At 69.6% G+C, this 56,515-nt stretch carries 47 protein-coding genes (2 of these 47 running past the window's edge); 27 read left to right on the top strand and 20 right to left on the bottom strand.

What is annotated here, in order from left to right; translation table 11 throughout:
* The 5 genes from ACSFA2_RS10675 to ACSFA2_RS10695 all read left to right on the top strand — a co-directional run.
* Positions 1–323, top strand: the end of a protein-coding gene (locus tag ACSFA2_RS10675) for an LLM class flavin-dependent oxidoreductase (protein WP_435455300.1). Its footprint begins 598 nt before the window's first position; the window shows 323 of its 921 coding nt (coding positions 599–921); its start codon lies beyond the left edge, outside the window; its stop codon occupies positions 321–323.
* A 26-nt stretch (positions 324–349) separates the two neighbouring features.
* Entirely contained in the window at positions 350–1,408 is a 1,059-nt protein-coding gene (gene cobW / locus ACSFA2_RS10680; protein ID WP_435455301.1) for a cobalamin biosynthesis protein CobW, read from the top strand.
* Positions 1,409–1,427: 19 nt separating this feature from the next.
* A complete protein-coding gene (cobN, locus tag ACSFA2_RS10685) occupies positions 1,428–5,267 on the top strand; it encodes a cobaltochelatase subunit CobN (protein WP_435455302.1) in 3,840 nt (1,279 codons plus the stop codon).
* A complete protein-coding gene (locus ACSFA2_RS10690) occupies positions 5,264–6,346 on the top strand; it encodes a magnesium chelatase ATPase subunit I (RefSeq protein WP_435455303.1) in 1,083 nt (360 codons plus the stop codon). The genes cobN and ACSFA2_RS10690 overlap by 4 nt, the downstream gene beginning before the upstream one ends.
* Before the next feature lie 86 nt (positions 6,347–6,432).
* Complete coding sequence (locus ACSFA2_RS10695; protein WP_435455304.1) at positions 6,433–7,005, top strand: vWA domain-containing protein; 573 nt, start codon at positions 6,433–6,435, stop codon at positions 7,003–7,005.
* A 10-nt stretch (positions 7,006–7,015) separates the two neighbouring features.
* On the opposite strand, the gene ACSFA2_RS10700 is transcribed toward ACSFA2_RS10695, so the two are convergent.
* The 3 genes from ACSFA2_RS10700 to ilvB are packed head-to-tail and all read right to left on the bottom strand — an operon-like array spanning position 7,016 to position 10,600.
* Positions 7,016–7,825 (bottom strand): hypothetical protein, encoded by an 810-nt coding sequence (locus ACSFA2_RS10700; protein ID WP_435455305.1) that lies wholly within the window; start codon positions 7,823–7,825, stop codon positions 7,016–7,018.
* A 26-nt stretch (positions 7,826–7,851) separates the two neighbouring features.
* The gene (locus tag ACSFA2_RS10705; protein ID WP_435455306.1) at positions 7,852–8,748 is read right to left on the bottom strand and encodes an ABC transporter substrate-binding protein; all 897 of its coding nucleotides are present in this window, start codon (positions 8,746–8,748) and stop codon (positions 7,852–7,854) included.
* Between the two features lie 52 nt (positions 8,749–8,800).
* Entirely contained in the window at positions 8,801–10,600 is a 1,800-nt protein-coding gene (gene ilvB, locus ACSFA2_RS10710; protein WP_435455307.1) for a biosynthetic-type acetolactate synthase large subunit, read from the bottom strand.
* Between the two features lie 64 nt (positions 10,601–10,664).
* Between ilvB and ACSFA2_RS10715 the strand changes: the two genes are divergently transcribed.
* On the top strand, positions 10,665–11,159 hold the full coding sequence (locus ACSFA2_RS10715; protein ID WP_435455308.1) for an Lrp/AsnC family transcriptional regulator: 495 nt from the start codon (positions 10,665–10,667) through the stop codon (positions 11,157–11,159).
* A 19-nt stretch (positions 11,160–11,178) separates the two neighbouring features.
* Here the strand turns inward: ACSFA2_RS10715 and ACSFA2_RS10720 are convergent, their stop codons facing one another.
* Positions 11,179–12,717 (bottom strand): glycosyltransferase family 39 protein, encoded by a 1,539-nt coding sequence (locus tag ACSFA2_RS10720; RefSeq protein ID WP_435455309.1) that lies wholly within the window; start codon positions 12,715–12,717, stop codon positions 11,179–11,181.
* 63 nt (positions 12,718–12,780) lie between these two features.
* Between ACSFA2_RS10720 and ACSFA2_RS10725 the strand changes: the two genes are divergently transcribed.
* The 3 genes from ACSFA2_RS10725 to ACSFA2_RS10735 are packed head-to-tail and all read left to right on the top strand — an operon-like array spanning position 12,781 to position 15,711.
* Positions 12,781–13,809, top strand: coding sequence for a glycosyltransferase family 2 protein (locus tag ACSFA2_RS10725; protein ID WP_435455310.1), 1,029 nt, complete (start codon positions 12,781–12,783; stop codon positions 13,807–13,809).
* A complete protein-coding gene (locus ACSFA2_RS10730; protein WP_435455508.1) occupies positions 13,802–14,650 on the top strand; it encodes a ChbG/HpnK family deacetylase in 849 nt (282 codons plus the stop codon). The genes ACSFA2_RS10725 and ACSFA2_RS10730 overlap by 8 nt, the downstream gene beginning before the upstream one ends.
* A 59-nt stretch (positions 14,651–14,709) precedes the next feature.
* Positions 14,710–15,711, top strand: a complete 1,002-nt coding sequence (locus ACSFA2_RS10735) for an LLM class flavin-dependent oxidoreductase (protein WP_435455311.1) — start codon at positions 14,710–14,712, stop codon at positions 15,709–15,711.
* 312 nt (positions 15,712–16,023) lie between these two features.
* On the opposite strand, the gene ACSFA2_RS10740 is transcribed toward ACSFA2_RS10735, so the two are convergent.
* From ACSFA2_RS10740 to ACSFA2_RS10750, 3 genes are read right to left on the bottom strand one after another with little or no spacing between them, the layout of a single operon-like run.
* On the bottom strand, positions 16,024–17,175 hold the full coding sequence (locus ACSFA2_RS10740) for an alpha-hydroxy acid oxidase (RefSeq protein WP_435455312.1): 1,152 nt from the start codon (positions 17,173–17,175) through the stop codon (positions 16,024–16,026).
* On the bottom strand, positions 17,172–18,833 hold the full coding sequence (locus ACSFA2_RS10745; RefSeq protein WP_435455313.1) for an L-lactate permease: 1,662 nt from the start codon (positions 18,831–18,833) through the stop codon (positions 17,172–17,174). The genes ACSFA2_RS10740 and ACSFA2_RS10745 overlap by 4 nt, the downstream gene beginning before the upstream one ends.
* Before the next feature lie 22 nt (positions 18,834–18,855).
* A complete protein-coding gene (locus ACSFA2_RS10750; protein ID WP_435455314.1) occupies positions 18,856–19,866 on the bottom strand; it encodes a Bug family tripartite tricarboxylate transporter substrate binding protein in 1,011 nt (336 codons plus the stop codon).
* Between the two features lie 127 nt (positions 19,867–19,993).
* On the opposite strand from ACSFA2_RS10750, the gene mnmA reads away from it, so the two are divergent.
* Complete coding sequence (gene mnmA, locus ACSFA2_RS10755; RefSeq protein ID WP_435455315.1) at positions 19,994–21,121, top strand: tRNA 2-thiouridine(34) synthase MnmA; 1,128 nt, start codon at positions 19,994–19,996, stop codon at positions 21,119–21,121.
* A 16-nt stretch (positions 21,122–21,137) separates the two neighbouring features.
* Here mnmA and ACSFA2_RS10760 read toward each other — a convergent pair whose 3' ends face one another.
* Genes ACSFA2_RS10760 through ACSFA2_RS10780 form a run of 5 tightly spaced genes read right to left on the bottom strand, consistent with a single transcriptional unit; the run spans position 21,138 to position 26,959 of the window.
* Positions 21,138–21,653: an NUDIX hydrolase gene (locus ACSFA2_RS10760; protein WP_435455316.1), complete on the bottom strand. Its 516-nt coding sequence runs from the start codon at positions 21,651–21,653 to the stop codon at positions 21,138–21,140.
* A 17-nt stretch (positions 21,654–21,670) separates the two neighbouring features.
* Positions 21,671–22,090 (bottom strand): DUF4019 domain-containing protein, encoded by a 420-nt coding sequence (locus tag ACSFA2_RS10765; RefSeq protein ID WP_435455317.1) that lies wholly within the window; start codon positions 22,088–22,090, stop codon positions 21,671–21,673.
* A gap of 17 nt (positions 22,091–22,107) precedes the next feature.
* Positions 22,108–24,516 (bottom strand): CHASE2 domain-containing protein, encoded by a 2,409-nt coding sequence (locus tag ACSFA2_RS10770; protein WP_435455318.1) that lies wholly within the window; start codon positions 24,514–24,516, stop codon positions 22,108–22,110.
* A gap of 8 nt (positions 24,517–24,524) precedes the next feature.
* A complete protein-coding gene (locus ACSFA2_RS10775) occupies positions 24,525–26,234 on the bottom strand; it encodes a FecR family protein (protein ID WP_435455319.1) in 1,710 nt (569 codons plus the stop codon).
* Positions 26,231–26,959, bottom strand: a complete 729-nt coding sequence (locus ACSFA2_RS10780; RefSeq protein ID WP_435455320.1) for a response regulator transcription factor — start codon at positions 26,957–26,959, stop codon at positions 26,231–26,233. The genes ACSFA2_RS10775 and ACSFA2_RS10780 overlap by 4 nt, the downstream gene beginning before the upstream one ends.
* Before the next feature lie 237 nt (positions 26,960–27,196).
* Here ACSFA2_RS10780 and ACSFA2_RS10785 point away from each other — a divergent pair, with 237 nt between their 5' ends.
* From ACSFA2_RS10785 to ACSFA2_RS10810, 6 genes are all read left to right on the top strand, one after another.
* Positions 27,197–27,643, top strand: a complete 447-nt coding sequence (locus tag ACSFA2_RS10785; protein WP_435455321.1) for an outer membrane protein assembly factor BamE — start codon at positions 27,197–27,199, stop codon at positions 27,641–27,643.
* A 115-nt stretch (positions 27,644–27,758) separates the two neighbouring features.
* Positions 27,759–28,889: a Re/Si-specific NAD(P)(+) transhydrogenase subunit alpha gene (locus tag ACSFA2_RS10790; protein WP_435455322.1), complete on the top strand. Its 1,131-nt coding sequence runs from the start codon at positions 27,759–27,761 to the stop codon at positions 28,887–28,889.
* A 3-nt stretch (positions 28,890–28,892) separates the two neighbouring features.
* Entirely contained in the window at positions 28,893–29,219 is a 327-nt protein-coding gene (locus ACSFA2_RS10795) for an NAD(P) transhydrogenase subunit alpha part 2 (protein ID WP_435455323.1), read from the top strand.
* Positions 29,216–30,640 carry an NAD(P)(+) transhydrogenase (Re/Si-specific) subunit beta gene (locus ACSFA2_RS10800; protein ID WP_435455324.1) on the top strand — a complete coding sequence of 475 codons (1,425 nt, stop codon included), beginning with the start codon at positions 29,216–29,218 and terminating at the stop codon, positions 30,638–30,640. The genes ACSFA2_RS10795 and ACSFA2_RS10800 overlap by 4 nt, the downstream gene beginning before the upstream one ends.
* Before the next feature lie 75 nt (positions 30,641–30,715).
* On the top strand, positions 30,716–32,395 hold the full coding sequence (locus ACSFA2_RS10805) for a long-chain-fatty-acid--CoA ligase (protein WP_435455325.1): 1,680 nt from the start codon (positions 30,716–30,718) through the stop codon (positions 32,393–32,395).
* Entirely contained in the window at positions 32,392–33,132 is a 741-nt protein-coding gene (locus ACSFA2_RS10810) for a 5'-methylthioadenosine/adenosylhomocysteine nucleosidase (RefSeq protein ID WP_435455326.1), read from the top strand. The genes ACSFA2_RS10805 and ACSFA2_RS10810 overlap by 4 nt, the downstream gene beginning before the upstream one ends.
* Positions 33,133–33,229: 97 nt before the next feature.
* On the opposite strand, the gene corA is transcribed toward ACSFA2_RS10810, so the two are convergent.
* Positions 33,230–34,219 (bottom strand): magnesium/cobalt transporter CorA, encoded by a 990-nt coding sequence (gene corA / locus ACSFA2_RS10815; RefSeq protein ID WP_435455327.1) that lies wholly within the window; start codon positions 34,217–34,219, stop codon positions 33,230–33,232.
* 216 nt (positions 34,220–34,435) lie between these two features.
* Between corA and ACSFA2_RS10820 the strand changes: the two genes are divergently transcribed.
* From ACSFA2_RS10820 to hprK, 4 genes are all read left to right on the top strand, one after another.
* Complete coding sequence (locus tag ACSFA2_RS10820) at positions 34,436–36,556, top strand: ATP-dependent helicase (RefSeq protein ID WP_435455328.1); 2,121 nt, start codon at positions 34,436–34,438, stop codon at positions 36,554–36,556.
* A 318-nt stretch (positions 36,557–36,874) separates the two neighbouring features.
* Positions 36,875–37,204 (top strand): ribosome hibernation-promoting factor, HPF/YfiA family, encoded by a 330-nt coding sequence (hpf, locus tag ACSFA2_RS10825; protein ID WP_435452290.1) that lies wholly within the window; start codon positions 36,875–36,877, stop codon positions 37,202–37,204.
* Between the two features lie 94 nt (positions 37,205–37,298).
* The gene (locus ACSFA2_RS10830) at positions 37,299–37,766 is read left to right on the top strand and encodes a PTS sugar transporter subunit IIA (protein ID WP_435455329.1); all 468 of its coding nucleotides are present in this window, start codon (positions 37,299–37,301) and stop codon (positions 37,764–37,766) included.
* Between the two features lie 19 nt (positions 37,767–37,785).
* Entirely contained in the window at positions 37,786–38,742 is a 957-nt protein-coding gene (hprK, locus tag ACSFA2_RS10835; RefSeq protein ID WP_435455330.1) for an HPr(Ser) kinase/phosphatase, read from the top strand.
* 18 nt (positions 38,743–38,760) lie between these two features.
* On the opposite strand, the gene fur is transcribed toward hprK, so the two are convergent.
* Positions 38,761–39,180, bottom strand: coding sequence for a ferric iron uptake transcriptional regulator (gene fur / locus ACSFA2_RS10840; protein ID WP_435455331.1), 420 nt, complete (start codon positions 39,178–39,180; stop codon positions 38,761–38,763).
* A gap of 84 nt (positions 39,181–39,264) precedes the next feature.
* On the opposite strand from fur, the gene ACSFA2_RS10845 reads away from it, so the two are divergent.
* Genes ACSFA2_RS10845 through ACSFA2_RS10860 form a run of 4 tightly spaced genes read left to right on the top strand, consistent with a single transcriptional unit; the run spans position 39,265 to position 41,887 of the window.
* Complete coding sequence (locus ACSFA2_RS10845) at positions 39,265–39,819, top strand: outer membrane protein assembly factor BamE (RefSeq protein ID WP_435455509.1); 555 nt, start codon at positions 39,265–39,267, stop codon at positions 39,817–39,819.
* Between the two features lie 56 nt (positions 39,820–39,875).
* Positions 39,876–40,709, top strand: a complete 834-nt coding sequence (gene dapB, locus ACSFA2_RS10850; protein WP_435455332.1) for a 4-hydroxy-tetrahydrodipicolinate reductase — start codon at positions 39,876–39,878, stop codon at positions 40,707–40,709.
* Between the two features lie 16 nt (positions 40,710–40,725).
* The gene (locus tag ACSFA2_RS10855; protein WP_435455333.1) at positions 40,726–41,418 is read left to right on the top strand and encodes a MotA/TolQ/ExbB proton channel family protein; all 693 of its coding nucleotides are present in this window, start codon (positions 40,726–40,728) and stop codon (positions 41,416–41,418) included.
* A gap of 13 nt (positions 41,419–41,431) precedes the next feature.
* Positions 41,432–41,887 (top strand): ExbD/TolR family protein, encoded by a 456-nt coding sequence (locus ACSFA2_RS10860; protein WP_435455334.1) that lies wholly within the window; start codon positions 41,432–41,434, stop codon positions 41,885–41,887.
* 110 nt (positions 41,888–41,997) lie between these two features.
* Here the strand turns inward: ACSFA2_RS10860 and ACSFA2_RS10865 are convergent, their stop codons facing one another.
* The 4 genes from ACSFA2_RS10865 to glgX are packed head-to-tail and all read right to left on the bottom strand — an operon-like array spanning position 41,998 to position 49,370.
* Complete coding sequence (locus ACSFA2_RS10865) at positions 41,998–44,472, bottom strand: glycogen/starch/alpha-glucan phosphorylase (protein WP_435455335.1); 2,475 nt, start codon at positions 44,470–44,472, stop codon at positions 41,998–42,000.
* Between the two features lie 31 nt (positions 44,473–44,503).
* Positions 44,504–45,970, bottom strand: coding sequence for a glycogen synthase GlgA (gene glgA, locus ACSFA2_RS10870; protein WP_435455336.1), 1,467 nt, complete (start codon positions 45,968–45,970; stop codon positions 44,504–44,506).
* Positions 45,970–47,274, bottom strand: coding sequence for a glucose-1-phosphate adenylyltransferase (glgC, locus tag ACSFA2_RS10875; protein WP_435455337.1), 1,305 nt, complete (start codon positions 47,272–47,274; stop codon positions 45,970–45,972). Before glgC ends, glgA begins: the two co-directional genes overlap by 1 nt.
* Positions 47,275–47,300: 26 nt before the next feature.
* On the bottom strand, positions 47,301–49,370 hold the full coding sequence (gene glgX, locus ACSFA2_RS10880) for a glycogen debranching protein GlgX (protein ID WP_435455338.1): 2,070 nt from the start codon (positions 49,368–49,370) through the stop codon (positions 47,301–47,303).
* Between the two features lie 458 nt (positions 49,371–49,828).
* On the opposite strand from glgX, the gene leuS reads away from it, so the two are divergent.
* The 3 genes from leuS to holA are packed head-to-tail and all read left to right on the top strand — an operon-like array spanning position 49,829 to position 54,063.
* Positions 49,829–52,474 carry a leucine--tRNA ligase gene (leuS, locus tag ACSFA2_RS10885; protein WP_435455339.1) on the top strand — a complete coding sequence of 882 codons (2,646 nt, stop codon included), beginning with the start codon at positions 49,829–49,831 and terminating at the stop codon, positions 52,472–52,474.
* 11 nt (positions 52,475–52,485) lie between these two features.
* Positions 52,486–52,998, top strand: a complete 513-nt coding sequence (locus tag ACSFA2_RS10890) for an LPS-assembly lipoprotein LptE (RefSeq protein ID WP_435455340.1) — start codon at positions 52,486–52,488, stop codon at positions 52,996–52,998.
* Positions 52,999–53,010: 12 nt separating this feature from the next.
* Entirely contained in the window at positions 53,011–54,063 is a 1,053-nt protein-coding gene (gene holA / locus ACSFA2_RS10895; RefSeq protein WP_435455341.1) for a DNA polymerase III subunit delta, read from the top strand.
* A gap of 33 nt (positions 54,064–54,096) precedes the next feature.
* On the opposite strand, the gene ACSFA2_RS10900 is transcribed toward holA, so the two are convergent.
* The gene (locus ACSFA2_RS10900) at positions 54,097–56,043 is read right to left on the bottom strand and encodes a galactose oxidase-like domain-containing protein (protein WP_435455342.1); all 1,947 of its coding nucleotides are present in this window, start codon (positions 56,041–56,043) and stop codon (positions 54,097–54,099) included.
* Positions 56,044–56,095: 52 nt separating this feature from the next.
* Positions 56,096–56,515, bottom strand: the 3' portion of a protein-coding gene (locus ACSFA2_RS10905) for an SCO family protein (protein WP_435455343.1). It continues 195 nt past the right edge of the window; the window shows 420 of its 615 coding nt (coding positions 196–615); its start codon lies off the right edge, out of view; its stop codon occupies positions 56,096–56,098.

The raw sequence follows: 56,515 nt of genomic DNA on the forward strand, positions 1-56,515 counted from the left end.
GCGCGACCGCCGCGCAGGTGACGGCGCAGCTCGATGGTCTCTGGCCGAAGCTGCACGAACGTCGCAACTTCTTCGCCGCCCAGCGCGGCGTGCCGCCCGACCAAGTCCCGCGCATCGACCCCGCGCGCATGCTGCGCGAGCAGTTCATCCACGGCGACCCGGCGCAGTGCCTTGCGCAGATCGTCGACCTGCGCGCGCGCAGCGGCATCGGCGCGTTGCGCTGCATCTTCAACGCCAACGGCCTGCTCGACAACACCCAAGCCCTCGCCGGCATGACACTCTTTGCGAACGAGGTGCTGCCTGCGCTTCGCGCGCCGGCATGATCCATCCCATCCTCGAAAGCCACACCATGCAAAGCGCCAAGATCCCCGTCACCATCGTCACCGGCTTCCTCGGCAGCGGCAAGACCACGTTGCTGCGCCACATCCTCGGCAACGCCGAAGGCAGGCGCATCGCCGTCATCGTCAACGAGTTCGGCGAGCTGGGCATCGACGGCGAGATCCTGCGTGGTTGCGGCATCGGCTGCGACGACGAAGGCAACGAGCGCGAAGGCGCGCTGTACGAGCTCGCCAACGGCTGCGTGTGCTGCACCGTGCAGGAGGAGTTCCAGCCCGTGATGCTGCAACTGGCCGCGCGCCGCGGCGACATCGACGCGGTGATCATCGAAACCTCGGGCCTCGCGTTGCCCAAGCCGCTGGTCCAGGCCTTCCAGTGGCCGGAGATCGCGAACGTGTTCACCGTCGATGCCGTTGTCACGGTGGTCGACGGCCCGGCCGCCGCCTCGGGCCAGTTCGCCGAAGACACCCACGCCGTGGATGCGCAGCGCCGCGCCGACCCCAACCTCGACCACGAGTCGCCGCTGCACGAGCTGTTCGAAGACCAGCTCTCGGCCGCCGACCTGGTGGTGCTCAACAAGAGCGACCTGATGGACGACGCCGCGCGCACGCAGGTCGAGGCGCTGATCCGCGCCGAGATCCCGGTCGAGGTGAAGATCGTCGCGGCCAGCCAGGGCAAGCTGCCACTCGCGCTGCTGCTGGGCCAGGGCCGCGCGGCCGAGACCACCATCGACCAGCGCACGAGCCACCACGACCATGAGGAGGACCATGACCACGACGAGTTCGACTCGCTCGTGATCGAGCTGCCCGCCGTCGACCGCGAGCGCCTGATCGGCGTGCTGGAACAGCTCGTCGCTGCGCACACCATCTACCGCATCAAGGGCTTCGTCGCGATCCCGGGCAAGCCGATGCGCCTGCTGGTGCAGGGCGTGGGCCAACGCTTCGACCATCACTTCGACCGCGCCTGGCGCGAGGGCGAGGCGAAGCGCACGCAACTCGTCTTCATCGGAGAAGACCTCGACGAAGCGGTGCTGCGCGAGGCGCTGCAAGGCGCGCTCGCCGCGATGGTCTGAGTCTGCGCGCCGGCCCGCCATGCATCTGCTGAGCACCCAGCCCGGACGCTTCGTCGAGGACGACAGCGTCGTCACCCGGCTCGACCAGACGCCGGGCGACATCGTGGTGCTGAGTTCGGCCGACACCACGCTGGCGCTGCTCGCCGGGGCGCGCACCGCGCTCGCGGCGAGCGACCCCGGCTACCCGTCGCTGCGGCTGGCCAACCTGCAGTACCTGCGCCAGCCCGCGTCGCTCGACCTGTACGTCGACGAGGTGCTGCAGCACGCACGGGTCGTGATCGTCGACCACCTGGGCGCCGAGTCGGCCTGGTCGTACGGCCTGCAGCAGATCGAGAAACTCGCACGGCGCCAGGGGCAGCAGCTGGCCATCTTCTCGGGCGACCTGCAGGAGGACGAAGACCTGCTCGCACGCAGCACGCTGCCGCAGGCGGTTGGCCGGCAGCTGTGGCAGTACACGCGTTCCGGTGGCGCGGCCAATGCGCTGCAGTTCCTGCGCGCCATCGCCTTCCACGGCCTGGGCCACGGCGAGGCACCGCAACCGCCGCGCAGCCTGCCGCAGGTGGCGCTGCATGTGCCCGGCGTGGTCTTCGGCGCTGGCCGCACGGTCGCGGGCATCGACGACCTGCGTTCGGGCTGGCGCGACGGTGCGCCGGTGGTGGCGCTGGTCTTCTACCGCTCGCACCTGCAGTCGGGCAACACGGCGGTGTTCGATGCGATGGCCGCCGCGCTGCAGGTCGAAGGGCTGAATCCGTTGCCGGTCGCGCTCGATTCGCTGAAGGACCCGCTGTGCATGTCCACGCTGCGCGCGCTGTGCCGCGAACATGCCGTGCAACTGGTGCTCAACACCACCGCCTTCGCGGCGCTGGGGCAGGGCGGCGATGCGGGCGATGCGGGTGACGACCTGACGGCGCTCGCGGGCGATGCGCCGGTGCTGCAGGTGATCGTGAGCGGCGGCAACCGCGAGGACTGGCTGGCCGACAGCCAGGGACTGCGCCCGCGCGACATCGCGATGCAGATCTCGCTGCCCGAGATGGACGGCCGCATCGTCACGCGCGCCATCAGCTTCAAGGGCCTGTCGCACCGCGACGCGCTCACGCAGACCGAGGTGGTCCGCTACCAGCCCGAGCCCGACCGCATCGCCTTCGTGGCCGAACTCGCGCGGCGCTGGTGCCGGCTGCGCAGCCTGCCGGCCGCGGACAAGCGCATCGCGCTGATCCTGGCGAACTACCCCGGCAGCGAAGGGCGCATCGGCAGCGGTGTCGGGCTCGACACGCCGGCTTCCGTGATGGCCATCCTGCGCACGCTGGCGGCCGAGGGCTACATGCTGGGCGATGCATCAAAGCAGCCCGCCGATGGCGACGCGCTGATGCGCACGCTGCAGCAGGGGATCGCCAACGACCCCGCGCAATGGCCGATGCGGCCGGCGTGGCAGAGCTATGCGCTGGCCGACTACCGCGCGCGCCTCGCCGGATTGCCCGAGGGCATGGCCGCGGCCATCGACGCGCGCTGGGGCGCGCCCGAGCAGGACCCGTCGCTGCGGCAGGGGCGCTTCATGATCGCCGGCCTGCGGCTCGGGCAGGTCTTCGTCGGCATCCAGCCGGCGCGCTCGCTGGCGGTGCAGGGCACGCCTGAGCCCAATGCCTACGCGAGCTACCACGACGCCGAGCTGGTGCCGCCGCACGGCTACCTCGCCTTCTACTTCTGGCTGCGCGACGTCTTCGCCATCGACGCGGTGGTGCATGTCGGCAAGCACGGCAACCTCGAATGGCTACCGGGCAAGAGCCTGGCGCTGTCGCAGACCTGCTGGCCCGACGCCATCCTCGGGCCGCTGCCCAACGTCTACCCCTTCATCGTCAACGACCCGGGCGAAGGCGCGCAGGCCAAGCGGCGCACCCAGGCAGTCATCATTGACCACCTGATGCCGCCGCTCACGCGCGCCGAGAACCACGGGCCGCTGCAGGACCTGGAGCGCCAGGTCGACGAGTACTACGACGCACTGCTGGTCGACGCGCGCCGTGCCCGCGTGCTGCGCGCGCAGATCCTCGCGACGGTGCGCGAGCAGCATCTGGTGGAGGAGCTGGCGCTGAACGCCGCCGTGGCCGACGACGACACCGTGCTGGCGCGCGTCGATGCTTATTTGTGCGAGCTCAAGGAAACGCAGATCCGCGACGGGTTGCACGTGTTCGGCCAGTCGCCCGAAGGCCGGCTGCGACGCGACACGCTGCTGGCGTTGGCCCGCTACCCGTCGGGCGACGGCAGCGGCGAGAACGCTGGCCTGCTGACGGCGCTGTCGCGCGACCTGTTGCCCGGCGATGCCTTCGACCCGCTCGACATCGAAGCGGGCACGCCGTGGCAGGGTGCGCGGCCGGCGCCGCTGCAGTCGGTGAGCGACGAACCGTGGCGCCACCACGGCGACACGCGCGAGCGGCTGGAGCTGCTGGCGCAGCGGCTGCTCGAAGGCGATCGATGCGATGTCGCGCTCACGCATGCACGCGCCGTCCTCGCCCGCATCGAGCGCCGACTCGCGCCCGATCTCGACGCCTGCGGCAAGCAGGAACTCACCCAACTCGCACGCGCGCTGCAAGGCCGCTTCGTGCCCGCCGGCCCGAGCGGATCGCCCTCGCGCGGCCGGCCCGATGTGCTGCCGACCGGGCGCAATTTCTACTCGGTCGACACGCGCGCCATCCCGACGCCGACCGCCTGGATGCTCGGCCTCCAATCCGCGGCGCGGCTGGTCGAACTGCATCTGCAGGAACACGGCGAATACCCGGTCGCCATGGGCCTGTCGGTCTGGGGCACGGCCACGATGCGCACCGGCGGCGACGACCTGGCGCAGGCCTTCGCATTGATCGGCGTGCGGCCGAAGTGGGCGGCGGGCAGCCAGCGCGTGGTCGACTTCGAAGTGCTGCCGACCGTCGGTATCGGGCGCCCGCGCATCGATGTCACGCTGCGCATCTCGGGCTTCTTCCGAGACGCCTTTCCCGCGGCCGTGCAGATGTTCGACGCGGCCGTGCAGGCCGTGGCCGCGCAGGACGACGAGGACGCCGAGCGCAACCCGATCCGCGCGCGCATCCTGCGCGAAGCGGCTGCGCTCGAAGCGAGCGGCGTCGCTGCCGAGGCCGCGCGTGCGCAGGCCGGCTGGCGCGTCTTCGGCTCGGCACCGGGCCACTACGGTTCGGGCCTGCAGCCTCTGTTCGATCGCGGTGACTGGCAAAGCGACGAGGACCTCGCGCGCGCCTATGTCGACGGCGGCGCGCACGCGTACGGCCAGGGCAGCGACGGCGTGCCCGCACAGGACGCGCTGGTGCGCCGCCTGCAGACCATGGACGTCGTGCTGCAGAACCAGGACAGCCGCGAGCACGACCTGCTCGACTCCAACGACTACTACCAGTTCCAGGGCGGCATGGTCGCGGCCGTGCGACACCTGAGCGGCCAGCAGCCCGCGATGTACCACGGCGACCACGGCAACCCGCAGGCGCCGCGCATGCGCACGCTGAAGGAAGAGATCTCGCGCGTCATCCGCGCCCGCGTGGTCAACCCGAAGTGGATCGACGGCGTGAAGCGCCACGGCTACAAGGGTGCCTTCGAGATGGCCGCGACGGTCGACTACCTGTTCGGTTTCGATGCCACCGCGCGCGTGGTCGGCGACCACCAGTACGCGATGGTGGCCGATGCCTATGTGCGGGATGCGGCCACCCGTCGGTTCATTCAAGACCACAACCCGCAGGCGCTGCACGACATCCTGAGCCGTCTGCTGGAGGCGATGCAACGCGGGCTGTGGCAGGCCCCCGGCGACTACCAACAACAACTGGAAGACCTGTTGCTCGAACAGGAGCAGCAGATGGAAGGACTCCGATGACCCCCCCCGACAGCGCGGCCCTGCCGCTGCCGTTCCCCTTTGCCGCCATCGCGGGCCAACCGCAACTGCGTCAGGCCTTGCTGCTCGCCGCGGTCGACCCCGGCCTGGGCGGTGTGCTGATCGAAGGCCCGCGCGGCACCGCCAAGTCGACGGCGGCGCGGGCGCTGGCCGAGCTGCTGGCAGGCGCGCCCTTCGTCACGCTGCCGCTCGGCGCGAGCCTGGAGCACCTGGTCGGCACGCTGGACCTGGGCCAGGCGCTGGCCGGCCATGAGGTCCGCTTCGCGCCCGGCCTGCTGGCCCGCGCGCATGGCGGCGTGCTGTATGTCGACGAGGTCAACCTGCTGCCCGACGCGCTGATCGATTCGCTGCTCGACGTGGCCGCGAGCGGCGTCAACCGCGTCGAGCGCGACGGCATCTCGCACCGCCATGCCGCGCGCTTCGTGTTGGTCGGCACGATGAACCCGGAGGAGGGCGAACTGCGCCCCCAGCTGCTCGACCGCTTCGGCCTGTGCGTGCGGCTGCACAACATCGACGACCCCGCGGCGCGCACGGCCATTGTGCGCGCGCGGCTCGCCTTCGATGCCGACCCGCAGGGCTTTCGCGCCACGCATGCCGACGCGCAAGGCGCGCTCGCGCTGTCACTCGGACGCGCGCGCGCGACCGTGGCGGACCGCGACGCGCTGCCCTACGACGACGCGGTGCACGCGGCCGTCGGCGCACTGTGCCTCGCGGCGCAGGTCGATGGCCTGCGGGCCGACCTGGTGATGCTGCGGGCGGCGCGCGCCCTGGCCGCCTGGGAGCAGGCCGAGCGCCTCACGCCTGAACATGTGCGGCAGGTGGCCGAGCTGGTACTGCTGCACCGGCGCAAGCCCGGGAGCGACCACGGCGGCGCGACCATGGCGCCGAGTGCGGCGACAACCAGCACGACGTCCGGCACGATGTCCGGCACGCCGCCCCCCGCCTCCGGTGACGCCGACTGGGGCGCGCTGCCGCCCGAGCCGGTCGGCATCGAACGCGTCAAGCCGCTGCGGCCCTTGATCGCCGCCTCCGCACTGCAAGGCGCCGCAAAAAAAGCCTGAGCCTCCGGGACGCCGTCCCCGCTGGCGCAAGCCAGGGTGACCGGAGGCAGGGCACACAACGGGATGCAGGGCGCATCGCGCCGTCGATGGGCAGCGCCTACGACTGGCCGCGCACGCTGATGGCGCGCGGTGCCGATGCGCTGCGGGCCGAGCATCTGCGCCGTCGCCCGCAAGAGGCGCGCAGCGGCGCGCTGCACTGCTTCCTGCTCGACTGCTCGGCGTCGATGGTGGCGGGCGGCAAGCTGGCGCGTGCCAAGGGCGCGCTGCGCGCGCTGATGGACGAGGCCTACCGGCGACGCGACCGCGTGGCCTTGCTGTGCTTCGGTGGCGATGCGGTCGAACTGCGCGTGCCGCCACGCCGCGCGGGCGCATGGAACGACGCCTGGCTCGCGCCGATCGGCGGCGGCGGCGGCACGCCCTTGGCCCTCGGCGTGCAGCAGGCCGCCGCGCTGCTCGCCAAGCACGACAGCGCGCAGCGATGGCTGTGGCTGCTGACCGACGGCCGCAGCACCGAGCACCCGGCACGGCCCGCGGGCCTCGACGCGATCTCGGTACTCGACTTCGAGCCGCCGCGTCAGGCCCTGGGCCGTGCCGCGGCACTGGCCGAACGCTGGCAGGCGCGCTATGTGCACGCCGACGAAGCGACGGTCATCGGTTGAAGCCTGGTGGCTACTGCGGCCCGTCGCAGAACGGCGCGGCCTCGCCGCCGCGATCGGTGAAGCGGGCCACGCGGGTGCGCGTGGCGCGTGCCGGCTTGTGCGCCGCCCAGTCGCTCTGGCGCCAGGTGTACGACCAGCCGTAGTCGCCGCCCGGCTTCGACGGCGCCGCGTAGGCGATGCGCAGGCTGCCGGTGCTCTCGTCGTGGCAGTGCGGCGAGGTCTTGTAGTCCTTCTCGCTGAAGCAGGCGCGGACCATCTTGTAGCAGGCGAAAGGCACGCCGGCATGCGCCAGGCCGTCGGCCTTCTTCGGGCCGTCCACCGGCACGAAGTCCGCCGTGCGGAAGGACGCGCCGCCGCCCGAGTAGCTCTCGGTGACGGACCACAGCACGGCCGCCGCCCAGCGGCCGTCGGCCAGCGGGTACAGCGCCGGCGCGAGCGACAGCGGCTGCGGTTCCGAGGCGCCGTTGTCCGTCGTCAGTTCCGCCATCGAATGGCGGTAGCCACTGAAGTCGTGCAGGGTGTCGAGCTTCCAGCCTGCGCTCGGCGCGTACCTGGCGCGCGCCATGGCGAGCGGCTGCGCCGACAGCACGACGTAGGTATCGGCGCCTGCCGCACGCGGCCGCAGCAGTTGCAGCGATGCCGCCTCGCAGGGCTGGGGCATCAGCGCGCAGAGGCCGGTGCGCCATTGCGGGTCGATGCGCTCGGGCTTGTCGACGGCATCGAAGGGCTGGGCCGCCAGACCCGCGGGTGCGGCCGATGCGTGCAAGGCCGCGGCGGCGGACAGCACCAGCAACGCGGGCAGAAGAAGGGGAGATCGCATGGGCGCATGCTAGCGCCACGCCGCCCTCAGGGCAGCCGCGTGCTCAGCCGAGCGAGGCAGGCGACCACCTCGTCGGCGGCCTCGTCCAGGCGCGGGCCGGGCCGCATCATCACGTCGAGCCGGTCGGGCGCGAACGTGCAGGTCTGGTTGCCGCGGATCGCCTTCATGCGCGACCAGCCGGGCCGGCCGGTCATGGCGATGAGTTCGCTGTGCGCCGAGGCCATCAGCAGGTCGGGGTCGGCGCGCACGACGAACTCCGGGTTCACGCGCGCGAAGGGGCCCGACGCGGCGGGCACGATGTTCTTCAGCCCCAGCCGCGCCAGTGTCTCGCCGATGAAGGACGCCTCGCCGGCGGCCGAGGCGCCGTGCACCTCGAAGTAGACGCGTGCGCCCGACCAGGCCGGCGGCACGCGCGCGGCGGCAGCGCCGAGGTTCTTCTCGACGCGCTGCCAGGGCGCGTCGCCGGCACCGGGCCGCCCCACCGCGACGGCCAGCGCCTGCATCACCCGTCGCACGTCGGCATGCGTCTTCGCGTCCAGTGCCAGCACAGGAATGCCGAGGCTTTCCAATTGATCGGCGACCTTGCTGCGCGGCTTGAGCAGCACCAGGTCGGGCTTGAGCGCCACGATGCCCTCGACCTGCGGATGGTCGATGCTGCCGACCCTCGGCAGCGCGAGCACCGACGCCGGCCAGCTCGCGTAGCGGTCCACGCCGACCAGGCGGTCGCAGGCGCCGATGGCGCAGACGGCTTCGGAAAGCGACGGCGTGAGCGAGACGATGCGCCGGGCGGGCGCCGGCAGCGTGACGGCCTGCCCGCGGTCGTCGACGATCCGCAATTGGGCGCGTGCCGGATGCGCCGTCGTCCATGCCGCCGCAGCAAACAGCAGAAGAGCAAGGAAACGGGAAGCGCGAGAGAGGGTCATGCGGACGGGGCGGAATCCTAATCGATCGCCGCCTGCGCCCGCGCAACGGGGTTCAGCCTTCCTCGTACCAGCGGTCCTTGCCCAGCATCACGCGGTGGTGGCCCTGGCCCGACGGCATCATCGGAAAGCAGTTCTCCTCTGCGGCGACCTGCACGTCGAGGAAGAAGGGGCCGTCGTACGCCAGGCATTCGGCCAGCGCGGCGTCGAGTTCGGCCGGGTCGCTGACGCGGGCCGCGCCCCAGCCGAAGGCCTTGGCCAGCGCGACGAAGTCGGGCAGCGCCTCGTTCCAGCTGTGGGAGAGGCGGTTGCCGTGGTTGAGCTCCTGCCACTGCCGCACCATGCCCATGTAGCCGTTGTTCGACAGCACCAGCTTCACCTTCGTGCGGTGCTGCACGGCGGTCGACAGTTCCTGGATGTTCATCAGCACCGACGCGTCGCCGCTGACGCACACCACCAGCGCGTCGGGGTGCCCGATCTGCGCGCCGATCGCTGCGGGCAATCCGTAGCCCATGGTGCCGGCGCCGCCGGAGGTGAGCCAGCGTCGGGGCCGGTCGAAGCGCAGGTACTGTGCGGCCCACATCTGATGCTGGCCGACGTCGGTGGAGACGATCGCGTCGCGCCCCTGCAGGCGCTGCTGCAGCGTGGCCATGAGCTGCTGCGGCAGGATCGAATCGGTGCGCGGCGCGTAGGCCAGGCAGTCGGCCGCGCGGCGGCGCGCGATGCGTTCCCACCAGGGCGCCAGGCGCTCGGGCGCGAGGCCGTCGAGCTCGGGCATGGCCAGCAGCGCGTCGAGCACCGTGCCGCAGTCGCCCACCATCGGCACGTCGACCTTCACCACCTTGTTGATGCTGCTCGGGTCGATGTCGATGTGGATCTTGCGGGCGTGCGGACAGAACTCGTCGAGCTTGCCGGTCACGCGGTCGTCGAATCGCGCGCCGACGCACACCACCAGGTCGGCCTCGTGCATCGCCAGGTTGGCCTCGAGCGTGCCGTGCATGCCGAGCATGCCGATGAAGAGCGGGTCCGACGCAGGGAAGGCGCCCAGGCCCATCAGCGTGAGCGTGCAGGGCGCGCCCAGACGTCGCACCAGGTCCGTGAAGGCGGCGCACGCCGCCGGCCCGGCGTTGATGAGGCCACCCCCGCCGTAGAGCACCGGCCGGCGCGCGGTCGAGAGCAGGTCGGCGGCGCGCTGCAGGCTGCCGCGCGGCGGCAGGGCGCGCGCGGTGCGGCCCTCGTCGCGGCGCGCACGGGTCGGTTCCGCCGGTGCGGCGCCGGTCAGCGGCATCAGCTGCACGTCCTTCGGCACGTCGAGCAGCACCGGCCCCGGCCGGCCCGAGCTGGCGATTTGCAGCGCACGCCGCACCGCGGCCGGCACGTCGTCGGGCGCGCGCAGCTGGTGGTTCCACTTGGTGACCGACCGCGACATGCCCAGCGCGTCGCTTTCCTGGAAGGCGTTGGTGCCGATCACGGCGGTCGCCACCTGCCCGCTGATGCACAGCACCGGCACCGAGTCGCTCATGGCGTCGAGCAGGCCGGTGATGGTGTTGCCCACGCCCGGCCCCGAGGTGACGAGCACCACGCCCACGCGCCCGGTGCTGCGCGCATAGCCTTCGGCCGCATGCACTGCCGCCTGCTCGTGGCGCACCAGCACATGCCGCAGCCGCGGCTCGCCGTGCAGGGCGTCGTACAGCGGCAGCGCGGCGCCGCCGGGGTAGCCGAAGATCGTGTCGACGCCGCAGGCGACCAGGGTGTCGAGCAGGGCTTCGGCGCCGTTGCGCCGCGGTGGGGACGGGGCGCCGGGATGCAGGGTGGCGGGCGCAGTCGACGAGGCAGCGGTGGCGGTGAGGTTCATGCCTCGATTCTTCCGGCGTCGGGGCAGAATGTGCTTCGTTCTTTCGACTGAATCGGGTGATAAATTGAAGGTTAATCGCGAAACAAGCAAATCGTCCGAAGATTCTTTCGACAAGACCGATCTGACCATCCTGGCGATCCTGCTGAAGGACTCGCGCCGCACCCTGCAGGACATCGGCACCGAGGTCGGCCTGTCGCCCACCACCTGCTGGAGCCGCATCAAGCGCCTGGAGGCACAGGGCGTGATCCGCCGCTACACGGTGGACATCGACCCGGCCAAGCTGGGCTACCACGACTCGGTCATCGTGCAGGTCACGCTGGAGAGCCACACCGACGAGACGCTCTACGACTTCGGCCGCGTGCTGGCGACCATCCCGGAGATCCAGGAGGCCTACCTGGTCTCCGGCGACTACGACTACTACATCCGCATCGCCGTGCGCGACACGCGCGACTACGAGCGGCTGCTGCGCGAGAAGCTCTACAAGATCCCCGGCATCCGCCACAGCCAGTCGCACTTCGTGCTGCGCGTGCTGAAGGAAGCCAGCGTGCCGCTGGGGTGATGGCCGGGCAGGCCGCGCATCACGGCGCCGTCGGCGGCAGGATGGCCCAGCCGGCGCGCACCGTGAAGTCGCGGCCGAAGCGGCGCACCTCGAGCGTCAGCGGTGGCTGCACCTGAAGCGCGGGAAAGCGTGACAGCCAGTCGGCCGGCGGTGCCTCCAGCGCGCGACCGGGTGAAGGCTCCCACACGAACACGCCGCCGCGCGCGCGGGTGGTCGCATCATCCAGCCACTGCGCGGCCACGGGATCGACCTGGATGTACACCGACGGGCGGCCACCGGTTTGCGGCGGCAGGTACGCGGCCACGTTGCCGGCCGCCCACATGTCGCCCGCGACGATCGGCACCGGCACGCCGGCACCGCGGGCCTGCTGCCACCCTTGCGAGACCGCCGCGGCCAGTTCCCTTCCCGGGTAGTGGATGCGCGAGAGATTGCCCCGCAGCCACGGCCCGCCAACGGCCAGTGCGCCGTACAGCGCGACCAGGATCAGCGCCCAGACGCCGAAGACGCGGGCGAAGCGCTTCGGGTACCGCAGTTGCAGTCCCCAGACCATCGCGATCGCCGGGCCGGCGACCAGCAGCACGGGCGACCCCCACATGTCGTGCAGCCGCACGCCCACCACGCCGGCCACCAGGTAGACCGCCAGCGGCCCGCCGCCCATCGCTAGCAGCACCCAGTGGTCGCGGTCGGGCAGGCGCCACGGACGTCCACCTTCGGCCACGCCCGCCCCGTGCCGACCGCCCGCCGCCCACAGCAGCACCAGCATCGGCGCCAACGCAGCGACTTGCGCAGCGCTGAAGCTCAGCAGCACCTCGAGGCGGCTCAACACCGGGTTGGCGATCGCCGATTCGCCGCGCCCCGTGGCGTAGCGCAGCGTCGGGAAATCGTGGGCCTGCGCCCACAGCAGGTGCGGCGCGAACACCACCGCCGCGATCGCCAGCGCGAGCCACGGGCCGGCACCGCGCCATTGACTGCGCAGCCCTGGCACGGCGATCAGCGCCAGCACCATCGAGGCCGGCAACAGCAGGAAGGAATACTTGCCCAGCAGGCCGCCGCCGCAGGCCAGGCCCAGCAGCGCCCACCAGCCGAGGCCAGTGCCTTCGGTGCGGCGCACCGCACGCCAGAAGGCCAGGGCGGCGAGCCCCCAGAACGGGTACTGCACGACGTTGGCGTTGAATTCCAGGCTGGTGAGGTTGTAGTAGTGCACGCCTTCCAGGGCCATGGCGGCCACCAGCGCCGCCGGGGGCGACAGCACATCGCCCATCATGTCCCACACGGCCCAGAAGGCGACCCCGATCGCCAGCTGCGGCAGCAGGAACAGCGGCCAGTCGGCCGTGCCCCAGCGGAACAGCTCGGCCAGCCAGCCGGACATCGGCGGGTGCTTGGCATAGCCGGCCGCCCATTCGCGGCCCCAGCTCAGGGCCTCGATGGTGTCGAGCGGGAGGTTGTACGTCAGCAGCACGGGGAGCAGGGTCCACACCAGCACATGCAGGGTGACGAAGATGCCGAAGGCCCGGGCCGATGCACCGGCCTTGCGGCGAGAATTCGCGGATATGTCCATGGGCGCGAGCGTACATGTCCCCTGGGACGCGCCGCCGGCCCCGACCTCCTTCAGACCGAGACCATGACCCTCCCTACCCCTGCCGCCGTGCCGGTCGTCCGCCCGCCGCTTCGCCTGACCTGCGTGGTGCCGGCGTACAACGAGGCGGCGCACCTGGCCGCCTTTCTGGAGGCGCTGCACGCCACGGCGAAGGCACTGACGAACGAGGTCGAGATCATCGTGGTCAACGACGGCAGCCGGGACGCCACGCAGGCGATCGTCCGCGAACTCGGTCCCCGGCTGGGCCTGCGCTACCTCGAGCTGTCGCGCAACTTCGGCAAGGAGGCCGCGCTGACGGCCGGGCTCGCCCATGCGCGTGGCAATGCGGTGCTGCTGATCGACGCCGACTTCCAGCATCCGCTGTCGCTCGTGCCCGAGATGGCGGAGCTGTGGCGCAGCGGCTACGACATGGTCTACGGCGTGATCGCCGAGCGCGCCGGCGAGGCCTGGACCAAGCGCGTCGGCACGCGGCTCTTCTACGGCCTGCTGCACGCCGGCAGCTCGATCGACATGCCGCAGCACGCCGGCGACTTCCGGTGGATGGACGGCCGGGTGGTCGAGGCTCTGCGCCAGATGCCCGAGCGCAACCGCTACATGAAGGGACTCTATGCCTGGGTCGGTTTCCGGTCGGTGGCGCTGCCCTTCACGCCCGATACGCGCCGCAGCGGCGAGTCGCACTTTCGCCTGCGCAACCTCGTCATGCTGGCGCTCGAGGGGCTGACCTCGTTCAGCTCGCTGCCGCTGCGGGTGTGGAGCGCGGCCGGGTTGATCATCTCCTTCCTGGCCATCTGCTATGGCCTGTGGATCGCGGTCGAAGCGATGCTGTTCGGCAACCCGCTGAACGGCTGGCCGACGCTGGCCGCCGGCCTGATGCTGTTCTCGGGCGTGCAGCTGCTGTCGATCGGCATCCTGGGCGAATACATCGGCCGCATCTACACCGAGGTGAAGGGGCGCCCGCTCTACCTGCTGGCCGAAGACCTCGACCACAGCGCGTTGAACCCCGCGACGAGGGCCACGACCGACGACGCGGACGACCGGCCCCGTGATGCATGAACGCCTGATGCCCGCCGTGTCGGCCGCCCCCGCCGGCGGCAAGCGCGTGCTGCTCTGCGCGGACGACTTCGCGCTGCATCCGGCGGTCGACACTGCCGTCGTCGCACTTGCCCGGCAGGGCCGGCTGAGCGCCACCAGCTGCATGACCACCTCGCCGCGCTGGGCCGAGGCGGCGCGCCTGCTCGCGGCCGTGCCCGCCCTGGCGCGCGGACTGCACCTGAACATGACCGAAGGCCACGGGCAGCCGGCGCCGACGCTGGGCGCGGTGCTGCGCGGCGCCTATGCACGCCAGCTGTCGCCGGCGCAGGTGCGCGAGCAGCTGACGCGCCAGCTCGACGACTTCGAGCAGGTGCTCGGCATGCCGCCCGACTTCATCGACGGCCACCAGCACGTGCACCAGCTCCCGGGCGTGCGCGAGGTGCTGCTGGCCGTGCTCGCCGAACGCTACGGCGCGGCGGCGCCCTGGGTGCGCACGACCGTGCCCGCGACCTGGCGGTGGGGTGCGGGCAAGGCCGGCGTGCTGGCGCTGCTGGGCGGCTGGCGCTTTCGGCGGCAGCTCGCGGCGCATGGTGTGCCGCACAACGCCGCCTTCGGTGGTGTCTACGGCTTCGACGCGCCCACGCCGGCCGCCTACGGCCAACACATGGACCGCTGGCTGGCGGCCAGCCCCGACGGCACGCTGCTGATGTGCCACCCGGCCGACGCGCAGGTGCCCGGCGATGCCATCGCCGACGCACGGATCGTCGAGTACGCCTACCTCGCCTCCGACGCCTTCGCCGAGAACTTGCGCAAGCACGGCGCGCAGGTCGGCGTCCTGCCGCGCCACGCAACGCCCGCCTGAGCGTCGGGGCAAAAATCCCCGGGCCGGCGGCGGGGCGCCAGCCGGAGGATGATCCGGCCATGACCGCGTTCTCCATCCTCGACCTGTCCCCGGTCTGCGAAGGCAGCGATGCCGCGCAGTCGTTCAAGAACTCGCTGGCGCTCGCCCAGCACGGCGAGAAGTTCGGCTACCGCCGCTACTGGCTGGCCGAACACCACGGCATGCCGGGCATCGCCAGTGCCGCGACCGCCGTGCTGCTGGCCTACATCGGTGCCGGCACCTCGACCATCCGCATCGGCGCCGGCGGCGTCATGCTGCCCAACCATTCGCCGCTGGTGATCGCCGAGCAGTTCGGCACGCTCGAATCGCTCTACCCCGGCCGCATCGACCTGGGCCTGGGCCGCGCGCCGGGCTCCGACCAACGCACCGCACAGGCGCTGCGGCGCAATCTGGAATCCGACTCGGACCAGTTTCCGCAGGACGTGGTCGAGCTGATGGACTTCATGAGCAAGTCGCCGCGCCAGCCGGTGATGGCCGTGCCGGGCCGCGGGCTCGAGGTGCCGGTCTGGATCCTCGGCTCCAGCACCTTCGGCGCGCAACTGGCGGCGCACCTCGGCCTGCCCTACGCCTTCGCGTCGCACTTCGCACCGCAGCAGATGATGCAGGCGATCCGCCTTTACCGCGAGACCTTCAAGCCCTCGGCCCAGCTCGCCAAGCCTTACGTGATGCTGGGCTTCAACGCCTTCGCGGCCGAGACCGACGAAGAAGCGACCTTCCGCGCCAGCTCGTGGCAGCAGGCCTTCGTGAACCTGCGCAGCGGCCGGCCCGGACGTCTGCCGCCGCCGGTGAAGGACTACTACGCCAACGTCGGCCCGTCGGAGCGCGCGCTGCTCGATTCGGTGCTGTCGTGTTCGGCCGTGGGCTCGCGCGAGACGGTGCGCAATGGCATCGCGGCGTTCATCGAGCGCACGGGGGCGGACGAGCTGATGATCACGTCGCAGGTGTACGACCATGCGACGCGGCTGCGGTCTTACGAGATCGTGGCTTCGTTGAAGGACGAAGTGGCTTCTTCCGCGGTCTGAGTTTTGTTCGTGCCTGCGGCTGCACTGACGCCTGCGCGTGGGCCGAGGGCGACGGGTACCCCCTTCCGCTCATGTCCTCCGTCACGGCCTGCGGCCGCTCCTCCCCCTTGACTTCGCTGCAGGGGGTACCCATCACCCTCGGCCTTGGACGCGCTGTGTCGCTCAGCGCGATCAACCACTGCCGCTACCTGGCTCATGGCGGTGGGGTGTACTCCGCAGCGAAGTAGAGGAGGAGGCCGCAGGCCGGGGGACATGAGCGGAGGAGTGCACCCCGCCGCCATGAGCCCGCCCCGCAGTCACCCGGTCAGTCAGTCAGACCGGAAACGTCCCCGGCAACAAGATCCGCTTGTCCACGTTCCGGATGTCCGTGTGCCCACAGAAGGCCATCGTCACGTCCAGCTCCTTGTGGATGAGCTGCAGCGCCTTGGTCACGCCCGCTTCGCCCATCGCGCCCAGGCCGTAGGCCATCGCGCGGCCGATCATGGTGCCGCGGGCGCCAAGGGCCCAGGCCTTGAGCACGTCCTGGCCGCTGCGGATGCCGCCGTCCATCCAGACCTCGATCTTGTCGCCCACCGCATCGACGATCGGCGGCAGCGCCTCGATGCTCGACGGCGCACCGTCGAGCTGGCGGCCGCCGTGGTTGCTCACGACGATGGCATCGGCGCCAACGTCGACGGCCAGTTGCGCGTCTTCGGCGACCATGATGCCCTTGAGGATCAGCTTGCCGCCCCATTGCTTCTTGACCCATGCGATGTCGGCCCACGACAGCGTCGGGTCGAACTGCTCGTTGGTCCAGGCCGACAGCGAGTTCATGTCGCTCACGCCCTTCACGTGGCCCACCAGGTTGCCGAAGGTGCGGCGCTTGGTGCCGAGCATGCCCAGGCACCAGCCGGGCTTGGTGGCGAGGTTGATCATGTTGCGCAGCGTTGGCCGCGGCGGTGCGGTCAGGCCGTTCTTCAGATCCTTGTGGCGCTGTCCGATCACCTGCAGGTCGAGCGTGAGCACCAGCGCGCTGCACTTGGCGACGCGGGCGCGCTCGATCATGCGGGCCATCGATTCGCGGTCGCGCATCATGTAGAGCTGGAACCAGAAGGGCGCGCTGGTGTTCGCCGCGATGTCCTCGATCGAGCAGATGCTCATGGTCGAGAGCGTGAACGGGATGCCGAACTTCTCGGCCGCGCGCGCCGCGTGGATCTCGCCGTCGGCATGCTGCATGCCGGTCAGGCCCACCGGCGCGATGGCCACCGGCATCTTCGCCATCTGGCCGACCATGGGGGTGGCCAGCGTGCGGCCTTCCATGTTCACCGCCACGCGCTGGCGCAGCTTGATCTTCTTGAAGTCTTCGCTGTTGGCGCGGTAGGTGCTTTCGGTCCACGAGCCGGAATCGGCGTAGTCGTAGAACATGCGCGGCACACGCTTTTCGGCGAGCACGCGCAGGTCTTCGATGGTCGTGATCACGGTCATTTGACGACCATCAGGGTGAAGGGCCAGACGTAGGCTTGCATGGTGACGTAGAGGCCGACCAGACAGGCCAGCGCAATGGAGTGGAAAAAGACGTAGCGGAGGATATCGCCTTCGTGGTTGAACCAGCGCGTGGCGGTGGAGGCGACCACGATCGACTGCGCGTCGATCATCTTGCCCATCACGCCGCCCGAGCTGTTGGCCGCGCCCATCAGGTTGGGCGACAGGCCCAGCTGGTCGGCCGCCACCTTCTGCATGCCGCCGAAGAGCACGTTCGACGCCGTGTCCGAGCCCGTGAGCGCCACGCCGAGCCAGCCCATCAGCGTGCCGAAGAACGGGTAGAAGACGCCGGTGTTGGCGAAGGCCAGGCCCAGCGTGGTGTCGGTGCCCGAGTAGCGGGTGAGCGTGCCCAGGGCCAGCATCAACACGATGGTCAGCAGCGAATACTTCACCAGCCAGACCGTGTTGAAGAAGGTGCGCACGATGGCGACCGGGTTGTACTTCATGAAGATCGCGCTCAGCACCGCCGACAGCAGGATCGCGGTGCCTGTGGCCGACAGGATGTTGAGCGTGTAGACCGCGCCCTCCTTCGTGGGCTGCGGCACGACCGGCGGCATTTTCTCGATCAGGTTGTGCAGGCCGCCCATCGGGAACGCGGGCGCGAACAGGCCGTTGAGCCAGGTCTTGACCACCGGCAGGCCCCAGATGAAGACGAAGACCGACAGGATGACCCAGGGCATCCAGGCGCGCACCAGGTCGGCACGGCTGTGCTGCGTCAGCGGCTGCGGCGGCTTGGCTTCGTGGGCGCTGATGTCCTTGCCGCGGAGCGACGCCGAGGTCCAGATGGTCCTGGGCTTCCACACGCGCAGGAAGGCGACCAGGCAGGCCATCGAGACGATGGCCGCGATGATGTCCACCAGCTCCGGCCCGATGAAGTTCGACACCAGGTACTGCGGGATCGCGAAGGACAAACCCGCCACCAGAATGGCCGGCCAGATTTCCATCATGCCCTTGCGGCCGGCGAAGGCCCAGATGAGCCAGAAGGGCACCAGCAGCGAGAAGAAGGGCAGCTGACGCCCGATCATCGCGGTGACCTCCATCAGGTCGTAGCCGTGCACCTTGGCCAGCGTGATGACCGGGGTGCCCAGCGCGCCGAAGGCCACCGGCGCGGTGTTGGCGATCAGCGAGAGCCCCGAGGCGGCCAGCGGCGAAAAGCCCAGGCCGATCAGGATGGCGGCGGTCACGGCCACCGGCGTGCCGAAACCGGCCGCGCCCTCGAAGAAGGCGCCGAAGCAGAAGGCGATCAGCAGCAGCTGGATGCGCCGGTCTTCGGTGATGCCCGAGAGCGAATCCTGCAGCACCTTGAAGCTGCCGTTCTGCTCGGTCAGCTGGTGCAGGAAGATGATGTTCAGCACGATCCAGCCGATCGGCAGCAGGCCGGTGAAACCGCCGAAGAGCGCCGCGCGCCCGGCCATCTCGGCCGGCATGCCGTAGGCGAAGATGGCCACCAGAATCGCGGCCGCCAGGCCCATGCCAGCCGCGACGTGCGCCTTGATGTGGAAGAAGCCGAGCGCGGCGAGCATGACCACCACCGGGATCGCGGCGAGCGCGGTCGAGATGATCATGTTGCCGAAGGGGTCGTAGATTTGTTGCCAGGGCATGTTGTTCTCCGTTCGTCGTCGATCAGTCCGGCTTGATGCCGGCCTTCACCACGATTTCTTTCCAGACCTTCTGCTGCGCGGCGATGAAGGCGCCGAACTGCTCGGGCGTGTCGCCCACGCCCAGCGCGGAGTCGTGCGCGAAGCGCTCGGTCACCGGGCCGGTGCGCAGCGCCTTGAGGCTTTCCTCCTGCAGCCGCTTGACCACCGGCGCGGGCGTGCCGGCCGGCACCAGGAGGCCATACCACTGCGAGGTCTCGAAGCCCTTGTAGCCGCTCTCGGCGATGGTCGGGACGTCGGGCAGCGCGCCGATGCGCTGGGCCGAGCCGACCGCCAGCGCGCGCAGCTTGCCGCTCTTGATGAAGGCCGAGATGCTCGGCAGGCCGTTCATCGCCACCTGGGTGCGCCCGGCCAGCAGGTCGGTCATCTGCGGGCCGCTGCCGCGGTAGGGGATGTGCGTCATGAAGAAGCCGGCCGTCAGCTTGAGGTATTCCATGCTCAGGTGGCCCGAGCTGCCGTTGCCGGCCGACGAGTAGTTGAGCTTGGCCGGGTTGGCCTTGGCGTAGGCGATGAACTCCTTGAAGTTCTTCACCGGCACGTCCGGGTGCACCACCAGCACGTTCGGCACCTTGGCCAGCAGCGTGACGGGCGTGAAGTCCTTGTTCACGTCGTAGGGCTGGTTCGTCAGCATGTACGGGTTGACCGCCAGCGTGCCGACATGGCCGAGGATCAGCGTGTAGCCGTCGGCGCCGGCCTTGGCCACGTCCTGCATCGCGATGGTGCCGGCCGCGCCGGGCTTGTTCTCGACGAACACGCTCTGGCCCAGCTGCTTGGTGAGCTCGCCCGCCACCGAGCGCGCCACCACCTCGCTGGACCCGCCGGGGGCGAAGGGCACGACCAGACGGATCGGCTTCTGCGGCCAGGTGCCCTGCGCCTGCAGGGCGCCGGCGCCGCTGGCGGCCAGCAGCGCGAGGGATTGGCAAACGAGGCGGCGCGACACGGGCGCCTCGCTCGGCGGGACGAATGAAGCGAGCATGGGCTCTCCTGTTGTGATGCTTGTCACTGCATTGTGGAAGTGCGGGCTCGGCAATCCGGTCGCTGCCGTCTCGGGGATTTCCCGTAGACGGGCAACGGCCGGCCAGCGCGGGGACAATGGCGGGCTTATGAAAAAGCAACGCATCGTGGTCGGCCTGAGCGGCGGGGTCGACTCCGCCGTCACCGCGCACCTGCTTCAGCAGCAGGGCCACGAGGTGGTCGGCATCTTCATGAAGAACTGGGAAGACGACGACGACAGCGAGTACTGCTCGTCGAACATCGACTTCGTCGACGCGGCCAGCGTGGCCGACGTGCTGGGCATCGAGATCGAGCACGTCAACTTCGCGGCCGACTACAAGGACCGCGTCTTTGCCGAGTTCCTGCGCGAATACCAGGCCGGCCGCACGCCCAACCCCGACGTGCTGTGCAACGCCGAGATCAAGTTCAAGGCCTTCCTCGACCACGCGATGCGGCTGGGCGCCGAGAAGATCGCGACCGGCCATTACGCGCGCGTTCGCCTGAACGACGACACGGGGCGCCACGAGCTTCTCAAGGGCCTCGACCCGGCCAAGGACCAGAGCTATTTCCTGCACCGCCTGAACCAGGCGCAGCTGTCCAAGACGCTGTTCCCGGTCGGCGAACTGCACAAGACCGAGGTACGCCGCATCGCCGACGACATCGGCCTGCCGAATGCCAAGAAGAAGGACTCGACCGGCATCTGCTTCATCGGCGAGCGGCCCTTCCGCGAATTCCTCAACCGCTACATCTCCAGGGAACCCGGCCCGATCAAGGACGAGCGCGGCCGCACGCTGGGCGAGCACCAGGGCCTGAGCTTCTACACGCTGGGCCAGCGGCAAGGCCTGGGCATCGGCGGCGTCAAGGCGCGCGGCGCCCAGCGCGGCGCGGGCGACCATTCGCCCTGGTTCGTGGCGCGCAAGGACATGGCGGCCAATACGCTGTGGGTGGTGCAGGGTCACGACCACCCGTGGCTGCTGTCGCAGGCGCTGACGGCCGACGATGCGAGCTGGGTGGCGGGCGCAGCGCCGGTCGCGGGGGCCTATGCGGCCAAGTCGCGCTACCGCCAGACCGATGCCGCGTGCACGCTGGCCGCGGGCGCCGACGGCGCCTTCGCCCTCGATTTCCCGGAAGCGCAATGGGCCGTCACGCCGGGCCAATCGGCCGTGCTGTACGACGGCGAGGTGTGCCTGGGTGGCGGCGTGATCGCCGCCGCCACCGCCGCGGCACCCGCCAACTGAGGGCGATCCGGCCCGATCAGCGCAGCGGTGGCCCGTACACCGACGCGTCGGTGTGGATCAGCGACAGCGGATGGCGCGCGCCGCCCAGGTAGTCCTCGATGCACTGCAGCAGCAGCGGGCTGCGGTGCCGTTCCACGCTGGCGCGGATCTCGTCGGGCGTCATCCACAGCGTGCGCACGATGCCCTCGTCGAGCGCACGCCCCTGAACGAAGTCGCCGAGCGTGCCCGCGAAGGCGAAGCGCAGGTAGGTGATGTCCTCTTCGCTGTCCCGCCGTTCGATGCTGGCCGTCGGTTGTCGCTGGAAGCGCGCCATGTACACACCGACAAGCGCGGTGGGCACGAAATGGTGGGCGGTTTCTTCCAGGGCCTCGCGGGCGCAACCGTCGGCCGGCGATTCCCCGGGATCGAGGTGGCCCGCCGGCGTGTTGAGCTTGAGGCCGTGCGAGGTGTGTTCCTCGACCAGCAGGAAACGGCCATCGCGTTCGATCACCGCGGCGACGGTGACGTTGGGTCGCCAGCGCAGGTCCGACATGGCGCCTGTGCCTTCGTTCAGCGCAGCACGTAGCCGCTGAAGCGCCAGACCCCGTCGCGGTCGAGGTGGAAGCTCACCAGCTCGCGCACCATCGCGGTCGGCTTGTTGGCGAAGCGTGTCTCGTACTCGACGCTGACGTACTGGCCGGCGAGGTCGGCGTCGGCGTCGTTGACCACCTGGCGGTTGACCGCGACCCAGGTGCGCTGCTGCGCGGCGCCCAGTGGCGCGCGCGCCTTGGTGACCTGGCTGATGAAGTCGGCGCGTGGGGCACGCTTGCGCGCGCCGGCGGCCGCGCCGTCCCACAGCTCGCCGGCCTTCGCCTGGTCGACCATCTGGATCGCCTGCAGCCCGCCGCGCACCATGTCGCTGGGCTCCACGTCCTGCGCGGCGGCCAGGCCGAGCCATCCCGCCAGGCTGGCGGCCAAGAGAAGCTTCATCATCCGGATCATGTCGTTCATTCCTTGTGGTGGGTCGCGGCCTCGATATCGGCCGCAGGGGGTTGGGGGAGCACCAGGGTGACGGTGCAGCCGGCGTCGGCTGCGCTGTCGATTTCGATCGTTCCGCCATGCCGCTGCACCGCGGTGCGCACCAGCAACAGTCCCAGGCCCACCCCATGGACCTCCGGATGGCTTTCGCGATGCAGTCGGTGGAAGGGCTGGAACAGCTGTGACTGTAGCTCGGGCGCGATGCCCGGGCCGTGGTCCTTGACGGAGAGCGCCCACGCGCCGGGGCGTGCCGCGACGCTGCAGGGCAGCGTGGCGCCGTGCGGCGAGTACTTGAGCGCATTGCTCAGCACGTTGGTCAGGGCGCGCGTCAGCAGGCTGCGGTCGGCGAGGCAGGGCGCTTCCTCGAGCGTGGTGATCAGCTGCAGCTGGACCTGCTTCTTGCGCGCAGTGGCCCAGGCGTTGTCCATGGCCTGCTGCAGCAGCGCCACCAGGTCGAGCACCTCGGCGCGGAAGGGCTGCGCCTCGGCGCGCGCGAGGTTGACGAAGCCGTCGGCCAGCTCGAGCCCGGTGCGGGCATGCTGGTCGATGCGGTCGAGCAGGGCTTCGCCGGCAAGCACGTCGGGTCGGGAGCGCGCGAGTTCGAGCGCGGTGAGGATCGACGCGCTCGGCTCGCGGATGTCGTGCGAGATGAAGCGCAGCGCTTCATCTCGCTGGCTCTGCGCGTTGCGCATCTGCGTGATGTCGACCAGCGCGCTCATCCACCCGGCGTGCTGGTTGCGTGCATCGAAGAAGGGCACGCAGCGCAGCAGCAGGATGCGGCCGACCGCGTCTTCGCCCTCGCCCAGGATCGGCCCGAGCGTGGGCGCCCGCAGCGCGCCGGGCAGCACCATCGGGCCGCCGGTGGTGCGCCAGCGCAGGTCGGCCAGCAAGCTGTGCGCGTCCTGCCCGACCAGGGCCGGCGCCGGCGTCTTCCAATGCCGCGCGGCAGCCAGGTTGGCGATGAAGACGCGGCCGCTGCGGTCGAGCACGAGCGTGGCGTCGGCCATGTGGTCGATGCCGTCTCGCACGAAGCGGTGCAGGTCGCGCATGCGCAGGCCGGCCGCCGAGGTCGCCGCCATCTGGCGGTCGAGGAAGTCGCCCGCCAGGCGGGGCGGCCGTGCCACCGGCAGATCGTCCAGAGCCTCGTTGAGCTGCTCGGTGCCCCAGCGCAGATAGCGCAGCGCCGCCGTGAGCCGCATGAGGCTCCACAGCGGATAGACCAGCGTCAGCCCGAGGAAGCCCGCGGCCGGTGCGAACTGGATGCCGACCCAGGGCCGCGCGTTGTGCAGGCCCAGCCGCAGCGCGAGCATGGCGCCGATCAGCGCGACCACCGCGATGGGTCGCAGCCACAGCAGGCCCAGCAGCGCGACGACCATCGGCGCTAGGTTGTAGACCAGGTCCTGCCATGGGCTGGCCACCACCACGCGGCGGTCGCTCGTCAGGCCCTGCAGCACGCTGGCGAAGATCTCGACGCCGGGCATCAGCCCGGTGGGCTTGGGCGCCGAGGTGGCGTAGTTGTCGCCGAGGCCGGCGGCGGTCGAGCCGACCAGCACGTAGCGGTCGCGGAAGGTGCCCGCCGGCACGGTGCCGCGCAGCACGTCGATGTACGGCACGGTGCGAAAAGGCGGCGCGCCGTCGGTGAAGATCACGACCTCGTGGTTGCCGCGCAGCCAGGCCCCCGGGCCCGGCGCGGGCGAGGTGTGCGGGTCGGGTGCCGCTGGCATCGCGAGGTTGCGGCCGTAGGCGTCGGCCGCCTGCTGCAGTGCCAGCGCGAAGTGCGGCCAGGCGCGGCCGGCGAGGCCTTCGCGCAGGTAGACGCTGCGCACGATGCCGTCTTCGTCGATCGACAGGTGCGCATGCCCGATGGTCGAGGCTGCGTCGGCCAGCACCGGCACCGGCAGCAGCTCGGCGTTCGACTGCAGGCCGCGCGACTGCAGCGCCATCGGCAGCACCACGCAGCCGGCGTCGGCGAGGCCGGCGGCCAGCACGGCGTCGTCGTGCGGATGCTCCTGGTCGGGCTCGGTGAGCAGCAGGTCCAGGCCGATGCAGCGCGGGCCGTCGGCAGCGACGCGGCGCAGCAGCTCGGCGTGCAGCGCCCGTCGCCAGGGCCAGCGACCGATCGCCGCCATGCTGGCCTCGTCGATCGCGACGATCACGATGTCCTGCGACGGTGGCTGGCGCATGTCCGCCCGGGCGTTGTCCTGCAGCATGCGGTCAAAGCGCGGCATCGGCTGCGTCAGCGTCAGCAGCGTGACCAGCGTGACCAGGCCGGTCGCCAGCAGCAGCCAGGGCAGGCGGTTCAGCAGCATCTGGCGCAGGCGGTGGTGCCGGCCCGCGGGGCGCGACTCCCCTGGCGGAGGCGGGCGATGGGCGGGCATGGCGATGCTCAGGGGCGACCGACCGGCAGGCCGTCGCTCGAGCCGAGCGTGCCGCCGTCGAGGGTGCGCACCACGGGACCGATGTGGACGCGGCGGGCCGGGGAGAAAGGCCCGACCAGGCCCGACGCGTCGCGGGCCTGCAGGCGCACGTGGTAGCTGCCGCGCGGCACGTCGCGCAAGGTCCAGCGCGGTGTGTCGAGTTCCACGTCGAGCAGCGGCGCGGCGAAGTCGGCGTCGCGCGCCAACTGGGCGCGGAAGGTCTGCCCCGCTTCCGCCTGCCAGCGCAGCGTGGGGCTTTCGCTGTCGTCGTCGACGTCGATCCCCCCCACGCTCGGCGCGTCGACCACGGAGAAGGGCTGGGGCGCGGCGAAGGGGCCGCGCCGAAGCGTGCCGTCCGCGTCCCTCACGACCGACGCCGTGCGCCACCCGTAGTCGCCCGGCGAAAGCGCGGCGATGCCGAAGCGGCACGGGCCCTGGCGCACCTCGTCGATCACCGGTCGCGTGAAGTCGGACCGGGGCGCGACCTGCAGGTGCACGCCGGCGGTGCCTGCCACGTCGGAGCAGATGAGCTGGCCGGTGTCGCCGGTGATGCGCGCGCCCGGCGCGGGCGCCTGGTAGAGCGGCGGCACCGGGCGTGCGTGGATGCGGATGGCCAGGCGGGATTCGGCGCCGGCGAGCCCGTCGGCATCGACGGCGCGCACGCCGAGCAGGTAGTCGCCGTCGTCCAGCGCCGGGAACTGCACGCGCTCGCTCGGGAACAGGCCGTTGCGCGCCACCGCCTGCATGCCGGTGTCGCGCGCGATGCGCACCTCGTAGCCAGCCACGGTCGGTCGCGGCGCCGGCAGGTGGAGGATGAAGAGGGCGGCGTCCTCGAAGGTCGTGGGCAGTGCGGACAAATCTGGCGCGTCGGGCAGGGTCGGCCGCTTGTCCAACTGGCCATCGGTGGCCACCACCGCGCCTTGCCCGGCCTGGACATCGGCGCTGCGCGCGCCGCGGTGTTTGGGTTTGCGTGGCTGCACCTTCACGATGCCTTCGGCCACCGAGGTGGAGACCCGGCCGTCCGCGGCGACCGTGACATCGAAGCGCGTGCCGCGGACGCTGGCGACGGCGCCCGGTGCATGGATCTCGAAGCGCCGCCCCTTCGGCTGCGGCGCGACATCGGATTCGACCTTTCCGCGGCGCACGTCGATCACCGACTCGTAGGGGCCTGTCGTGCGCTTGCTGCGCAGCCGCTTGAGTTCTACGTCGGATTCCGCCAGCACCCGAACGACCGAACCGTCGGCCAGGCGCAGCCGGAGGTAGCCGTCCTTCGGCACCTGAATTCGCGTTCCTTCACCGATGGCGTCGCCCGCGGCCAGCGGGGTGCTCGCATCGTCGGCGGCCGACGTCGTGCCGACCGGCTGGCCCTCGACGAACTCGACCTTGGCCGTCGCGACGCCGGCGGGCCGCAGCAGCCGGCGCGGTATCCGAACGACGGTGCCCGGCACCAGCGCTTGCGGGTCGGAGATCTTGTTGGGCGCCTGCAGCTCACGCCATTGCGAGGGCGCCCGGAGGTAGCGTTCGCCCAGGGTCTGCAACGTATCGCCCGCCACCACGCGGTGCCGCAGATCGCTGTTGGGCGACGCCGCCTGCACGCTGCCTAGGGTCAACAGCCCGGCCAGCAGCCCGGCCAGCCGCATCGCGGGCAGGTGCCGGCGAAACACCAGCAGGCGCCTCATGGGAGGTCGTCGTGGGGCTCGCGTGTGCCGGAAAGGTCGGTGCCGTCGATCGCTTCGAGCCGGTAGCCCAGGCCATAGATCGCCGACAGCAGGAAGCCGTTCGAAGGTCGAAGGTCGAGCTTCGTGCGAAGGCGGGAGATGTGGGTGTCGAGGGAGCGCGACGGGTTCTCGGCGCCCAGCCCCCAGACCGCTTCACGCAGATGCTCGCGCGACAGCAGGCGGCCGAGGTTCTGGAAGAGGAACAGGGCCAACTCGTACTCACGGTGCTTGAGCTCAGCGGGCTCGCCCTTGAATTTGAGCAGCCGCGACTGCGGAAAGAAGTGGTACGGGCCGAAGACGAGTTCAGGCTCGTGCTGGGCGGGGTAGGCGCGCCGCAACAGCGCTTTGACGCGGGCCTCCAGTTCCGCAACGCGGATCGGCTTGACCATGAAGTCGTCGGCGCCGGCGCTCAGGCCTTCGACCATGTCGGCCTCTTCGCGCCGGTTGGTCACGAACAGGATGGGAAGACGGCTGTTCAGGTCTTCCCGGATCCATTTGACGACGCCGGGACCTTGAACGTCCGGCAGTGTCCAGTCGAGGATGAGCAAGTCATAGGTCTGCTGGCGAAGCTCGCGCAGCAGGGATCGGCCGTCGGAAAAGCCATGGCATTCGTGGCCAATACCTTCCATCGTCGACTGGATCAGGTCGAGCTGACCCGATTCGTCGTCCAGTGCAGCTATGCGCATTTTTTATCACTCCCTTAGTCGACGTCACGAGTCTAGGTGCCCGATACCGTCGGACACCATTGTGGCAAGGATTGCAACTGTCAACTAGTGTTCGGAATGGAATCTCAATGGTTAACAAATGTCATTAAGTGCCAAAGTTCCGTTTTCAGGCCCCGTGTGCCGAAGTGAGGGCGGCGCCGTGCTTACAGTGCGCCTTCGTCGGCTGACGCCGCAGACGGGGAGAGAAAGTTGGGCAGCATGTTTTTCAGCTTCGGTCGCCCACAGGTCGCCGTGACGGCGCTCTTCGCCCTGGCCATGCTGGCAGGTTGCGCGGCGCCCCTGAGCGAGGGACTGACCGACACCGGCGAAGTCCGGCAAGTTGTCTTTGCGCCCCGGTCGAGCGCGACGCGGCCGGAAGGCATCTTTCCCGATCGCACCGTGTTGTACGAGATCGAACCGGGCGTGCGCAAGGCGCACCTTCTGCAATGGTTCGGACCGCCGCATTTCAGCGAGGGGATCGCGGGCGTGCGCGAATGGGACTACATCTTTCATTTGTACAGCGGCGGCGGCATCACGACCTGCCGTTACAAGGTGATCTTCGACACCGCCTATGTCGCACGCCGGTTCCACTGGCGCCCCGACGAGTGCGGGCAGTGGCTGTCGCCGTCCCTGACGGGGCAGAAGCCGGCCGAGACGGCGCGCTGAGCCCTCGGCGTGTGTCGGCGACCGGGGCGGGAATGCACGGCCGGCTTGACGAATTTCTTCGGGTAAGCTGCGCCACGAAAAACAACGCAGCCCGCCTGCCCCGAGGAGATTCACCATGTTGATAGGCGTACCGGCCGAGACAGCGGCTGGCGAGACCCGAGTGAGCGTGACGCCCGAGACGGCGAAGAAGCTGGTGGCGCAGGGGCATGCGGTGGTGGTGCAGTCGGGGGCGGGCCTGGCAGCCAGCGTCACCGACACGGCCTACGAGGCGGCCGGCGCACAGATCACCGATGCCGCGGGCGCTTTCGCTGCCGAGGTCGTGCTCAAGGTGCGCGCCCCGTCGGAAGCCGAATCGGCCCTGCTCAAGCCGGGCGCTGTCGTCGTCGGCATGCTCAACCCCTTCGATGCCGCCGGCCTGCAGCGGCTGGCCACGGCCGGTGCCACGGCCTTCGCGCTCGAAGCCGCGCCGCGCACCACCCGTGCCCAGCGCATGGACGTGCTGTCCTCCCAGGCCAACATCGCCGGCTACAAGGCCGTGATGATCGCGGCCGACGCCTACCAGCGCTTCTTCCCGATGCTCATGACGGCCGCCGGCACCGTGAAGGCGGCGCGCGTGGTCGTCCTGGGCGTGGGCGTGGCCGGCTTGCAGGCCATCGCCACCGCCAAGCGGCTCGGGGCGGTCATCGAGGCGAGCGACGTCCGCCCGAGCGTCAAGGAGCAGGTCGAGTCGCTCGGCGGCAAGTTCATCGAGGTGTCCTACGACACCGACGAGGAAAAGGAAGCGGCCGTGGGCGTGGGCGGCTACGCCAAGCCGATGCCGGCGAGCTGGCTGGCGCGCCAGCAGGCCGAGGTCGCCAAGCGCGTGGCGCAGGCCGACGTGGTCATCAGCACCGCGCTCATCCCCGGCCGCGCCGCGCCCACCCTCATCACCGAGGAGATGGTCCAGTCGATGAAGCCGGGCTCGGTGATCGTGGACATCGCCGCAGGCAAGGGTCCGGACGGCGTGGGCGGCAACTGCCCGCTCACCGAGACCGACCGTACGGTGGTCAAGCACGGCGTCACCCTGGTGGGCGAGACCAACCTGCCCGCGCGGGTGGCAGCGGATGCCTCGTCGCTCTATGCGCGCAACGTGCTCGACTTCCTCAAGCTCATCCTGCCCAAGGAGGGCGGCCTGAAGATCGATCTGGAAGACGACATCGTTGTCGCCTGCCGCATGACCCAAGACGGTCAAGTCACAAGAAAGTAGGCCATGGATCCCGTCTCCCATACCGTCATCAACCTGATCATCTTCGTGCTGGCCATCTACGTGGGCTACCACGTGGTCTGGACCGTCACGCCCGCATTGCACACGCCGCTGATGGCGGTGACGAACGCCATCTCCGCCATCGTCATCGTCGGCGCCATGCTCGCCGCCGCGCTCACCGAGACCACGCTGGGCAAGACCATGGGCGTGCTGGCCGTGGCGCTGGCGGCGGTCAACGTCTTCGGCGGCTTCCTGGTCACGCGACGCATGCTGGAAATGTTCAGGAAGAAAGAGAAGAAGGCGCCTGCTGCCTCCAAGGGAGACACAGCATGAGCATGAATGTGGTCACGCTGCTGTACCTGGTGGCGTCGGTCTTCTTCATCCAGGCGCTCAAGGGCCTGAGCCATCCGACCACCTCGATCCGCGGCAACATGTTCGGCATGGCCGGGATGGCGATCGCAGCTGTTACCACGGCGGCCCTCATCGTCGAGCTGGCGCACGGCAGCGTGCTCGGCCTGGGCTGGGTGCTGCTGGGTCTGCTGGTGGGTGGCACGGCCGGCACCCTGGCCGCGCAGCGCGTCGAGATGACCAAGATGCCCGAACTGGTCGCCTTCATGCACAGCATGATCGGCCTGGCGGCGGTGTTCATCGCGGTGGCCGCGGTGGCCGAGCCCTGGGCCTTCGGCATCTCGGCGCATGGCGAGCCGATCCCGGGCGGCAACCGCATCGAGCTGGCGCTCGGCGCCTTCATCGGGGCGGTGACCTTCACCGGTTCGATCATCGCGTTCGGCAAGCTCTCGGGCAAATACAAGTTCCGCCTGTTCCAGGGCGCGCCCGTCCAGTTCAAGGGCCAGCACATCCTCAACGCGGTGCTCGGCCTGGCGGCGGCGTTCTTCGTGTTCGGTTTCTGGCATTCGCAGAGCTGGATCGACATCGTGCTGGTCATCGCGCTGGGCTTCGCGCTGGGCGTGCTGCTGATCATCCCGATCGGCGGCGCCGACATGCCGGTGGTGGTGTCGATGCTCAACAGCTACTCGGGCTGGGCGGCGGCGGGCATCGGCTTCAGCCTGAACAACGCGATGCTGATCATCGCGGGCTCATTGGTCGGCAGCTCGGGCGCGATCCTGAGCTACATCATGTGCAAGGCGATGAACCGCTCGTTCTTCAACGTGATCCTGGGCGGCTTCGGGGGCGATGCGACCGCGGCGGCCACGGGCGGTGGGGTGCAGCGCAGCGTGAAGAGCGGCAGCGCCGACGACGCCGCCTTCGTGCTGAGCAATGCCGAGACGGTCGTCATCGTGCCGGGCTACGGCCTGGCGGTGGCGCGCGCGCAGCATGCGGTGAAGGAATTGGCTGCCAAGCTCACCGAGAAGGGCATCACCGTCAAGTACGCGATCCACCCGGTGGCCGGGCGCATGCCGGGCCACATGAACGTGCTTCTGGCCGAGGCCGAAGTCCCGTACGACCAGGTCTTCGAGATGGAAGACATCAACGGCGAGTTCGGCCAGGTCGACGTGGCGATCATCCTGGGGGCCAACGACGTGGTGAACCCGGCCGCGCACACCAAGGGCAGCCCGATCTACGGCATGCCGATCCTGGAGGCCTACAAGGCCAAGACCGTGATCGTGAACAAGCGCTCCATGGCCGCGGGTTACGCCGGCCTGGACAACGAACTCTTCTACATGGACAAGACCATGATGGTCTTCGGCGACGCCAAGAAGGTGGTCGAGGACATGGGCAAGGCCATCGAATAGGAACGCACTGCAACCGCAGAGCGGCTTCGTGCGCGGCGGTGTCGCGCCCCTTTTTTCTGACATGGAGACACGACCATGACCGATCGCCCCTGGCTCGGCAGCTACCCGCCGGGTGTTCCGGCCGACATCGACCCTTCGCAGTACAGCTCGCTGGTCGGGCTGATGGACGAGAGCTTTTCGAAGTACGCCGACCGCACCGCCTACAGCTTCATGGGCAAGGACGTGAGCTACGCCAGCGTCGACCGGCACAGCCGTGCCTTCGCTGGCTACCTGCAGGGCCTGGGGCTGGTCAAGGGGGACCGGGTCGCGGTGATGATGCCCAACTGCCCGCAGTACCCGATCGCGGTCGCGGGCATCCTGCGGGCCGGGCTGATCCTGGTCAACGTCAACCCGCTCTACACGCCGCGGGAACTCGAGCACCAGCTGCAGGACAGCGGCGCGAAGACCATCGTCATCATGGAGAACTTCGCCGCCACGCTGCAGCATTGCCTGGCGTCGACGCCGGTCAAGCACATCGTGCTCGGCGCGATGGGCGACCGGCTGGGCCTGCTGAAAGGCACCATCGTCAACTACGTGGTGCGCAAGGTCAAGAAGCTGGTGCCTGCCTATGACCTGCCGCAGGCGGTGCGCTTCAATGCGGCGCTGGGCGAGGGCGCGGCGCGTGGCGTGAAGACGCCGACGATCGGCCCCGACGACGTGGCGGTGCTGCAATACACCGGCGGCACCACCGGTGTGTCGAAGGGCGCGGTGCTGCTGCACCGCAACGTGATCGCCAACGTGCTGCAGTCCGAAGCCTGGAACGACCCGGTGATGCAGAAGGTGCCGGCCGGCGAGCAACCCACCAGCGTGTGCGCGCTGCCGCTGTATCACATCTTCGCTTTCACGGTGAACATGATGCTGGGCCTGCGCACCGGCGGGAAGGTGATCCTCATCCCGAATCCGCGCGACATGGTGGCCACGCTGAAGGAGTTGTCCAAGCACACCTTCCACAGCTTCCCGGCGGTCAACACGCTCTTCAACGGCATCGCCAACCATCCCGACTTCGGCACCGTGAACTGGAAGAACCTGAAGGTGTCCGTCGGAGGGGGCATGGCGGTGCAGGCGGCCGTGGCCAAACTCTGGCTCGAGAAGACCGGCTGCCCGATCTGCGAGGGTTACGGCCTCTCGGAAACCTCGCCGTCCGTGAGCTGCAACCCGACCACCAGCCTGGCCTACACCGGCACCATCGGCGTGCCGCTGCCGAGTACGGACATGACGCTGCTCGACGACGCGGGCCAGCCGGTCCCGCCGGGGCAGCCCGGCGAGATCGCGATCAAGGGGCCGCAGGTGATGGCGGGCTATTGGCAGCGGCCCGACGAGACGGCCAAGGTCATGACGGCAGACGGCTGGTTCAAGACCGGCGACATCGGCGTCGTCGACGAGCGCGGCTTCTTCAAGATCGTCGACCGCAAGAAGGACATGATCCTGGTGTCGGGCTTCAACGTGTACCCGAACGAGATCGAGGACGTGGCATCCATGATGCCGGGCGTGCTCGAATGCGCTGCGGTCGGCGTGGCCGACGACAAGACCGGCGAGGCCGTCAAGCTGGTCATCGTGCGGAAGGACCCGGCGCTCACCGAAGAGCAGGTGCGCGATTTCTGCCGCGAGAACCTGACCGGCTACAAGCGGCCGCGGGTGATCGAGTTCCGCACCGACATGCCCAAGACGCCGGTCGGCAAGATCCTGCGACGCGAACTGCGCGACGCGAAGAAGTGAGCGCCGCGGTGCGCGGGGACGCGTCCATCGCGCCCATCGCGATCGTCGCGGCCATGCACGAGGAGCTGGCGGCGGTGCTCGACCTCATGCCCGACGAGCGCAAGGTCGTGGTGGCAGGCCGCGCGTTCTGGCAGGGGCACCTCCACGGCCATGAAGTCGTCGCGGTGCTCGCGCGCATCGGCAAGGTGGCAGCGGCCACGACGGCCGCGGTGCTGGCCGAGCGCTTCGGGGTGGGCCGCGTCGTCTTCACGGGCGTGGCGGGCGGCCTTGGTGCCGGCGTACAGGTGGGCGACGTGGTGGTGGCCAGCGCGTTCCTGCAGCACGACATGGACGCCTCGCCGATCTTTCCGCGCCACGAGGTGCCGCTCTACGGCCGCAGCCGCTTCGCGGCCGACGCGGACCTGGCCGCGGCGCTGTGCGAGGCGGCGCGCACAGCGTTACCGCAGGCGTGCGTGCATCAGGGGCTGGTCATCAGCGGCGACCGCTTCGTGTCCACCACGGCAGAGGCCCGCGCGCTGCAGGCCGAGTTGCCCGACGCGCTCGCGGTGGAGATGGAAGGCGCGGCCTTCGCGCAGGTGTGCCACGACTTCGGCCTGCCTTTCGCGGCGGTGCGCACCATCTCCGACCGCGCGGACGACGCCGCGCACGGCGATTTTCTGCAGTTCATCCGCACGGTGGCCAGCCCATATTCGGCAGCCATCGTCGAGACGCTGCTGCGCAATCTCTCTAAGGACTGAGCCGCGCGCTCTTCGCCAGAGATGCCACGGAACCGGCTTTGCCGGGCCGTCGGCATCGCCACCTTGAGGGGGGAGGGCGCAGCCCTCGGGGGTGGGCCTATTTCAACCAGCCACGGCGGCGGAAGTACCACATGGGCCCGAGCGCGCTGGCGGCCATCAGCGCCAGCACATAGAAGTACGCGCCGCCGCCCAGCGCCTGCACCTCGGGGATGTTCATGTTCATCCCGTAGATGCTGGCGATCAGCGTCGGCGGCAGCAGCGCCACACTGGCCACCGAGAAGATCTTGATGGTCTTGTTCTGGTTGATGTTGATGAAACCGACGGTCGCATCCATCAAAAAGTTGATCTTGTCGAACAGGAAGGCCGTATGGTTGTCCAGCGATTCGATGTCGCGCAGGATCTGCCGCGCTTCCTCGAACTGCTCGGCGTTCAGCATGCGGCTGCGCATCATGAAGCTCACGGCGCGGCGCGTGTCCATCACGTTGCGGCGGATGCGGCCGTTCAAGTCTTCCTGGCGCGCGATGGCGCCCAGCACCTCGCCGGCCAGCTCGTCGCTGACGTTGCCTTCGAGCACCTTCTTGCCGGCCACCTCGAGCTCGTCGTAGATGTTCTCCAGCGTGTCGGCCGAGTATTCGGCGTCGGCGTCGAAGAGCTTGAGCAGCACTTCCTTCGCGTCCTCGATGAGACCCGGTGCGCGGCGCGCGCGCATGCGCAGCAGGCGGAACACCGGCACGTCTTCGTCGTGGATCGAGAACAGCACGCCGCGGCTGCGCAGCTCGGCGTTGTGCTGGTTCAGGATGAAGGCGACGCGCACCGAGCGCGGGTTCTCGTCGTCGTCGATCAAGAAGTCGCTGCGGATGTGCAGTTCGCCGTTGTCTTCCTCGTAGAAGCGGGCAGACTCTTCGATGTCCTCGTCCATCGCGTCTTCGGGGATGGACAGGCCGTAGTACTGCTTGATCCAGCGTTTTTCCTCGACCGTCGGCGATTCGAGGTCGACCCAGATGGGCTGGAACTGGGACAGCTCTTCGAGGGCCTCGATCTCTTCCTGAACGAGGCGCCCGTTGGCGAGCGAGAAGATGTTGAGCATGGCTCACTCCCGGGGGATGGGGTCTTGCGGTTGGCGGCGGGAAGGTGGCGCTTTCAAGACCCTCGCCAACGACGCTCAGAAGGGAGTTGAAAGCTGCCGAGACGGATAGCTGTCCATGCGAGATCTCCGGGGTTGCAGCGAGGCGCGATTATGGCACTGCAGCATGTCGATGCAGGCTATGCGGCTGGATGGGCATCCAGTACAGTGCGGCCTCCGATGCCGACGCCTGACACCGTTCTTGCCGCCTCTCCGCCGCGCCCTGCCACGACCCAGGCCGAGCGCCTGGCTGCCGCGCTGGCCACGCTCAACGACGCCCAGCGCGCCGCGGTCGAGCATGGCGTCGGTGCCGCGCTCGGCGACGTGCGGCCGCTGCTGGTGATCGCCGGGGCCGGTTCGGGCAAGACCAGCACGCTGGCGCACCGCGTCGCCAACCTGATCGCGCAGGGCGCCGATCCGCAGCGCATCCTGCTGCTCACCTTCTCGCGCCGCGCGGCCCAGGAGATGGCGCGCCGCGCCGGCCAGGTCGCCGCGCAGGTGCTCGGCCTGCGCGCCGAGGCCACGCCGGCCCTGCCCTGGGCCGGCACCTTCCACGGCATCGGCGCGCGGCTGCTGCGCGAGTACGCGGCGCAGATCGGGCTCGACGAGAACTTCACCATCCACGACCGCGGCGACGCCGAGGACCTGATGGGGCTGGTGCGCCACGAGTTCGGCTTCTCCGCGACCACGAAGCGATTCCCACGCAAGGGGACCTGCGTGTCGATCTACTCGCGCACCGTCAACACCTGCGCGCCGCTGGCCGAGGTGCTGGCGCAGGCTTTCCCCTGGTGCGCCGAGTGGGAGGCCGAGCTCAAGCGCCTGTTCGCTGGCTATGTCGAGGCCAAGCAGCAGCAGCACGTGCTCGACTACGACGACCTGCTGCTCTACTGGGCCGGCATGGTGGCCGAGCCGACGCTCGCGGCACACCTGGGCGCGCGCTTCGACCATGTGCTGGTCGACGAGTACCAGGACACCAACCGGCTGCAGGCCGCGATCCTGCTGGCGTTGAAGCCCGACGGGCGCGGGCTCACGGTGGTGGGCGACGATGCGCAGTCGATCTATGCCTTCCGTGGCGCCACGGTGCGCAACATCCTCGACTTCCCGGCGCAGTTCGGCGAGCCGGCGCGCGTCGTGGCGCTGGAGCGCAACTACCGCTCGACGCAGCCGATCCTCGACGTCTCGAACGCGGTCATCGCCGCCGCCGCCGAGCGGCACGCCAAGACGCTCTGGACCGACAAGCCCTCCGCCGGCCGGCCGCAATTGGTGCTGGTGCCCGACGAGGCGCAGCAGGCGCAGTGGGTGGCCGACCGGGTGCTGGCGCACCGCGAGGGCGGGCTGGCGCTCAAGTCGCAGGCGGTGCTGTTCCGCACCTCGTACCACAGCGCGGCGCTGGAACTCGAGCTGGCACGCCGCAACATCCCCTTCGTCAAGTACGGCGGCCTCAAGTTCCTCGAGGCCTCGCACGTCAAGGACCTGCTGGCGGTGCTGCGCTTCGCGCAGAACCCGCGCGGGCGCATGGCCGGGTTCCGCGTGACGCAGCTCATCCCCGGCATCGGGCCGGCCACGGCGACCCGGCTGCTCGATGCGATGGACACCGCCGCCGACCCGGCCGTCGCCGTGCAGGACTTCGTGCCCCCGGCGGCGGCGCAGGTCGAGTGGGCACGCTTTGCCGACACCTACGCCGCGCTGCGGACACCGGCGCTCGCCTGGCCGGCCGACATGGAGATCGCACTGGCCTGGTACCTCCCGCACCTGGAACGGCTGCACGACGACGCGGGCGTGCGCCGCGGCGACGTGGAGCAGCTCGCCCGCCTGGCCGCCGGCTACGCCTCGCGCGAGCGCTTCCTGACCGAACTCACGCTCGACCCGCCCGAGGCGACCAGTGATCGCGCCGGCCCGCCCTTGCTCGACGAGGACTACCTCATCCTCTCGACCATCCATTCGGCCAAGGGGCAGGAGTGGACCTCGGTGCATGTGCTGAACGTGGTCGACGGCTGCCTGCCGGCCGATGTGGCCCAGGGCGCGCAGGAACTGGAAGAGGAGCGCCGCCTGCTCTATGTCGCCATGACGCGCGCCAAGGACCACCTGCACCTGCTGGTGCCGCAGCGCTTCTACGTGACGCAGCAGTCCGCCCGCGGCGACCGGCACCTGTACGCGGGACGGAGCCGCTTCATCACCGAGGCGGATGCCGCCCGCTTCGAGCGCTGCACCTGGCCGCCGCCGCCCGTCCAGGCGCCGCACGTGCCGGCGCCGGCTGCGGCGATCGACCTGCTCGCCCGGATGCGCGCGGCCTGGCGCTGATCGTCACCTGCGCGGTGACATGCCGGGGTCGGCAGGAGGGCTGCTCGACAGGCGGCCTTTGGTGTACATGGCGCTGGCAGCGGTGACAGTGCCTGAGGCGGATGCTATGCAATTGGTAGCTGGGCCGGGTTGGTGCCAAAAGAAGTGAGAGCGGATGTGACAGGGGCATTGCAATACGCCGGGGCCTTGGGCATAGTGAACCGACCTTCTCTTCTTTCTCGTTCTTTCCGCTTTCACCCCCCCGCACCGAATCTCGCCGCTCACGCCCCAATCCCGGAGCGCTGGGCATTTCCCCAACCGTCAATCTGGAGGTCATTCATGAATTTGACGATCAGCGGTCATCACCTCGACGTGTCGCCTGCGCTGCGCAGCTACGTCACCACCAAGCTGGACCGGATCACCCGGCACTTCGATCAGGTGGTCGATGTCAAGGTGATTCTTACGGTGGAAAAGCAGAAGGAGAAGGAGCGCCGCCAGAAGGCTGAATGCAACATCCACGTGAAGGGCAGCGACATGTTCGCGGAATCCAGCCACGCTGATCTCTATGCCGCCGTCGACGAACTGGTCGACAAGCTCGACCGCCAGGTGGTGCGCCACAAGGACCGCCTGCAGGATCACCATCACGCGGCGCCCAAGCGCCTGATGTAACCGTCTTCGGGCAAATACTCTTGCGGGCCACCTCCGGGTGGCCCTTTGCTTTTTACGGTGGGGGTGCATAATCGCCCCCGCTCTGCCCCCACACATGAATCGCCTCGCGTCCATCCTGCCGCCCGCTCAAGTCCTCGTGAGCGTCGACGCCACCAGCAAGAAACGTGCTTTCGAGGAAGCCGGCTTGCTGTTCGAGAACCTGCACGGCCTCGGCCGCGCGCTCATCACCGACAGCCTGTTCGCACGCGAACGGCTGGGGTCGACCGGGCTGGGCCACGGTGTGGCGATCCCGCACGGCCGCATCAAGGGGCTGAAGTCGCCGATGGCCGCCGTGTTCCAGCTTGCGCAATCCATCGGCTTCGATGCGCCGGACGAGCAACCCGTCGTGCTGCTGATCTTCCTGCTGGTGCCCGAAGCCGCCACGCAGAAGCACCTGGAAATCCTCTCGGAGATCGCCGAGCTGCTCAGCGACGCCAGCCTGCGCGAGCAGATCAAGTCGAGCACCGACGCGGGCGCGCTGCACGCCCTCATCGCCGGCTGGCAATCCGCCCAGATCGCCTGACCTTCGCCGTGGGCCGCGCATGAAGCCGACGGTCATCAGCGCGGACGCGATGTTCGAGGAGTTCCGCGCCTCGCTGCGCTGGGAGTGGCTGGCCGGGCTCGGGGCCTCCGAGCGGCAGTTCGACGCCGAGGTCATCAGCCAGGCGCAATCGGCCGCCGACCTGGTCGGTTACCTCAATTACATCCACCCGTACCGCGTCCAGATCCTGGGGGCACGCGAGATCGCCTACCTGACGCGGGGAACCGCCGAAGACTGCGCGCGCCGGATCGCCCGCATCGTCACGCTCGAGCCGCCGATGCTGGTGCTGGCCGACGGGCAGGCCGCGCCGGACGAGCTGCTGTCGATCTGCGAGCGGGCCCAGTTGCCGCTCTTCGCCACGCGCGACGGCTCGGCCTACGTCATCGACCTGCTGCGGGCCTACCTGTCCAAGCACTTCGCCGAACGCACCTCGATGCACGGCGTGTTCATGGACATCCTGGGCCTGGGCGTGATGATCACCGGCGAGTCCGGGCTGGGCAAGAGCGAGCTGGGCCTGGAGTTGATTTCGCGCGGCAACGGCCTGGTGGCCGACGACGCGGTCGACCTCTTTCGCATCAACCAGAACACCATCGAGGGCAAGTGCCCCGAGCTGCTGCAGAACCTGCTGGAGGTGCGCGGCATCGGCCTGCTCGACATCCGCGCCATCTTCGGCGAGACGGCGGTGCGCCGGAAGATGCGCCTGAAGCTGATCGTGCACCTGGTGCGCCGCGACAGCTTCGAGCGCGACTACGAGCGCATGCCGGCCGCGCCGCTGACCCAGGACGTGCTGGGCATCCCGGTGCGCAAGGTGATCATCCAGGTGGTGGCTGGCCGCAACATTGCGGTGCTGGTCGAGGCGGCGGTGCGCAACTCCATCCTGCAGCTGCGCGGCATCGACACGTATGCCGACTTCGTGGCGCGGCACCACAAGGCGATGGAAGCCGGCGGGGCCGACTAGCTGCCCGACTAGCCGCGATCAGCGGCGGGCGGTGCAGTCGGCGCAGAGGCCGTACAGCGACATGGCGTGGTCCTGCAGGATCCAGCCCTTGTCCTTGGCGATCAGTTGCTGGCGCCGCTCGATCTCGGCGTCGTAGAACTCCTCGACCTTGCCGCACGAGGTGCAGATCAGGTGGTCGTGGTGCGTGCCTTCGTTGAGTTCGTAGACGGCCTTGCCGCTCTCGAAATGGCTGCGCTCCAGGATGCCGGCCTGCTCGAACTGGGTGAGCACGCGGTACACGGTGGCCAGGCCGATGTCGGAGTGCTCGTTGAGCAGCACCCGGAACACGTCTTCGGCGGTCATGTGGCGCTGGGCGCCGGCCTGGAAGATCTCGAGGATCTTCAGCCGAGGCAGCGTGGCCTTGAGGCCGGTGTTCTTGAGTTCGTCGATGTTGCCCATGGTCTTTCCTGCGCCAGCCGTGTGGACGGCCCCGAAAAGGGCTGCCGCTACAATGGGTCGATCATATCGCTCCCCCTTTTTCCGATGCTTGCCAATCCCCAAACGCGCCTGTGGTTGCTGGCTGCCGCCTTGCTTGCGAGCCTGTCGCTCGGCGCCTGCGGCAGCATGACCGATCGCACCCGCGGCATGCTGTATGCCGTGACGCCCTACAAGGTTGAGGTGGTGCAGGGCAATTTCGTCTCGAAGGAACAGGTCGACGCGCTCAAGCCCGGCATGTCGCGCCAGCAGGCGCGCGAGATCCTCGGCACCTCCCTGCTGACGGATGTGTTTCATGCCGATCGCTGGGACTACGTGTTCACCATCCGTCGCCAGGGCGTCGAAGAACAGCAACGCCGCCTGACACTGTTCTTCAAGGGCGAAGTGCTCGAACGATTCGTGGGCGACGAGATGCCCAGCGAGAAGGATTTCGTGGCCCGGCTGGACGCCCGCCGCTTCAGCGGCAAGGTGCCTGAGCTGGAAGCGTCCGAGGACCAGCTGAAGAAATTCGATCCGCCCAAGAAGGACGCGACCGCCGGCACCCCTGCGGTGCCGCTGCCTCCGCTGCCGCCAAGCTACCCGCCGCTCGAACCCACGCGCTGAGCGTGGCCGCCGTTCGGCGGCGTCGAGCGTTTCTCCCCTCCGAAGGCTGAATCCGCGTGACCGAACCCATTTCCTCCCCCTCCGCGGCCGCGCGCCGCATCGCCGTCGCCGGGGCCTCCGGCCGCATGGGCCGCATGCTCATCGAAGCGGTGCGCAGCGCCGACGACCTCCGGCTGGCCGGCGCACTCGATGTGCCCGGCAGCGCTGCCGTCGGCACCGACGCAGCGGCCTTCCTCGGCTTCACGAGCGGGGTTGCCATCGCCTCCGACCTGCGCGCGGGCCTGAAAGACGCGCAGGTGCTGATCGACTTCACCCGCCCCGAAGGCACGCTGGCGCACCTGGCGGTCTGCCGCGAACTGGGCGTGCAGGCCGTCATCGGCACCACGGGTTTCAGCGACGCCGAAAAAGCCGAGATCGCCACCATCGCCAAGGACATCGCGATCGTCATGGCGCCCAACATGAGCGTGGGCGTCAACGTCACCTTCAAGCTGCTCGAGATGGCGGCCAAGGCGCTGTCGACCGGTTACGACATCGAGATCATCGAGGCGCACCACCGCCACAAGGTCGACGCGCCCTCGGGCACGGCGCTGAAGATGGGCGAGGTCATCGCCGACGCACTCGGCCGCGACCTGAAGGAATGCGCCGTGTACGCCCGTGAGGGCATCACCGGCGAGCGCGACCCCTCGACCATCGGCTTTTCGGCCATCCGCGGCGGCGACATCGTCGGCGACCACACGGTGCTCTTCGCCGGCACCGGCGAGCGCATCGAGATCACGCACAAGTCGGCCAGCCGCACGACGTACGCGCAGGGCAGCCTGCGCGCGGCGCGCTTCCTGGCCAGGCAGAAGACCGGGCTCTTTGACATGTTCGACGTGCTCGGCCTGCGCTGAAGCCGTCCTCCCACCCATGAACGTCCTCCAGCTGCTGGCCCAGGGCGATGGCGTCAGCCGCAGCGTGGCGGCGCTGTTGCTGCTGATGTCGGTGGCGAGCTGGATCGCGATCCTGCTGAAGGCCTGGCTGTTGCGCGGCGGCACGCGCGCGGTGCTGCGCAGCATTGCCGCGTTCTGGCAGGCACCGTCGATCACCGAAGCCGAGCAGGGGCTTCGCGCCTTTGATGGTCCGCGGCTGGTGCTGCCTGCCGTGGTCGCGCTCAAGGCCCTGGCCGCTGAGAAAGGCGGTGCCACGCTCGGCCACGCGGGCGACCGCAACCAGCGCCTCACGCGCACGCTGCGCGATGCGCTGCACGCGGCGCTGCGGCGCCTGCAGTCAGGCCAGATCCTGCTGGCGACCATCGGCGCGACCGCGCCCTTCGTCGGCCTGCTCGGCACGGTGTGGGGCATTCATGGTGCGCTGGCCGGCATCGCCGGCGAAGCGGGTGGCTTCACCATCGACAAGGTGGCGGGGCCGGTGGGGGAAGCGCTCGTGATGACGGCCTTCGGCCTGGCGGTCGCGATCCCGGCAGTGCTGGGCTACAACGTGTTCGGCCGGATCATCGGCCGCATCGAGGTCGAGCTCGAGGGCTTCGCGCACGACCTGCTGGCCGTCTTCGGCGAAGCGCCATCGGCAACGCTGCCGCCGGCGCGGCCCCTGCCGGTCTGATCGGCTTCGCGCCATGAGCTTCGGCCGCACGTCGCTCGGGTCCGGTGCCAGTGGCAGCCGCGCGACCGGTGGTGGCGGGCAGCGGCCGATGTCGGACATCAACGTGACGCCGCTGGTCGACGTGATGCTGGTGCTGCTGGTGATCTTCATCATCACCGCGCCGCTGATGGCGAGTTCGATCCGCCTCGACCTGCCGCGCACCGATGCCGGCAAGACGGGCGATGTGCCGAAGTCCGTCAGCGTGGCGGTCGACGCCCAGGGCCAGGTCTTCGTCAATGACCAATCCGTCACCGAAGACGAACTGGCGACGCGCCTGGCCAGCGCCGCCGCAGCCAGCCGCGACACCGAGGTGCAGCTGCGCGCCGACCAGACCGTGCCCTACGGCCGCATCGTCGCGCTGATGGGCATCGCCAACAAGGCCGGGCTCAGCCGCATCGGCTTCGTGACTGAGACGCCACCTGCTCGCTGAGGGGGCAGCGTCTTTTCGTGGAACACCGCGGAACCGGCTTTGCCGGGCCGCTGGTGTTGCCCCCTGGAAGGGGGAGGGCGCAGCCACACGAAGTGGGCAAGCCCCGGGGGTTAGCCCAAAGCCACCGGCTTTGTCTTCCAGATCTGGTGCGCGTACTCGGCGATGGTCCGGTCCGACGAGAAGGCGCCCATGCCGGCCACGTTCAGAATCGCCATGCGGGTCCACGCGTCGGCGTCGCGGTAGAGCGCATCGACGCGTTCCTGCGTGGCGACGTAGCTCGCGTAGTCCGCCAGCAGCAGGTACTGGTCGCCCCAGTTCACCAGCGTGTCGAAGATGCCCTGGTAGCGCGCCGGTTCGCCGGGCGAGAAGACGCCGTCGCGGATCGCGTCGAGCACCGTCTGCAGCGCGGGGTTCGATTCGTAGAAGGTGCGCGGCTGGTAACCGCCGGCGCGGATGTCGGCCACCTGCGGCGTGGTGTTGCCGAAGATGAAGATGTTGTCGTCGCCGACGTTGTCCTTCATCTCGACGTTGGCGCCGTCCAGCGTGCCGATGGTGAGCGCGCCGTTGAGCGCGAACTTCATGTTGCCGGTGCCCGAGGCTTCGGTGCCGGCGGTGGAGATCTGTTCGCTCAGGTCGGCCGCCGGCATGATGATCTCGGCCAGGCTCACGCTGTAGTTGGGCAGGAACACCACCTTCAGCAGCTTGCCCACGCGCGGATCGTTGTTGACCACGGCCGCCACGTCGTTGATGAGCCGGATCACCAGCTTGGCCGCGTGGTACGCCGACGCCGCCTTGCCGGCGAACACCACCACGCGCGGCACCAGGTCGCTGGCCTGGCCCGCCTCGTGGGCGGCGACGATGCGCTGGTAGCGCGACACCACGTGCAGCACGTTGAGCAACTGGCGCTTGTACTCGTGGATGCGCTTGACCTGCACGTCGAACATCGCGTCGGTGTCGACCACGATCCCCATGTGCTGCTCGATCCAGTTGGCCAGGCGCAGCTTGTTCTCGCGCTTGGCGTGGCGGAAGGCGCGCACGAAGGGCGCCTGCTGGGCCATCGGGCGCAGGGCCTCGAGCTGCGTCAGGTCGCGCCGCCAGCCGCGCCCGATGCGCGCATCGAGCAGGCCGGCCAGCGAAGGGTTGGCCTGCGCCAGCCAGCGCCGCGGCGTCACGCCGTTGGTCTTGTTGTTGAAGCGCTCGGGGAAGATCTTGTTGAAGTCCGCGAAGATCGACTGCTTCATCAGTTCCGAATGCAGCCCCGACACGCCGTTGATCGAGTGGCTCGCCAACACTGCGATGTAGGCCATGCGCACGCGCCGCTCGCCGGCCTCGTCGACCAACGACAGGCGGCGCGGCAACTCGACATCGTCGCCGGCCTTTTGCGTCACCAGCGCGAGAAAGCGCGCGTTCATGTCGTAGATGATCTGCAGATGGCGCGGCAGGATGCGGCCCATCATCTCGACCGGCCAGGTCTCCAGCGCCTCGTGCATCAGCGTGTGGTTGGTGTAGCTGAAGACCTTCTGCGTGTGGGCCCACGCGGTGTCCCAGTCGAGGCCGTGCTCGTCGAGCAGCAGGCGCATCAGCTCGGGCACGGCCAGCACCGGGTGCGTGTCGTTCAGGTGGATGCTGACCTTCTCGGGCAGCTTGTCGAAGGTGGTGTGGGTGCGCAGGTAGCGGCGCAGCAGGTCTTGCACGCTGGCGCTGACGAAGAAGTATTCCTGGTGCAGGCGCAGTTCGCGGCCCGAGGCGGTCGAGTCGTCGGGGTAGAGCACGCGCGAGACGTTCTCCGAGTGGTTCTTGCTCTCCACCGCCTGCATGTAGTTGCCGCGGTTGAAGGCCGACAGGTCGATCTCCTCCGTGGCGCGGGCCGACCACAGCCGCAGCGTGTTGGTCGCCTGCGTGCCGTAGCCGGGGATGATGGTGTCGTAGGCCACCGCCAGCACGTCGTGCGTGTCGACCCAGTCGGCCGCGCCGGTCCGGTCGTCGCGCTTCTGCACGTGGCCGCCGAAGCGCACGCGGTAGGTCACCTCGGGTCGCTGGAATTCCCAGGGGTTGCCACGCGTGAGCCAGTAGTCGGGCGTCTCGACCTGCTGGCCGTCGACGATCTTCTGGCGGAACATGCCGTACTCGTAGCGGATGCCGTAGCCGAAGCCCGGCACGCCCAGCGTGGCCATCGAATCGAGGAAGCAGGCGGCCAGCCGGCCAAGGCCGCCGTTGCCCAGCGCGGCGTCGGGTTCGCGTTCGGCGATGGCCGCGATGTCGACGCCGAAGTCGGCCAGCGCCTGCTTCACGATGTCCTGCAGCTCGAGGGCCAGCAACGCATTGGTGAAGGTGCGGCCGATGAGGAATTCCATCGACAGGTAGTACACGCGCTTCAGGTCCTGCGCATAGCTGGCGCGGGTGGTGGCCATCCAGCGTTCGACCAGCTGGTCGCGCACGGCCAGCGCGGTGGCGTTGAGCCAGTCGTCGGGGCTGGCGGCGACGGGGTCCTTGCCGACGGCGTAGATCAGCTTGTTGGCCACCGCGCGCTTGAACGCGGCCACGTCGCGGTCGGGATGGTCGTAGGCGAATTCTTCGATCGTCATGGTGGTGGGGAGGGTTGAAGTGAAAGGGTTGTCAGGCGCGCGATTGCTCGTACACGCCGATGTACTGTGCCGCGGCAGCCTGCCAGTCGGCTGGCCGCCGCATCGCGGTGCTTCGGACCCGGCGCCAGTCGGCGGGCCGGCGGTACAGCGCGATGGCGCGGCGCAGCGCGCGACCGTAGCCGTCGGCATCGAAGTCGTCGAACACAAAGCCGGTGGCGTGGCCGTCGGCGATGTCTTCCAGCGTGCAGTCGACCACCGTGTCGGCCAGCCCGCCCACGCGGTGCACCAGCGGCAGGCTACCGTATTTCAGGCCGTACATCTGTGTCAGTCCGCACGGCTCGAACATCGAGGGCACCAGGGTCACGTCGCCGGCGCCGAAGAGCCGGTGGGCGAAGCGCTCGTTGTAGCCGATGGTGGCGTGCACCGACTGCGGTGCCGCGACGGCGCGTTCGCGGAACGCGTCTTCGAGCCAGCGCTCGCCATTGCCCAGCAACGCGAGCTGGCCGCCTTGCGCGATCAGCGCGTCGAGACCGTCCAGCACCAGGTGCTGGCCCTTCTGCTCGGTGAGGCGGCTCACCATCACGAAGAGCGGGGCGTCGGGGTCGGTCGCCAGGCCCAGTTCCTGTTGCAGGCCGGCCTTGCACAGCGCCTTGCCGCCGGGCCGGCGCACGTCGTAGGGATGGGGCAGCAGGGGGTCGGTGCCCGGGTCCCAGACGGCGTCGTCGACCGCGTTCAGGATGCCGGTGAGCACGCCGCTGCGGCCGCGCAGCAGGCCGTCGAGGCCGCAGCCCTGTTCCGGTGTCTGGATCTCCCGCGCATAGGTGGGACTCACGGTGGTCAGGCGGTCCGCGAAGTAGAGGCCGGACTTCATGAACGACAGCTGCCCGTGGTATTCGAGCCCGTTCACGTCGAAGGCCGCGGGCGGCAGGCCGAGGCCGGAGAAGTCCGAGGGCGGGAACACGCCCTGGTAGGCCAGGTTGTGCACGGTGAAGACGCTGCCGACGCGCGGCCCGCCCGCCGCGGCGTCGAAGGCGAGATAGGCCGGTGCCAGGCCGGCATGCCAGTCGTGCGCATGCACCACGTCGGGCTGCCAGCTCGGGTCGAGGCCGCGCGCCAGGCGGGCCGCGGCCCAGCCGAGCAGCGCGAAGCGGCGCGCGTTGTCGGCGTAGGGCTGGCGCGAGGCGTCTTCGTACGGCGTGCCGGGGCGGTCGTACAGCGCGGGCGCGTCGAGCACGTAGGCCGTGACATGTGCGGCCCCCGCCCCGGCCGCGGCGATGCGCCCGGCGCGCAGCCGGGCGCGCTGGCCCCAGGGGGCCTCGATCTCGGCCACGACGGTCGCGTCGCTCAGGCCGGCCAGGATGGACGGGAAGCCTGGCAGCAGCACCCGCACCTCCTGGCCCGCCGCGGCCAGCGCAATCGGCAGTGCGCCGGCGACATCCGCCAGCCCGCCGGTCTTGAGAAGGGGAAAGAACTCGGCGCTGACCTGGAGGACGCGCATCAGGGCGTCGGCGTCTCGAGGCGCTGGAGCATCTCGCGCGTGATCAGCACCACGCCGGTGTCGGTGCGCTCGAAGCGCGCCGCGTCGGCCGTCGGGTCGTCGCCGACCACCATGCCCGGGGGGATGACGCAACCGCGGTCGACCACCACCTTCGCCAGCCGCGCGCCGCGGCCGACCTCGACATCGGGCAGCAGCACCGCCTCTTTCACGTCGCAGAAGGAATGGATGCGCACATTGGAGAACAGCACCGAATCCTTCACCTGCGAGCCCGAGACGATGCAGCCCCCCGACACGATGGTGTTGACCGTCATGCCGTGGTTGCCGTCGATGTCGAGCACGAATTTGGCCGGGGGCAGTTGCCGCTGGTAGGTCCAGATGGGCCAGTCGGTGTCATAGATGTCGAGCTCGGGGGTGATGGACGCCAGATCGAGGTTGGCCGCCCAGAATGCATCAATCGTGCCCACGTCTCGCCAGTACACCGGCGCATCGGGCCCGCGCGCGCCGCGCGTGACGCACGACAGGCTGAACGGATGGGCCTGCGCCCGGCCCTGCACCACGGCGCGCGGGATGACGTCCTTGCCGAAGTCGTGGCTCGAGGCGGGGTTGGCGTTGTCTTCCTCGAGCAGCTGGTAGAGGTAGGCGGCGTCGAAGACGTAGATGCCCATGCTGGCCAGCGCGATGTCGGGCTTGCCGGGCATCGCGGGCGGGTCGGCGGGCTTCTCGAGGAAGTCGGTGATGGTTCGGTCTTCGTTGACCGCCATCACGCCGAAGGCGGTGGCTTCCATGCGCGGCACCTCGATGCAGCCGACCGTGCAGGCGCGGCCGCTTTTCACATGGTCCATCAGCATGACCGAGTAGTCCATCTTGTAGATGTGGTCGCCGGCCAGCACCACGACGTAGTCGTGCTTGGTCGAGCGTGTCTGCAGGATGTCGAGGTTCTGGTAGATCGCATCGGCCGTGCCGCGGTACCAGTGCTCGTCGCCCGTGCGCTGCTGGGCCGGCAGCACGTCGACCATCTCGTTGAGCTCGGCGCGCAGGAAGCTCCAGCCGCGCTGCAGGTGGCGCATCAGCGAATGCGACTTGTACTGCGTGACGACCGCCATGCGCCGGATGCCGGAGTTCAGGCAATTGGACAGGGCGAAGTCGATGATGCGGAACTTGCCGCCGAAGTACACCGCCGGCTTGGCGCGCCGGTCGGTGAGCTGCTTGAGGCGCGAGCCCCGGCCGCCGGCCAGCACCACGGCGATGGTGCGGCGAACCAGTTGATGGGCCTGCAGGGACCGGGTCGTTGCGTCGTCGGACATGTCTCTTGTCTCGCTTCTGTGGTTCGTCAACTCAGCGTAGCACCGGGATCGCCGTCGCGCACCCTGTGCGCCAGCCACAGCGTTCCCGGTGGCAATCGTTCCGTGGTGGCCATCGGCCGCTCCGGTGCACCCTCGTCATCGCTCGCCAGCCGGCGCGTCCAGCGGCCGGGCGGCAGGGCAAAGTCGACGGCCTCGGTGCCGGCGTGGACGAGCACGAGCCATGCCACCTCGGTCGGCGGTGCGTCGAACAGCACCATCAGCGCCGCGCGGTCGTCGCGCGCCCAGTTCGCCGGCGCCATGTCGCTGCCCTCGGGGCACAGCCACCGCAGCCCGGGGTGGGCCGGGTGGGTGTCGGCCGGCCACCAGCGGGCGCTGCGCAGGGGCGCGGCCTCGCGGCGCAGGGCCAGCAGGCGGGTGACATAGCGTTGCAGCCCGGCATCGGCATGGTCCCAGTCGAGCCAGGTCGTCGGGTTGTCCTGGCAGTAGGCGTTGTTGTTGCCCTGCTGGGTGTGGCCGATCTCGTCGCCGGCCAGCAGCATCGGCGTGCCCTGTGACAGCAGCAAGGCGGCGAGCAGCGCACGTTGCATGCGGGCGCGCAGCGCGAGCACGGCGGGGTCGTCGGTTTCGCCTTCCACGCCGCCGTTGCGACTGAGGTTGTTGCCGCTGCCGTCGCGGTTGCCTTCGCCGTTGGCGCCGTTGTGCCGCTCGTTGTAGCTGACCAGGTCGCGCAGCGTGAAGCCGTCGTGCGCGGTGACGAAGTTGACGCTGGCCGTGGGCGCCCGCCCGCTGTGCCGGAACTGCCCGCTCGACGCGGTGAAGCGGTGCGCAAAGTCGCCCAGGCCGGCGCCATGGCGCAGCCAGAAGCTGCGCTGCGTGTCGCGAAAGCGGTCGTTCCATTCGAGCCAGCCCGGCGGGAACTCGCCGACGCGGTAGCCCCCGGGGCCGATGTCCCAGGGTTCGGCGATCAGCAGCGCGCGCGACAGCACCGGGTCTTGCGCGACGGCGGCCAGGAAGGGCGCGCGCGGGTCGAAGTCACCGCCGGTGCGGCGCGCCAGCACCGTCGCCAGGTCGAAGCGGAAGCCGTCGACGCCGAGTTCCGTCACCCAGTGGCGCAGGCTGTCGGTGGCGAGCTGCACGACGCGCGGCTCGGCGAAGTTCAGGCAGTTGCCGCAGCCGGTCCAGTTCTCGTAGCGCGCGCGATCGCCGGATCGCAGGTGGTAGTAGAGCGCGTTGTCGATACCGCGCATCGACAGCGTGGGGCCGAGCTCGTCGGTTTCGGCACTGTGGTTGTAGACCACGTCGATCACCAGTTCCATGCCGCGGGCATGGATCGCGTCGGCCATCGCGCGGAACTCGCTGGCGGGCGTGGTGCCGGCCCGGCCGCTCCAGTAGCGCGCCTCGGGTGCGAACCAGCCGATGGTGGTGTAGCCCCAGTAGTTGCTCAGGCCCATCTTGAGCAGCCGCTCCTCGTCGGCGCGGTGCTGCACCGGCATCAGGCTGAGCGTGGTCACGCCGAGTTGCTGCAGGTGATCGAGCACGGCGGGCTCGGCCAGGCCGGCGTAGGTGCCTTGCAGGTCTGGCGTCACACCCGGGTGCCGGCGCGTCTGGCCACGCACGTGCAGTTCGTAGATCACGCGTTCGGCGGCCGCCATGCGTGGGCGCGCCATGGTCGACACGCCCAGGCCGGCGGCGACGCGGGCCTTGAGCGCGACCGCAGCGTTGTCGCGCGTGTCCCGCTGCGACGGATCGCCCGGCAGATGGCCCAGGAACAGATCGCTGCCGTCGTAGCGACCGACGATCTCGCGGGCGTAAGGGTCGAGCAGCACCTTGGCGGGGTTGAAGCGCTGGCCCTCGTGTGGCGCCCAGGGGCCGTGGACGCGGTAACCGTAGACCAGGCCGGCGGCGGCGCCAGGGAAGCGGCCGTGCCAGACGCCGTCGGTGCAGGCGGGGAGCGGTAGCCGCTGCTGCTCGCTATGGCCAGTGTTGTCGAACAGGCAGAGGTCCACCCGGGTGGCGTGCGGGGCGGCGAGGGCGAAGTTGATGCCTCTGGGGTCGGGGGTTGCGCCCAGGGGGTAGGGGAGGCCGGGGGTCAGCATTTTTTGTTCAGCTTATTGGCTTTGCGTGGGTCGCCCGGCAGGCGGTGCGGGCCGGGCGACGATGGCGCTCGCCGGAGAGGGATGCACCACGATCGCGTCCACGTCGGTGGGCGGTAGGCCTGTGGGCGACTGTCCGGCTGCGGCGAGCACCGCAGCGAAAGGCGGATCAGGGCCGCGCGTGTTTGAGCGAAGCGAGTTTGCGCGGACCCCGCCTTTTGCGAGGAGCAGCAGCGAAGCCCGAAGGGCCGCAGTCGTCTGCCGCCCGCAGGCCTACCGCCCGCCGACGCCCCCTCAAGCAGCAGAACACCAGATACGTATCGCTTCATCGCTCTCCCAGAAGACGTTTTCATTGTGCATTCGAAATCCGCACCAAGCCCCCCGCGCCGCCCCGACCCGCCGCAGCCGCGATAATCCGCATTCCCCCGGCCGACCGAGCGCCGGGTCGTTGCCAAAGCCTCATGAACCCCAGCTACCAACCCGCCGACGTCGAGTCCGCCGCCCAGGCCCACTGGACCGCGTCCGACGCCTATCGTGTCATCGAAAACGCGCGTGATGCGCGGGGCAATCCCAAGAAGAAGTACTACGCCTGCTCGATGCTGCCCTACCCCAGCGGCAAGCTGCACATGGGCCATGTGCGCAACTACACCATCAACGACATGCTCACGCGCTACCTGCGCATGTCGGGCTACAACGTGCTCATGCCCATGGGCTGGGACGCCTTCGGCCTGCCGGCCGAGAACGCGGCGCTCAAGAACGGCGTGCCGCCGGCCAAGTGGACCTACGAGAACATCGACTACATGCGCGGCCAGCTGCAGGCGATGGGCCTGGCGATCGACTGGAGCCGCGAGGTCGCGACCTGCGACCCGGCCTACTACAAGTGGAACCAGTGGCTGTTCCTGAAGATGCTCGAGAAGGGCATCGCCTACCGCAAGACCCAGGTCGTCAACTGGGACCCGGTCGACCAGACCGTGCTGGCCAACGAGCAGGTGATCGACGGCAAGGGCTGGCGCACCGGCGCGACGGTCGAGCGCCGCGAGATCCCGGGCTACTACCTCAAGATCAGCGACTACGCCCCCGAACTGCTCGAGCACACCCAGCACAAGCTGCCGGGCTGGCCCGAGCGCGTGAAGCTGATGCAGGAGAACTGGATCGGCAAGAGCGAAGGCGTGCGCTTCGCCTTCACGCACGACATCCGCGGCGATGACGGTCAGCTGATCCAGGACGGCCGCATGTACGTCTTCACGACGCGCGCCGACACCATCATGGGCGTGACCTTCTGCGCCGTGGCACCGGAGCATCCGCTGGCGCTGCATGCCGCCAAGAGCGACCCGAAGGTCGCGGCCTTCATTGCCGAAGCCAAGGCTGGCGGCACCACCGAAGCCGAGCTCGCCACGCAGGAGAAGAAGGGCGTGCCGACCGGCCTGACGGTGACGCACCCGATCACCGACGAGCCCGTGCCGGTGTGGGTCGGCAACTACGTGCTGATGAGCTACGGCGACGGCGCGGTGATGGGCGTGCCGGCGCACGACGAGCGCGACTTCGCCTTCGCCAACAAGTACGGCATCGAGATCATCCAGGTGGTGCTGGTCGACGGCGAGCCGCACTTCGACTACCACCGCTGGCAGGACTGGTACGGCGACAAGACGCGCGGCGTGACCATCAACTCCGACAACTTCAGCGGCATGTCCTTCAAGGAAGCCGTGGCTGCCGTGGCGCATGCGCTCGCGCAGAAGGGCCTGGGCGAGCTCAAGACCACCTGGCGCCTGCGCGACTGGGGCGTGAGCCGCCAGCGCTACTGGGGCACACCGATCCCGATCATCCATTGCGACGAGCACGGCGCGGTGCCGGTGCCGGAGAAGGACCTGCCGGTCGTGCTGCCGACCGACTGCGTGCCCGACGGCTCGGGCAACCCGCTGATCAAGCACGAAGGCTTCCATGCCGGTGTGGTGTGCCCGGTGTGCGGCAAGCCCGCGCGCCGTGAGACCGACACGATGGACACCTTCGTCGATTCGTCCTGGTACTTCATGCGCTACTGCGACCCCAAGAACGACCAGGCGATGGTCGGCGAGGGCGCGAAGTACTGGATGCCGATGGACCAGTACATCGGGGGCATCGAGCACGCCATCCTGCACCTGCTGTATGCGCGCTTCTGGACCAAGGTCATGCGCGACCTCGGCCTGGTGAGCTGCGACGAGCCCTTCGCCAAACTGCTCACGCAGGGCATGGTGCTCAACCACATCTACTACCGGCGCGGTGCGTCGGGCGGCAAGGACTACTTTCCGCCGCTCGAAGTGACGCCGGTGCTCGATGCGCAGGGCCGCATCGTCGGCGGCACGCTGGCCGACGGTTCGTCGGTCGAGTACGGCGGCGTCGGCAAGATGGGCAAGAGCGAACGCAACGGCGTCGACCCGCAGGACCTGATCGAGAAGTACGGCGCCGACACTGCGCGCCTGTACACCATGTTCACCGCGCCGCCCGAAGCCACGCTGGAATGGAACGACGCGGCCGTCGAAGGCAGCTCGCGCTTTCTGCGCCGCGTGTGGAACTTCGGCGCGGCGCTGCAGGCGGCGCCGACGGCCGGGGCCGCCACCGAGTTCGGCAAGGACGCCAAGGCCCTGCGCCGCGAGGTGCACACCGTGCTGCGCCAGGTCGACTACGACTACCAGCGCATGCAATACAACACGGTGGTGTCGGGCGCGATGAAGCTGCTCAACGCCCTGGAAGGCTTCAAGGCCACCGGTGCACCCGGCGACGCCGCCGCGCTGCGCGAAGGCTTCGGCATCCTGCTGCGCGTGCTGTACCCGGCCACGCCGCACATCGCGCAGCAACTGTGGTCGCAACTGGGCTATGTCGAAGCCTTCGGCGAACTGCTCGACGCGCCCTGGCCGACGGTCGACACGGCGGCGCTGGTGCAGGACGAGATCGAGCTCATGCTGCAGATCAACGGCAAGTTGCGTGGCAAGGTGGTGGTGCCGGCCGGCGCGTCGAAGGACGAGATCGAGGCGCTCGCGCTGGCGAGCGACGACTTCGTGCTGCATGCGCAGGGCGCCGCGCCCAAGCGCGTGATCGTAGTGCCGGGCCGGCTCGTCAACGTGGTGCTCTGAACGCTGAACGAATGAACAACCCAACTGCTTCCCGCCGCCGCTTTCTCGCCGCCGGCTCTGCGCTCGCCGGCTTGGCCGCCCTCGCCGGCTGCGGCTTCGAACTGCGCAAGGCCCCGGTCTTCGCCTTCAAGAGCCTGTCGCTGCCGGGCCGCTCGGCCTTCACTGTCTACCTGCGCCGCAACATCGCGGCCGCCGGTACGGTGGAGCTCGTTCCGCCCGAGCGCGCCAAGGACGCCGAAGCGGTGCTCGACATCCTGGGCGAGAACCGCGAGCGCGTCGTGCTGTCGACCAACGCCGCCGGCGAGGTGCGCGAGCTGGAACTGCGGCTCACCGTGCGCTTCCGCCTGCGCACGCAGGCGGGCAAGGAATTGCTGGTTGCGGACATCTCGCAGAAGCGCGACCTGACCTACAGTGAAACCAACGCGCTCGCCAAGGAAGGCGAATCCGAGCTGCTCTACCGCGACATGCAGAACGACGTGGCGCAGCAGATGCTGCGGCGCATCGCGGCGGTCAAGGAACTCTAGGCCCGCACCGGCATGCAATTGGCGGCCGCACAGCTGCAGGCGCATCTCGGCAAGGGATTGCGCGCGCTCTACACCATCCACGGCGACGAGCCGCTGCTGGCGCAGGAGGCTGCCGATGCCATCCGCGCCGCCGCGCGCACGCAGGGCTACACCGAGCGCAGTTCGTACACCGTGGCCGGCGCGCACTTCGACTGGAGCGCGGTGCTCGCGGCTGGCGGCTCGCTGAGCCTCTTCGCCGACAAGCAGATCGTGGAGATCCGTGTCCCCTCCGGCAAACCGGGCAAGGATGGCAGCGCCGCCCTGCAGCACATCGCGGAAGGCGCCGCCGGCAACGACAGCACGCTCACGCTGGTGCTGCTGCCGCGGCTGGACCGCGCGACGCGCACCGGCGCATGGTTTACCGCGCTCGAAAACAACGGCGTCAGCCTGCAGGTCGACCCGGTCGAGCGCGCCGCTTTGCCGCCCTGGATCGCGCAGCGCCTGGCGCTGCAGGGCCAGCGGGTGAAGGGCGGCGAGGAAGGTCAGCGCACGCTGCAGTTTTTCGCCGACCGCGTCGAAGGCAATCTGCTCGCGGCGCACCAGGAAATTCAGAAGCTCGCGCTGCTGCACCCGGCCGGCGAGCTGGGCTGGGAACAGGTCGAGGCGGCGGTCAACAACGTGGCGCGCTACGACGTCTTCAAGCTGTCCGAGGCGGTGCTGGCCGGCAACCCGGTGCGCGTGGCGCGCATGCTCGACGGCCTGCGCGCCGAGGGCGAGGCCGAGGTGCTGGTGCACTACACGCTGGCCGAAGACATCCGCGCGCTCAAGCGGGTGCGCGACGCGATGAACGCCGGGCGCCCGCTGCCGATGGCGCTGCGCGAGAACCGCATCTGGGGCGCCAAGGAGCAGGCTTTCGAGCGGGTGCTGCCCAGGCTCGACGACCGGGCGCTGGCGCGCCTGCTGAAGGCGGCGCACACGGTCGACGGCATCGTCAAGGGCCTGAAGCAGCCCGACTGGCCGGCCAGCGGCTGGCAGGCGCTGCAGCGGCTGGCGCTGATGCTGTGCCGCGCCTGCGTCAAGGCCTGAACGGTTCTGACCCGGCGAGCCGGGAGAGCCTGGTCAGCGAACGTTGATGGTTCGCGCGATGCTCGGCACGCCCTGCGCATCGAGCGCGAAGAGCATGTAGTTGCCCGGGATCACCAGCCCGCGGTCGGCCGGAATCGCCAGGCGGTAGTCGCCGTCACTGCCGGTCGACGTGAGCGGGATGCGGCGCTGATCGGTGTTGACCGAATGGGTGGCCGATGCCATGCGCACGAGCGCGAAGCGTGCCACAGCCCGGTCGGTCTGGACGGCGATCACAACGCCCGGCGCCGCACGGCCGGGGGCCTGCGAAATCGCAGGGCGTGGTGCCGGTGTGCCTTCCGGCGTCAGCAGATACGGCGGCGTGAGGATTTCGGCGTCGGGATGGTTGGCCGCACAGCCGGTGCCGCACAGCCCGCCGCCGCCGGCCAGCACCCGACCGTCCATCAGCAGCAGCGCAACGCTGTGGTAGTTGCGTGGCACCTTCATCGGCTGCAGGGGGGTGAAAGTCTCGGTGGCTGGGTTCCAGATCTCGGGTGTAAGGACCGAAAAGTCGTCCGGCGTCGGGCCGTGCAGCGTCATGCCACCGATGACCACCACCTCGCCGCTGGGCAGCACCACGCTGTTCGAGAACGTGCGGCCGTAGGCCAGGGGCGCCAGCTTGCGCACCACCGGTGGATGCGGCGCACCGGCCGAGATGTCGATGCTGTAGGCCGTCTTGAGGGGGATGCCGTAATCGTGCCCCGGCGAGCCCGCCAGCTTGAGGATCTTGTAGGCGTCGTACATCACGGCGCCGCCGGTGATGGCGTAGGCATCGTCGTCGCGTGGACCGGCCTGCACGATCCGGCCGTCGCCCTGGGTGTCGATCCAGTGCATGGCCGCACTCGGGCCGGCGTGGAAGACCCAGCCGTCCGCACCGCCGAACAGCCACATGTGGTTGTCGGCACGAAAGTAGCCGCCGGCATCCGGCCCCGCCAGGGGCGGATCGCTCGCATTGGACGGTGACGGCATCTCCGCGGGCACGCCGCTCAGGGTGCGCCAGGTCTGGGTCGAGGCGGACCAGAGCTCGCCGTATTTGCCGCCCAGCGCGAGGCCGCTCCAGGAGCCGCCGACCAGGAAGACCGAGCCGTCGGCCATGGTGGTGCTCGACTGGTAGCCGCGCGCGATGTTCATCGGCGCGGCACCGACCCAGCCGCCCAGGCTCGGGTCGTAGCGCGTGCTCTTGCCGCTGTCCCAGCCGCCGGTGACCAGGTAGCTGCCGTCGGCCAGCATGCTGATGCCGGGACACACCATGTCGTGGCCGGTTTCGGTCGCCATGCGGGCGGTGGCCGTCTGCGTGGCCGGATCGAATACCGCCGTGAACGTTTGGCCGCTGATGTTCAGCCCGCCGAGGCCGTCAGGGCTGCCGGCTGCCCACAGCAGGAGCTTGCCATCGGGCAGGTTGGCGGCCGCCGCCGGGACCAGTGGCAAGGCAATGGGTGCCGTCCAGGACTGCTGCGCGGCGCTGGATTGCAGCGGCGTGTAGCCGACCGCGATGAAGCGGTAGGTGGCGGGGGTCAGCCAGACGCCGTTCTTGCGGGTGCCGAGCGTGACGGTGAGGACGTCGCCTTGCGTCGGTAGGTTCGGCACGATGACCTCGAGGCCGCTGACGATCGCGTCGTACAGCACCGTGCTCGAGACGCTCGAGGCGATGCGCAGCGAATAGCCGTCGCCGTCACCGGCATGCCAGGCGAAGCGCACGCTGGCGCCATCCAGCTTGCTGTCGGGCGCAGGGCTGTGCAGCGTGGCGGACCGGGGCGTCGCTGGCGGCGGCATGTCGGTGGGCAGGGGTTCCGCGGGCGTCGGTGTGCTGCCTCCCCCGCCCGGCGGCGAGGCCGCGCCATCGTTTCCACCATCGCCACCGCCACCACCGCAGGCGGACAGCCAGAGGGCGGGGGCGAGCAACAGGATCGTGCGGCGCGGGACCGGGGGCGTGGTGGTTTTCATGGCAGACCTTTCGGGGGGCGTCGGGGAACAATGAGGACGGGGCGGACGTGTGTCAGGCGCGCAGCTGTTGCAGCGCGCCGCTGATCTCGTCCAAGGGCGGCAGGCCGCTGGTGCGCCAGGCGAGGCGGCCCTCGCGGTCGAACAGGTGGACCTCGGTGGTGTGGCGGTCGCCCAGGCTGGCGCCGGCGGGGCCGAGCAGATCGAGCAGCTTGTCGAGGTCGGCCGCTGCGGGGGCGGCCGCGCTCCAGCGCGGGCCCGCCCCGTAGCGCGCGCGCCAGTCGGCCAAGGCCTTGGGCGTATCGCCCAGCGGGTCGATGCTCAGCGACAGCAGTTGCACATCGGTCGCGCCTCGGGCCGCGAGTCGCGCCTGCAAGCCGGCGAACAGTGCGCCCTGCAAGGGGCAGATGGCGCTGCAGCCGGTGAACATCAGCTGCACCGCGGTCACGCGGCCGCCCAGTTGCTCCGCCAAGGT

The sequence above is a fragment of the Variovorax cryoconiti genome (genome assembly GCF_051216395.1).
Lineage (GTDB): Bacteria > Pseudomonadota > Gammaproteobacteria > Burkholderiales > Burkholderiaceae_C > Variovorax.

Bases quoted from the DNA above. Each gene is read 5' to 3' on its own strand.
- cobW (WP_435455301.1), top strand. From the start codon at position 350: ATGCAAAGCGCCAAGATCCCCGTCACCATCGTCACCGGCTTCCTCGGC.
- cobN (WP_435455302.1), top strand. From the start codon at position 1,428: ATGCATCTGCTGAGCACCCAGCCCGGACGCTTCGTCGAGGACGACAGC.
- ACSFA2_RS10690 (WP_435455303.1), top strand. From the start codon at position 5,264: ATGACCCCCCCCGACAGCGCGGCCCTGCCGCTGCCGTTCCCCTTTGCC.
- ACSFA2_RS10695 (WP_435455304.1), top strand. From the start codon at position 6,433: ATGGGCAGCGCCTACGACTGGCCGCGCACGCTGATGGCGCGCGGTGCC.
- ACSFA2_RS10700 (WP_435455305.1), bottom strand. From the start codon at position 7,825: ATGCGATCTCCCCTTCTTCTGCCCGCGTTGCTGGTGCTGTCCGCCGCC.
- ACSFA2_RS10705 (WP_435455306.1), bottom strand. From the start codon at position 8,748: ATGACCCTCTCTCGCGCTTCCCGTTTCCTTGCTCTTCTGCTGTTTGCT.
- ilvB (WP_435455307.1), bottom strand. From the start codon at position 10,600: ATGAACCTCACCGCCACCGCTGCCTCGTCGACTGCGCCCGCCACCCTG.
- ACSFA2_RS10720 (WP_435455309.1), bottom strand. From the start codon at position 12,717: ATGGACATATCCGCGAATTCTCGCCGCAAGGCCGGTGCATCGGCCCGG.
- ACSFA2_RS10725 (WP_435455310.1), top strand. From the start codon at position 12,781: ATGACCCTCCCTACCCCTGCCGCCGTGCCGGTCGTCCGCCCGCCGCTT.
- ACSFA2_RS10730 (WP_435455508.1), top strand. From the start codon at position 13,802: ATGCATGAACGCCTGATGCCCGCCGTGTCGGCCGCCCCCGCCGGCGGC.
- ACSFA2_RS10735 (WP_435455311.1), top strand. From the start codon at position 14,710: ATGACCGCGTTCTCCATCCTCGACCTGTCCCCGGTCTGCGAAGGCAGC.
- ACSFA2_RS10740 (WP_435455312.1), bottom strand. From the start codon at position 17,175: ATGACCGTGATCACGACCATCGAAGACCTGCGCGTGCTCGCCGAAAAG.
- ACSFA2_RS10745 (WP_435455313.1), bottom strand. From the start codon at position 18,833: ATGCCCTGGCAACAAATCTACGACCCCTTCGGCAACATGATCATCTCG.
- ACSFA2_RS10750 (WP_435455314.1), bottom strand. From the start codon at position 19,866: ATGCTCGCTTCATTCGTCCCGCCGAGCGAGGCGCCCGTGTCGCGCCGC.
- mnmA (WP_435455315.1), top strand. From the start codon at position 19,994: ATGAAAAAGCAACGCATCGTGGTCGGCCTGAGCGGCGGGGTCGACTCC.
- ACSFA2_RS10760 (WP_435455316.1), bottom strand. From the start codon at position 21,653: ATGTCGGACCTGCGCTGGCGACCCAACGTCACCGTCGCCGCGGTGATC.
- ACSFA2_RS10765 (WP_435455317.1), bottom strand. From the start codon at position 22,090: ATGAAGCTTCTCTTGGCCGCCAGCCTGGCGGGATGGCTCGGCCTGGCC.
- ACSFA2_RS10770 (WP_435455318.1), bottom strand. From the start codon at position 24,516: ATGCCCGCCCATCGCCCGCCTCCGCCAGGGGAGTCGCGCCCCGCGGGC.
- ACSFA2_RS10775 (WP_435455319.1), bottom strand. From the start codon at position 26,234: ATGAGGCGCCTGCTGGTGTTTCGCCGGCACCTGCCCGCGATGCGGCTG.
- ACSFA2_RS10780 (WP_435455320.1), bottom strand. From the start codon at position 26,959: ATGCGCATAGCTGCACTGGACGACGAATCGGGTCAGCTCGACCTGATC.
- ACSFA2_RS10785 (WP_435455321.1), top strand. From the start codon at position 27,197: ATGTTTTTCAGCTTCGGTCGCCCACAGGTCGCCGTGACGGCGCTCTTC.
- ACSFA2_RS10790 (WP_435455322.1), top strand. From the start codon at position 27,759: ATGTTGATAGGCGTACCGGCCGAGACAGCGGCTGGCGAGACCCGAGTG.
- ACSFA2_RS10795 (WP_435455323.1), top strand. From the start codon at position 28,893: ATGGATCCCGTCTCCCATACCGTCATCAACCTGATCATCTTCGTGCTG.
- ACSFA2_RS10800 (WP_435455324.1), top strand. From the start codon at position 29,216: ATGAGCATGAATGTGGTCACGCTGCTGTACCTGGTGGCGTCGGTCTTC.
- ACSFA2_RS10805 (WP_435455325.1), top strand. From the start codon at position 30,716: ATGACCGATCGCCCCTGGCTCGGCAGCTACCCGCCGGGTGTTCCGGCC.
- corA (WP_435455327.1), bottom strand. From the start codon at position 34,219: ATGCTCAACATCTTCTCGCTCGCCAACGGGCGCCTCGTTCAGGAAGAG.
- ACSFA2_RS10820 (WP_435455328.1), top strand. From the start codon at position 34,436: ATGCCGACGCCTGACACCGTTCTTGCCGCCTCTCCGCCGCGCCCTGCC.
- hpf (WP_435452290.1), top strand. From the start codon at position 36,875: ATGAATTTGACGATCAGCGGTCATCACCTCGACGTGTCGCCTGCGCTG.
- ACSFA2_RS10830 (WP_435455329.1), top strand. From the start codon at position 37,299: ATGAATCGCCTCGCGTCCATCCTGCCGCCCGCTCAAGTCCTCGTGAGC.
- hprK (WP_435455330.1), top strand. From the start codon at position 37,786: ATGAAGCCGACGGTCATCAGCGCGGACGCGATGTTCGAGGAGTTCCGC.
- fur (WP_435455331.1), bottom strand. From the start codon at position 39,180: ATGGGCAACATCGACGAACTCAAGAACACCGGCCTCAAGGCCACGCTG.
- ACSFA2_RS10845 (WP_435455509.1), top strand. From the start codon at position 39,265: ATGCTTGCCAATCCCCAAACGCGCCTGTGGTTGCTGGCTGCCGCCTTG.
- ACSFA2_RS10855 (WP_435455333.1), top strand. From the start codon at position 40,726: ATGAACGTCCTCCAGCTGCTGGCCCAGGGCGATGGCGTCAGCCGCAGC.
- ACSFA2_RS10860 (WP_435455334.1), top strand. From the start codon at position 41,432: ATGAGCTTCGGCCGCACGTCGCTCGGGTCCGGTGCCAGTGGCAGCCGC.
- ACSFA2_RS10865 (WP_435455335.1), bottom strand. From the start codon at position 44,472: ATGACGATCGAAGAATTCGCCTACGACCATCCCGACCGCGACGTGGCC.
- glgA (WP_435455336.1), bottom strand. From the start codon at position 45,970: ATGCGCGTCCTCCAGGTCAGCGCCGAGTTCTTTCCCCTTCTCAAGACC.
- glgC (WP_435455337.1), bottom strand. From the start codon at position 47,274: ATGTCCGACGACGCAACGACCCGGTCCCTGCAGGCCCATCAACTGGTT.
- glgX (WP_435455338.1), bottom strand. From the start codon at position 49,370: ATGCTGACCCCCGGCCTCCCCTACCCCCTGGGCGCAACCCCCGACCCC.
- leuS (WP_435455339.1), top strand. From the start codon at position 49,829: ATGAACCCCAGCTACCAACCCGCCGACGTCGAGTCCGCCGCCCAGGCC.
- ACSFA2_RS10890 (WP_435455340.1), top strand. From the start codon at position 52,486: ATGAACAACCCAACTGCTTCCCGCCGCCGCTTTCTCGCCGCCGGCTCT.
- holA (WP_435455341.1), top strand. From the start codon at position 53,011: ATGCAATTGGCGGCCGCACAGCTGCAGGCGCATCTCGGCAAGGGATTG.
- ACSFA2_RS10900 (WP_435455342.1), bottom strand. From the start codon at position 56,043: ATGAAAACCACCACGCCCCCGGTCCCGCGCCGCACGATCCTGTTGCTC.